Below are 55,763 nucleotides of genomic sequence, written 5' to 3' on the forward strand. Positions count from 1 at the left end.
GTCCCCTTCGTCTAGTGGCCTAGGACACCGCCCTTTCACGGCGGTAACAGGGGTTCGAGTCCCCTAGGGGACGCCAGGTTTGCCCGCTGTGCGGGATTTCAAGGGTCATTCGATTATTGAATGACCCTTTTGTTTTTCTGGCGCCCGGCAATTTTTCTCTCTTCTTTTCCCAGCTTGCTCCTCTGACCGACGGTCACGCTCGCGACTTGCGGAAAATTATTATGGGAATAATATTTTTTCGTGATATTCGGAGGCAACGATGAACGATAAAAAAGCTCAGACCCGGGAGCGCATTCTCCAGGCCGCCAGTTCCGCGTTGATCCAGCGTGGTCCGGCCGAGCCGAGCGTGGGTGAGGTGATGGGGGCGGCCGGACTCACGGTCGGTGGTTTCTACGCGCACTTCGAGAGCAAGGACGCGCTGATGCTGGAGGCTTTCACCCAGTTGCTCGCGCACCGGCGTGGCCTGCTCGATGAAATGGACAGCAACCTGAGCGGTGTGGAGCGCCGGGCGTTGACCGCCGCCTTCTACCTGTCGCGCAAGCATCGCGACTCCACCGAGCTGGCCTGCCCGATCCCCGCCTCGGTAGGGGAGTTGGGACGTCTGCCGGAGAGCTTCCGCAAGGCCCTGAACGAACACATGGAGTTGATGGTGGCGCAACTGGCCGAAACTCCCGAGGACACGGACAAGGCCCTGGCGGACATGGCCTTGATGATCGGTGGCCTGTCCTTGGCGCGCGCCCTGGGACCGGGGGAGTTGTCCGATCGCCTGCTGCGCGCTGCCAAGTCCGCCGTGCTCTGACCCGGAACCGTGGCGAGTCCTGTCGCCACATGGTCATTCACATCGCGAATGATCATCCAATCAAGGTTCGATACGCCCCGCGAGCCCCGGTTCGCCAAGCCCTCGAGATAGCAAAGCCTCGAGCCAGAGCGAGCCGGTCCCGGGAGGGATGCGCCAATCGGGCTGGCCATCCGTTACACTGCGTCGGTCAAAAAACTGACCGGGAGTCGGGCATGAGTTGGGATCTGGCAACGCCGTTCGTCATCGATCTGCAGGTGGCGGCCGAAGATATCGATGGCTTGGGGCACGCCAACAATGCGGTCTACGTTACCTGGCTGGAGCGTTGTGCCTGGCGTCATTCCCAACGCCTGGGGCTGGACCTGGCTGAATATCGCCGCCTGGACCGGGCCATGGCCGTGGTGCGGCATGAAATCGACTACCTGGCCGCCGCCTACGAGGGCGACGAGCTGCAATTGGCCACCTGGATCGTCGATTGGGACCAGCGCTTGAAGATGACCCGGCGTTTCCAGCTGGTGCGCCCGAGCGATGGCGCGACCCTGCTGCGGGCCCAGACCATCTTCGTCTGCATCGAGCTGTCCAGCGGCAAGCCCAAGCGCATGCCCGCCGAGTTCCTCGGCGGCTATGGGCCGGCCCTGCAATCCTGCTGAATCTTTAGTCGTTGCGTGGAATGCTGGCCCCGTTCGCCGGCAGTTGCTAACGGCAAGGTACTGCCAGCGTTTGAAACCCAGTAAACTGGCGCCCGTTTTTCGCCCGTTTTCGTCGAGTGTGTTTCATGCAAATTGCCCTGGCGCCCATGGAGGGGTTGGTCGACAACATCCTGCGCGATGTACTGACCCGTGTTGGCGGGATCGACTGGTGTGTCACCGAGTTCATCCGTGTCAACGACCGTCTGCTGACGCCTGCCTATTTCCACAAGCTTGCCCCCGAATTGCTGCAAGGTGCGCAGACTGCGGCCGGGGTGCCGCTGCGCGTGCAATTGCTCGGCTCCGATCCCGTGTGCCTGGCCGAGAACGCGGCGCTGGCCTGCGAGCTGGGGAGCGAAGTCATCGACCTGAACTTCGGTTGCCCGGCCAAGACCGTCAACAAGTCCCGTGGCGGCGCGGTGCTGCTCAAGGAGCCCGAGCTACTCAACCAGATCGTCGAGCATGTACGGCGTGCGGTTCCGGCGCATATCCCGGTCACGGCCAAGATGCGCCTGGGTTTCGATAGCCCGGATGGGTCCCTGGTATGCGCCACCGCGCTGGCCGAAGGTGGCGCCGAGCATATCGTGGTGCATGCGCGGACCAAGGTTGACGGCTACAAGCCTCCGGCTCATTGGGAGTGGATTCCTCGGGTCCAGGAAGTGGTCAAGGTGCCGGTGTTCGCCAACGGTGATATCTGGAGCGTCGAGGACTGGCGGCGCTGCCGGGAAATCAGCGGGGTCGAGGACATCATGCTGGGGCGTGGACTGGTTGCGCGTCCGGACCTGGCTCGGCAGATCGCCGCGGCTCGGGCTGGCGAAGAAGTGGTGCAGATGACCTGGACCGAGTTGCTACCGCTGATCCATGACTTCTGGGCCCAGGTGGTTACGCAATTGACCCCGCGCTCGGCTCCGGGTCGGTTGAAGCAGTGGTTGGCGATGTTGACTCGCAACTACCCCGAGGCGGTCGAGTTGTTCACCGCGTTGCGGCGCGAAACCGAGCTGGACCAGGTCGGCAGGTTGCTGGGCATGCCGTGCAGCGAGGCGGCCTGAAGAAATTTCCATGGCCGCTCTTGAAATGCTTCCGGCGGTCCTTATCTCTTGGGTACGCGATGCCGAATTCGGGTCGCGTCGATAACCACTCGCTGAATATCAGGAGATTTACCCATGAGCACTGCATTTTCCCTGGCCCCATTGTTCCGTTCCTCTGTCGGTTTCGATCGTTTCAACGACCTGTTCGAATCGGCACTGCGCAACGAACCGGGCAGCAGCTACCCACCCTACAACGTTGAAAAGCATGCCGATGACCAGTACCGCATCGTCATCGCCGCCGCCGGTTTCCAGGAACAAGACCTGGAGCTGCAGGTGGAAAAAGGCGTGTTGACCGTGAGTGGTGGCAAGCGCGATGCCAACGAAGGCGTCACCTACCTGCACCAGGGCATCGCCCAGCGGGCTTTCAAGCTGTCTTTCCGCCTGGCCGACCATATCGAGGTCAAGGCCGCGGCCCTGAACCACGGCCTGCTGAACATCGACCTGCTGCGGGTCGTGCCGGAAGAAGCCAAGCCCAAGCGCATCGCGATCAATGGCATGCAGCAAGCGGCCCTGCAACACTAAGACCGCAAGCAAAAAGGGCGCCCGAGTGGCGCCCTTTTTCGTGGCTGTCATTCCAGCAGTTTCTTGAATTCGCCTAGCGGCAGCGGTCGGCTGTGCAGGTAGCCCTGGTACAGGTGGCACTCCAGGCCCCGCAGGAACTCCAGCTGCTGCAGGGTCTCGACGCCTTCGGCGATCACCTTCAATTCCAGGCTGCGGGCCATGGCCACGATGGCCCGGATGATCTCCGCGTCGTTGGGGTCGTGGGTGGCATCGCGGACGAAGGACTGGTCGATCTTCAACGTGTCCACCGGCAGGCGCTTGAGATAGGTCAGGGATGAATAGCCCGTGCCGAAATCATCCATGGCGAAGCTGACGCCGAGCTTCTTCAGGCGGCGCATCTTGCTGATGGTGTCTTCCAGGTTCTGGATCACGATGCCTTCGGTGATCTCCAGCTTCAGCAGCGAGGAAGGCAGGGCATAGGCCGCCAGGCTGTGCTCGATCCGTTCGACGAAATCGTTCTGGCGGAACTGCCGGGGACTGATATTCACGCACAGGCTGAACTGGTGCGGGTCCACCAGGCCTCCTTCGATCAACTGGCTGAAAGCCAGGCAGGATTCATCGATGATCCAGGTGCCCACCTCGAGGATCAGCCCGCTGTCTTCGAGCACCTTGATGAACTCGGTCGGCGACTGCGCTCCCAGTTCCGGGTGCTGCCAGCGCACCAGCGCCTCGGCGCCGACGATGCGATTGTCGCGGGCGTCCACCTGGGGCTGGAAGTGCACGCTGAATTCGCCCCGGGACAGGGCCAGGCGCAGGTCGGTTTCCATGCGCAAGCGCTCGCTGGCGGCCTTCTGCATGGTGTTGTGGTACATCTGCGTGGTGTTGCGCCCCGAGTCCTTGGCGCGATATAGGGCGATATCGGCACGCTTGAGCAGGTCGGTGGGGGTCGAGCCGTGATCGGGAATCAGCGCCACGCCGATACTGGGCGTGACCTGCAGGCGCTGGCCGTCGAGGAACATCGGCTCCGACAGCAGTTCGCGCAAGGTGCCCGCCAGTTGCCGGACCTGTTCGCTGACGTCGTTGCGCGAGCCTTCCAGGCCGCTGAGCAGGACCACGAACTCGTCGCCGCCCAGGCGCGCCACCGTGTCCTCCATGCGTACGCTGGCTTCCAGCCGTGCGGTGATGATCTTCAGGACCGTGTCGCCCACCGGATGCCCCAGGGAATCGTTGATGTGCTTGAAGTGATCCAGATCGAGGAACAGCAGGGCGCCGCGCAGGTTGTGCCGCTTGAGCAGGGCGATCTGCTGGCTCAAGCGGTCCATCAACAGGGCGCGGTTGGGCAGGTTGGTCAGAGGGTCGTGGTAGGCCAGGTGGCGGATCTGCGCCTGGGCGTTCTTCAGCAAGCTGACGTCCCGGGCGGTCAGCAGCAGGCAAGGTGTCTCATTGAGGGTGATGGGCTCCACCGAAACCTCGAGGGTGAAGATTTCCCCGCGCTTGTTGCGCCCGAGCATCTCCATATGGTGCACCCGACCCTTGAGCTTGAGTTCGGCCAGCAAGGTGGCCAGCTGGGCCTCCTCGGCCCAGATCCCGACTTCGTACAAGGTATGGCCCATCACTTCGTCGGTGCGGTAGCCGGTCAGGCGGCAGAAGCCGTCGTTGACCTCCAGGTAGCGTCCGGTATCGCGCTCGGTGATGGTGATGGCGTCGGGGCTTGAGTGGAAGGCCTTGGCGAACTTCTCCTCGCTGGCCTTGAGCGCCGCTTCCGAGCGTTGTTGCTGGGTGATGTCGCGCAGAGTGGTGACGATGCACGGTTGTTTGTCGACGATGATCTGGCGGCTGGAGATGATGCAGGTCAAAGGCTGGCCATCCTTGTGGTTGACCACCACCGCGACATTGTTCAGCGCTTGTTCGCGGATTACCTGCTCGATTCGCCGCAAGCGCGGCGCGGGGTCTTCCCAGAGGCCGATCTGCTCGGCGCTGCGGTTGATCACGTCGTCCAGGGTCCAGCCGAAGGTCTGGGTGAAGCTGGAGTTGATCTCGATGAACTGGCCGGTTTCCAGCAGGGTGACGCAGATCGGATCCGGGCTGACCTGGAACAGGCTGGCGAATTTCTCCTCGGAGGTGATCAGGCGCTGCTCGCGCTCCACCTGTTCGGTGATGTCCAGCAGGGTTCCGGCCATGCGCAGCGGGTTGCCTTGCTCGTCGCGATACAGGCGGGCACGGCTCTCCAGGTAGCGCGAGCTGCCATCGGCCAGTTGCACGCGATAGGTCAGCTGGTAGTTGCCCGCCGGGCCTTCGCGCAGGCTGCGATAGGCGTCGCGCATGGAGTTGCGCTCCTCGGTGGGCACACCCTCGAAGAAGGCATCGAAGGACTCGTGAAACGGCGCTGGCTCCAGGCCATGCAACTGCGCAGCTCGGGCCGAGCCATAGAGCATGCCGCTGGGGATATGCCAGTCCCAGGTGCCCAGTTGCGCCGAGTCCAGGGCCAGGTCCAGGCGCTCCTGGCTATCCTTGAGGGCCTGTTCGGCGCGTTTGCGCTCGCTGGTATCGAGGAAGGTGCTGAGCAGGAAGGCCTTGCCCTCCAGTTCGACCTTCTGTGCGCTGAGGATGCCATCGTGGATCTGTCCGTTGCTGGCACGCAATTGCACTTCGAGGCTGGCGGCCTGGCCTTTCTTCTGTACGGCCTTGATCAGCTGGGCGCGCTGTTCGGGGTTGACCCACAAGCCGATTTCCAGGGTGGTGCGGCCGATCACATGCTCGGCGGGCCAGCCGAACTGGCTTTCGAAGTACTGGTTGGCTTCGCTGATCAGGCCGTCTTCGAGGCGGGTCAGCAGCACCATGTTGGGGCAGAGGTGGAAGAGGGTGGCAAAACGCTTTTCCGAGCTGCTCAGGGCTTCTTCGCGCTGGCGCTGGTGGGTGATTTCGCGGATCACCCCGATCATCCGGGGCTTGCCGTGCTTGTCAGGCAGCACGCTGCCGTTGATTTCCAGCCAGTGCAGGCTGCCATCGGGCCAGCGGATGCGATGGTGCATGGCTTGTTCCAGGGGCGCGCCGGCCAGCACCGAGTGGAAGGCGCGTACGGTTCGGGCCCGGTCCTCGATGGGCAGCAGGTCGAGATATTCGAGGTTTTCCGGCAGGGGTTGGCGCGGATCGAAGCCGAACAGCGCCTGGGTGCCCCGGGACCAGCTGATTTGCCCGCTTTCGATATCCCAATACCAGGCACCCAGCCTCGCGCCGTTGAGCGCGGCGAGCAGTTGTGGCGCACTTTCCCAGCTCTGTTCCGACTCCCTGGGGTCGACGGCGTGGATGCGCGGCATGGGCGGAATACGGTCAGCGGGTTTGGGCATGGTGATCAGGCCTTGTGCTGAGTAGTTCGTTTGGCGCGAGGGCTCATGGCGGGAGGCGACAGGGCACGGGCAAAACCCGGAATACTTATGCCGGGTTCCCTGGCCAATCGACCTGTGCGTCCAATAAGGCCATGAAAGCCCGCGCAGCATTCGACAGCGTCCGTTCGGTATGCAGGATATAGCCTAGCTGGCGGTGTAGTTGTATGCCCGGTAAAGGGATGCGCGCCACTTGTTCGTCGAGCATTGTGCGCGGCAGCACACTCCAGGCCAGGCCGATGGAGACCATCATCTTTATGGTTTCCAGATAGTTAGTGCTCATGGCGATGTTCGGCGTCAGGCCCTGGGCCTCGAACAATCGCTGCACGATGTGGTGGGTAAAGGTGTTGCCACCGGGAAAAACCGCCGGATGCAGGGCGATATCCGCCAGGCTGACCTGGCCGTTGCTGACCAGCGGGTGTTCCGGGGCGGCGACGAAGTCCAGTGGGTCGTCCCAGACCGCGGTGGCCTTGACCAGGCCGTGTGGCTCGGGAGCCAGGGTGATGACGGCCAGTTCGGCGCGGCCGTGGAGGATTTCCTCATAGGCCACCTCCGAATCGAGGAACTGGATGTCCAGGGCCACCTGTGGGTAGCGCCGGGTATAGGCTCGCAGCAGGGGCGGCAGGCGATGCAGGCCGATGTGATGGCTGGTGGCCAGTGTCAGGCGCCCGCTGACTTCGCCCGTGAGGTTGGTCAGGGCCCGGCGAGTGTCGTCCAGCACGTTGATGATCTGATAGGCCCGGGGCAACAGGGCCCGTCCAGCCTCTGTAAGACCGACTTCACGGCCCAGGCGATCGAACAGTCGCACATTGAGCTGCTGTTCCAGCGCCGCGATGCGCTTGCTGATGGCCGGTTGGGTCAGGTGCAGGCGCTCGCCCGCTCCAGAGAAGCTGCCAGTTTCGGCGATGGCGATGAAGGCATTGAGATTGGCCTGGTCCATCTTGCATTCCTATTGGTTATCCAAATTATGAAAAATATGAATTTGAGTTATTTAATCTAACGCCATAGCATCAGCCTCACAAGCCAAGTGGTTATTGATCGATGCTCGATCAGGGCCCGGGGCATAGAAACAAGCTGATGAGGAAAGGTCCGATGGCTGGCAAGACGCTCTACGACAAGCTCTGGGAAATGCACGAGGTGAAGCGCCGTGACGATGGTTCGTCGCTCATCTACATCGATCGTCACATTCTTCACGAGGTGACCTCGCCGCAGGCCTTCGAAGGCTTGCGCCTGGCTGCACGCCAGCCGTGGCGCATCGATGCCAACATCGCCACCCCGGACCACAACGTGCCGACTACCCAGGCCGAGCGCAAAGGTGGCCTCGACGCCATCGCCGACGAAGTGTCGCGCATCCAGGTCAAGACCCTGGATGAGAACTGCGACGACTTCGGCATCCTCGAATTCAAGATGAACGACATCCGCCAAGGGATCGTCCACGTGGTCGGTCCGGAGCAGGGGGCCACCTTGCCGGGCATGACCGTGGTCTGTGGCGACTCGCACACCTCGACCCACGGCGCCTTCGGCGCGTTGGCCCACGGTATTGGCACTTCCGAGGTGGAGCACGTGCTCGCCACCCAGTGCCTGGTGGCCAAGAAGATGAAGAACATGCAGGTGCGCGTCGAGGGCCGGTTGCCCTTCGGCGTGACCGCCAAGGACATCGTCCTCGCGGTGATCGGCAGGATCGGTACCGCGGGCGGCAACGGCCACGCCCTGGAGTTCGCCGGCAGCGCCATTCGCGATCTGTCCATGGAAGGCCGCATGACCATCTGCAACATGTCCATCGAGGCGGGCGCCCGCGTCGGCATGGTGGCCTGCGATGAAAAGACCATCGACTACGTGAAGGGGCGCCCGTTCTCGCCGCAAGGCAGCGACTGGGACAAGGCCGTGGAGGCTTGGAGCGACCTGGTATCCGATGCCGACGCGCATTTCGACACCGTCATCGAGCTGCGTGCCGAGGACATCAAGCCGCAGGTCAGTTGGGGTACTTCCCCGGAGATGGTGCTCGCGGTGGACCAGAACGTACCGGATCCGGCTGTCGAGGCCGATGCGGTCAAGCGCGACTCCATTGTCCGGGCGTTGAAGTACATGGGCTTGAACGCCAACCAGGCGATCACCGATATCCAGCTGGACCGCGTATTCATCGGCTCCTGCACCAACTCGCGCATCGAAGACTTGCGCGCCGCCGCGGCCGTGGCCAAGGGGCGCAAGGTTGCCTCCACCGTGAAGCAGGCGCTGGTGGTACCGGGTTCGGGCCTGGTGAAGGCCCAGGCCGAGCAGGAAGGCCTGGACAAGATCTTCCTCGAGGCCGGCTTCGAGTGGCGTGAGCCGGGCTGCTCCATGTGCCTGGCGATGAACCCGGACCGCCTGGAGAGTGGCGAGCATTGCGCGTCTACCTCCAACCGCAACTTCGAAGGCCGCCAGGGCGCCGGCGGACGTACCCACCTGGTGAGCCCGGCCATGGCCGCGGCTGCCGCGGTGACCGGTCGTTTCATCGATGTACGTGAATTGATGCAGGCCTGAGGAGACCAGAGATGAAAGCATTCACCCAGCACAAAGGCCTCGTCGCACCGCTCGACCGTGCCAACGTCGACACCGACCAGATCATTCCCAAGCAATTCCTCAAGTCGATCAAGCGTACCGGCTTCGGTCCGAACCTGTTCGATGAGTGGCGCTACCTCGATGTGGGCCAGCCCAACCAGGACAATTCCAAGCGTCCGGTGAACCAGGACTTCGTGCTCAACTTCCCGCGCTACCAGGGCGCCAGCGTGCTGCTGGCCCGTGAGAACTTCGGCTGCGGCTCTTCCCGCGAGCATGCGCCGTGGGCGCTGGACGAGTACGGTTTCCGCACCGTGATCGCGCCGAGCTTCGCCGACATCTTCTTCAACAACAGCTTCAAGAACGGCTTGTTGCCGATCATCCTCAAGGATGAAGAAGTCGACGAACTGTTCCAGCAGAGCGAAGCCACCGAGGGTTACCAGCTGACCGTCGATCTCGCCGCGCAGACCGTGACCCGCCCGGACGGCAAGCAGTACAGCTTCGAGGTGGACGCGTTCCGCAAGCACTGCCTGCTCAATGGCCTGGACGACATCGGCCTGACCCTGCAGGACGCCGACGCCATCCGCAGTTTCGAGGTCGGCTACAAGCAGCGTCAGCCCTGGTTGTTCCGCGACGCCTGAGTGCCCTTGGTCCGGCCCTTGCCGTTTGTTGCAGGGCCGGCCAGTGAGCGCCGTTCTCTACGCCCCAAGGAGCCAAGCATGACCAGCAATGCCCATACCCAGGTGGTACAGCAGCAATTCGGCGGACAAGCCGTGGCCTACCTCAACAGCGCGGTGCATGCCCAGGGTGCCGAATTCGCGTTGCTACAGGCCGAGGTAGCGGGCAAGAACGAGGCCCGGGTGCTGGATCTTGGGTGCGGTGCCGGGCATGTCAGTTTCCATGTCGCGCCGCTGGTCAGGGAGGTGGTGGCCTACGACCTTTCCCAGCAGATGCTGGACGTGGTGGCAGCGGCGGCCCGGGAGCGTAAGCTGGGTAACGTCCGTACGGTAGCCGGTGCAGCAGAGCGCTTGCCGTTCGCCGATGGCGAGTTCGACTTCGTCTTCAGTCGCTATTCGGCCCACCACTGGAGCGACCTGGGCCTGGCCCTGCGCGAGGTGCGCCGAGTCCTGAAGCCTGGCGGCGTGGCGGCGTTCATCGATGTCCTGTCACCGGGCAGTCCATTGCTGGATACCTACCTGCAGAGCGTCGAAGTGCTGCGCGACACCAGCCATGTCCGCGACTATTCGGCCGGGGAATGGCTGCACCAGATCAACGAGGCCGGTTTGCAGGCCCGCAGCAGCGCCCGGCAGCGCCTGCGCCTGGAATACGCCTCCTGGGTCGAGCGCATGCGCACCCCGGAGCCGCTGAGGGTGGCTATTCGCCAGTTGCAGCAGGCGATGGGCAATGAAGTGCGCGAATATTTTCAGATTGAGGCCGATGGTTCGTTCAGTACAGATGTACTGGTACTGTGGGCCGAACGATAGAATTTTTCCGGGTGCGCCCAAGGGCGTGCCGACAGAACGAACGAGGAATGCATGAGCAAGCAGATTCTGATTCTCCCTGGTGACGGTATTGGCCCGGAAATCATGGCCGAAGCGGTCAAGGTCCTGGAATTGGCCAATGACAAGTACGGCCTGGGTTTCGAGCTGAGCCACGATGTGATCGGCGGCGCGGCCATCGACAAGCATGGCGTGCCCCTGGCCGACGAGACCCTGGACCGGGCCCGTGCCGCCGATGCGGTGCTGCTGGGTGCGGTGGGCGGTCCGAAGTGGGACAAGATCGAGCGCGACATCCGTCCGGAGCGCGGGCTGTTGAAGATTCGCGCGCAACTGGGGCTGTTCGGCAACCTGCGGCCGGCGATCCTCTATCCGCAACTGGCCGATGCCTCGAGCCTGAAACCGGAAATCGTCTCCGGCCTGGACATCCTCATCGTCCGCGAACTGACCGGCGGTATCTACTTCGGTGCTCCTCGCGGCACCCGCGAGCTGGAGAACGGCGAGCGCCAGTCCTATGACACCTTGCCCTACAGCGAGAGCGAGATCCGCCGGATCGCCCGGGTCGGCTTCGACATGGCGCGGGTGCGCGGCAAGAAGCTCTGCTCGGTGGACAAGGCCAACGTCCTGGCTTCCAGCCAGCTGTGGCGTGAAGTGGTCGAGCAGGTGGCCAAGGACTATCCGGACGTCGAACTCAGCCACATGTACGTCGACAACGCGGCCATGCAGCTGGTGCGCGCGCCCAAGCAGTTCGACGTGATCGTCACCGACAACATGTTTGGCGATATCCTCTCCGACGAGGCCTCGATGCTCACCGGTTCCATCGGCATGCTGCCTTCGGCGTCCCTGGACGCCAACAACAAGGGCATGTACGAGCCTTGCCACGGTTCGGCACCGGATATCGCCGGGCAGGGCATCGCCAACCCGCTGGCGACCATCCTCTCGGTGTCGATGATGTTGCGCTACAGCTTCAACCTGACCGCAGCGGCGGACGCCATCGAGCAAGCCGTCAGCCGAGTGCTGGACCAGGGCTTGCGTACCGGTGACATCTGGTCGGCCGGTTGCACCCGGGTCGGTACGCAGGAAATGGGCGATGCAGTAGTCGCGGCGCTGCGGAATCTGTAATCTTTCGGGCCCACTGCACTGACAGTGGCCCACTTTTGTATAGGTGTAGTTGCGATGAAACGTGTAGGTCTGATCGGTTGGCGCGGTATGGTCGGTTCCGTGCTCATGCAGCGGATGCTTGAAGAGCAGGACTTCGATCTTATTGAACCGGTGTTTTTCACCACTTCCAATGTCGGTGGCCAGGGTCCGTCGGTAGGCAAGGATATTGCCCCGCTCAAGGACGCCTACAGCATTGAAGAGCTGAAAACCCTCGACGTGATCCTGACCTGCCAGGGTGGCGACTACACCAGCGAAGTCTTCCCCAAGCTGCGCGAAGCCGGCTGGCAGGGCTATTGGATCGACGCTGCTTCCAGCCTGCGCATGCAGGACGACGCAGTGATCATCCTCGATCCGGTGAACCGCAAGGTCATTGACCAGCAACTGGATGCCGGGACCAAGAACTACGTCGGCGGCAACTGCACCGTCAGCCTGATGCTGATGGGCCTGGGTGGCCTGTTCGAAGCCGGCCTGGTGGAGTGGATGAGCGCCATGACCTACCAGGCGGCCTCCGGCGCCGGCGCGCAGAACATGCGTGAGCTGATCAAGCAGATGGGCGCCACCCATGCTGCGGTCGCCGATGACCTGGCCAACCCGGCCAGCGCCATCCTCGATATCGACCGCAAGGTGGCCGAGGCCATGCGCAGCGATGCCTATCCAACCGAGAACTTCGGCGTACCGCTGGCCGGCAGCCTGATTCCGTGGATCGACAAGGAGCTGCCCAACGGCCAGAGCCGCGAAGAGTGGAAGGCCCAGGCCGAGACCAACAAGATCCTCGGTCGCTTCAAGAACCCGATTCCGGTGGACGGTATCTGCGTGCGTATCGGCGCCATGCGCTGCCACAGCCAGGCGCTGACCATCAAGCTCAACAAGGACGTGCCGATCGCCGATATCGAAGGGCTGATCAGCCAGCACAACCCCTGGGTCAAGCTGGTGCCGAACCAGCGTGAAATCAGCATGCAGGAGCTGAGCCCGACCAAGGTCACCGGCACCCTGAACATTCCGGTGGGCCGTCTGCGCAAGCTGAATATGGGCTCGCAGTTCCTCGGTGCCTTCACTGTGGGTGACCAACTGCTGTGGGGCGCGGCCGAGCCGCTGCGCCGCATGCTGCGGATCCTGCTGGAGCGCTGATTCTTCTGCATCGCCGCGAAAAACCCGCGTTCCCTCAAAGGGCGCGGGTTTTTTCATGGGCCGCAAGTTGTGGTCGCTCCGGCGAATTGCCTCGTCCCCGCGTGCCGGGTAAAGTGCCGCTCCCCCCGTTTTGCCTGAGGTAGCACCATGACTCCGTCCTTTGATATTGCCGTGATCGGTGCCACCGGTACCGTCGGCGAAACCCTGGTGCAGATTCTCGAAGAGCGTGATTTTCCGGTCGGCAACCTCTACTTGCTGGCCAGCAGCGAGTCGGCAGGACATTCGGTGCCGTTTCGCGGCAAGAACCTGCGTGTGCGCGAGGTCGACGAGTTTGACTTCGGCAAGGCCCAGCTGGCGTTCTTCGCCGCAGGTCCGGCCGTGACCCTGAGTTTTGCGCCGCGGGCGACGGCGGCCAATTGCGCGGTGATTGATCTTTCCGGGGCCTTGCCCTCGGCGCAGGCCCCCAGCGTGGTGCCCGAAGTCAATGCCAAGGTGCTGGCCGGCCTGGGTAAGTCGGTGCAACTGAGCAGTCCCAGTGCCTCGGCCACGGCGCTGGCGGTCGCGCTGGCGCCATTGCAGGATCTGCTGGACATCCAGCAGGTGGGCCTGAGCGCCAGCCTGGCGGTTTCCAGCCTGGGCCGCGAGGCGGTCAGCGAACTGGCCCGGCAGACCGCCGAACTGTTGAATGCGCGTCCCCTGGAACCGCGTTTCTTCGACCGGCAGATGGCCTTCAACCTGCTGGCCCAGGTCGGCACGCCGGATGCCCAGGGCCATACCCTGCTGGAAAAACGCCTGGTCAGGGAACTGCGCGAGGTGCTGGGGCTACCTTTGCTGAAGATTTCTGTCACATGCATTCAAGCGCCGGTGTTTTTTGGCGATAGCTATAGCGTGACTCTGCAGTCGGCTGCCGATATCGACCTTGCGGCGGTGAATGCCGCGCTGGAAGCGGCGCCTGGCCTGGAGCTGGTGGACGCTGGCGACTACCCGACGGCCGTCGGTGACGCCGTGGGCCAGGATGTGGTCTACGTTGGGCGAGTTCGCAGCGGGGTCGACGATCCGGCGGAGCTCAACCTGTGGCTGACTTCGGACAACGTCCGCAAAGGTGCGGCGTTGAACGCGGTGCAGCTGGCTGAATTGTTGATAAAAGACCTGCTGTAAAAGATACTTGGCAACAATTTGCAGAATGAATCTAGCTGGGCGCTATGCTTGGCAAGTTGCTGGAGGTGAGTGGCCGTCAGGTGCTCCCGGGGCATGCAGGAATTAATCGCGCGTCGTGGCCATCCTGGCCCCGCGCAATGCCTTATGGCAGCCGCTACAAAACCTTCTCGCTAGCCGAGGAAAGTTCAAACAAAGGATGAGGCTATGGTTCAAGTTCGCAAACTGGTGTTAGCAATAGCGGCCGCCTCGGCGCTGTCCTCCGGTATGGCGCAGGCGCTTGGGCTTGGGGAGCTGACCCTGAAGTCGAGTCTGAACCAGCCTCTGGTAGCAGAAATCGAATTGCTCGATGTAAAGGACCTCACTGCCGCCGAAGTGGTGCCAAGCCTGGCCCCGGCAGATGAGTTCGCCAAGGCCGGCGTCGATCGGCAGGCCTTTCTCAACGACCTGAGCTTTACCCCTGTTCTCAATCCCGGCGGCAAGAGTGTGCTGCGGGTAACGTCCAGCCGCCCGCTGTCCGAGCCGATGGTCAAGTTCCTGGTGCAGGTGATGTGGCCCAACGGTCGCCTGTTGCGCGACTACAGCGTCCTGCTGGACCCTTCCAAGTTCTCTCCCGAGGCCGCGCAAGCTGCCCAGGGCGCACCGGTTTCCGGTCCTGCGGTGAATGCTCCGGTCACCTCGGCCAGCAAGATCAGCAAGCCCGAGCAATACACCACCTCGGCCCGTGACACCCTCTGGGAGATCGCGGCCAGGAACCGTAATGGTGCGTCGATCCAGCAGACCATGCTGGCGATCCAGGCGCTGAACCCGGATGCCTTCATCGACGGCAATATCAACCGCTTGAAAACCGGCAAGGTGTTGCGCCTGCCGGATGTGGTCCAGAGCACCGCGTTGCCGCAGCCCAAGGCGATCGCCGAAGTGGCCGCGCAAAATGCTGCCTGGCGCCAGGGGCGGCGTGGCGGAGCCCGTGGCCAGCAACAAGTGGATGCGACCCGCCGTGCGGGTGCCGACAAGGCGCCCAAGCAGGCCAATACCCGGGACAACCTGAGCCTGGTCTCCGCCGAGAGTGGCAAGACCCGCGGCAAGGGCGCCGCAGGCGACAGCAAGGCGCTGAGCAACAAGCTGGCGGTCACCCAGGAAAGCCTGGATTCGACTCGGCGCGACAATGCCGAGTTGAAAGATCGCATGGCGGATCTGCAGAGCCAGCTGGACAAGCTGCAGCGCTTGATCGAGTTGAAGAACAACCAGTTGGCCAAGTTGCAGGCCGAGGGTGCGGCTCCGGCGGCGCCTGCAGCCCAGCCGGCGCCAGCCATGCCGGCGGAACTGGTGAGCAAGCCTGAGGCTCCGGCCCCGGTGGCTCCAGTGGCGCCAGCCAGCGAGGCCGCAGCTGCACCTGAGGCGCAGGCGGCCAAGGCCGACGAAGACAAGTACGGCGATCTGTTGACCAATCCGATCCTCTTGGGCCTTATCGCCGGAAGCGTGGTGGCGGCCCTGTTGCTGTTGCTGCTGTTGCTGGCGCGTCGCCGCAAGGCCCAGCAGGAGGCGGAGAAGCACCTGCGCATGGCCCGGGCATTGTCCGAGGAGAACAATTTTTCCGAAGAGATGGATCTGCCGGAAAGCAGCTTCGAAGGTCTTGAGGTGCCGCCGCCGAGCGTCAAGCTGGCTCCAGCTCCAGCTCCAGCTCCAGCTCCAGCTCCAGCTCCGGTGGCGGAGCCGATCGTGGTGCCAGCCGCGCCGCAGGAACGGGCGACCGATGTCCTGGGCCAGGCGCAGAACCATATCGACGGCGGCCGCCTGAACCAGGCAGCGGCGATTCTCGAAGAAGCGGTCAAGATGGAGCCGCAGCGCAGTGAGCTGCGCCTGAAGCTGATGGAAGTCTATGCCCGCCAGGGCGATCGCAGTGCCTTCGTCGCCGAAGAGCGCCAGCTGGTGGCCAATGGCGATAACCATGCGCAGGTCGAGCAGCTCAAGAGCCGTTATCCGGCCATGGTCGCAGTGGCGGCCGCTGCCGGCCTGGCTACCGCAGCCGCAGCGGCGGAACTGGATGCCGAGTACGTCAAGGAATTGCTCCAGGATGAGCCGCCGGCAGTTGAGCCAAAAGCCCCGATGGAAGGCCTGGATGAGGATTTCGACCTGAGCCTGGATGACCTGGAGGCCGCTTCGCCGGCAGCGGTGGTGGCACCGGAGCCCACGCCCGAGCCTGAAGTCGAGCTGGAGGATTTTCCGCTCGATGACGACCTGAGCTTCGGTTCGGTGCTCGAGCAGCAGATCGCACCCGAGGAGAACCTGGACGATCTGGGAGATTTCGATCTCGACCTGGGCACGGATCTGCCTGCGGCCACCCAGAGCGATGACGATTTCCTGCTGAGCCTGGAGGACGATCTCAAGGATCTTCCGGCTGGCGAAGTACCTACAGTGACCGAGTCGGCCCTGGATGACCTTGATCTGTCGGCGGACTTCGACTTGTCCCTGGCAGATGAGATGACCGCGGACGAACCCAAGGATGCCTTCAGTTCCGAGCTGGACGACGTCAATGCCGAGCTCGAGCGACTTGCCCAGACTCTCGATCAGCCGGAAGCGGGGAGCCCGACCTTCACTGCCGAGGATGCCGCGGCGGCACCTGAGGACACTGAGTTCGACTTCCTCGCCGGTAGCGATGAAGTGGCGACCAAGCTCGATCTGGCCCAGGCCTACATCGACATGGGCGACAACGACGGAGCCCGGGATATTCTGGGTGAAGTGCTGAGCGAAGGTAACGAAGGGCAGAAGAGCGAGGCGCAGGAAATGCTCGCACGGCTGGCTTGATTCGACCTGAAGCTTGAGTGCAACGGCAGCCCATGAGGCTGCCGTTTTTGTTGGTGCTGCGCGGGACTCAGGCCAGCAAGTCCTCGTAGAACGCGCCGAAAGGACGGGTAGGGTGGGCGATCTGGATTTCCAGGATCCACAGGCCGACCTGCGGGCAGGCGGCGAAATCCCCCAGGTCGCCGGCACGGTAGATGGCGTGGGGGAAGTCGCTGACGCGATGCCCCTTGATGTCCAGGTTCAGCAGCCAGCCCTTGGCATGGGCCTGTTCCTCGGCATATCGATACAGTTCGGGGCCGGCCACCCCGTGGGTTTTCCAGTGCTCGTACACCAGGTCGAACAGGCTTTTGGCGGCAGCGGCGCAGGCATGCATTTCGGCGTCGTCACCGACGACGAAGGTCGCTCCACAGTCGCCCTCATGGCGATCCCAGACCACTCCCAGGTCAATGAAGAACAGATCGTTTTCTCCCAGCCGCGGATCGCCCTCGGAGCGTTGCTTGAAGGTCTTGAGGGTATTGCTGCCAAAGCGGATCAGCAGCGGATGCCAGATCCGCTCCATACCCAGTTCCCGCAATACCTCGAGGCCCATTTCCCTGGCTGCGGACTCCAGCATGCCTGGCTCGATCCGGCGGGCCATCTCGGCCACGGCCTCCCAGGTCATGCGCTTGGCGTGGAGCATGCCTTCGAGGCTGTAGGCCAGGCCGACGGCCTCTTTGTTGACTGCGTTCATTCATCAGGTCCCGATCAGGTTTTTGTTATCAGTCGCTATATAGCTTGATATATAACGCTTGGTCGATGATCGCTGCAATCTGCAACTAAACCCCCGTGGCGCATGGCGTCCGCTTGCTCTGGCCTTATAATGGGCGCCTTTGCGCATATCAGCAGGCTGTAAGTTCTTGGCAAATATAGATAACGCGGCCGCCGAAATGGCGGCCGCTGGCTTTTCCCGGATCGCCCTGGGCGTCGAATACAAAGGCTCGCGCTATCACGGCTGGCAGCGCCAGTCGTCCGGCGTCCCCAGTGTCCAGGAGACCCTGGAGAAGGCCCTGTCCAGGGTCGCGGACTCCCCGATAACCCTGACTTGCGCCGGGCGTACCGATGCCGGGGTGCATGCCAGCGGCCAAGTGGTGCACTTCGACACCCAGGTCGTGCGTCCGATGAAGGCCTGGGTCATGGGGGCCAATATCAACTTGCCCCATGACATCAGCGTCAGCTGGGCCCGGGAGATGCCGGCGCATTTCCATGCACGTTTCAAGGCGATCGCCCGGCGCTATCGCTACGTCATCTACAACGACCAGATCCGCCCGGCCCACCTCAACGAAGAAATCACCTGGAATCATCGGCCACTGGACACCGAGCGGATGGCCGAGGCTGCTGCCTACCTGGTGGGCACTCACGACTTCAGTGCTTTCCGGGCCGGGCAATGCCAGGCGAAGTCGCCGGTCAAGGAGATCCATCACCTGCAGGTCATCCGCTGCGGCAAGATGATCGTCCTGGATATTCGCGCCAGCGCGTTCCTGCATCACATGGTGCGCAATATCGCTGGGGTATTGATGACCATTGGGGCCGGCGAACGCCCGGTGGAGTGGGCCAGGGAGGTCCTGGAAAGCCGGGTGCGCCGAGCTGGCGGCGTTACCGCCCATCCTTTCGGGCTGTATCTGGTACAGGTCGAATACCGGGATGAGTTCCAGTTGCCCGAGCGCTACATCGGGCCGCATTTCCTCACCGGATTCCCGGAATTTGGCGGCTGACGCCCGGAAAAGCATTTGCTACCATCCGGGACTTTCCGGATTTACCCCAGGGGTTCACACGATATGTCGGCCGTTCGCAGCAAGATTTGTGGGATTACCCGCATAGAAGACGCGCTGGCGGCGGTGGAGGCGGGGGCCGATGCCATTGGCCTGGTGTTCTACGCCAAGAGCCCGCGGGCGGTGAGTGTGCAGCAGGCGCGGGCAATCATCGCCGCCCTGCCGCCGTTCGTGACCACGGTCGGGTTGTTCGTCAATGCCAGCCGCTGCGAGCTGGGGGAAATCCTCGACGCCGTGCCGCTGGATCTCTTGCAGTTCCATGGCGATGAATCGGCTGCTGCCTGCGAGGGCTACCATCGCCCCTATATCAAGGCGCTACGGGTCAAGGCGGGTGATGACATCGCCGCGGCCTGCCAGGCCTATCCTGGGGCCAGCGGGATTCTCCTGGATACCTATGTCGAAGGCGTGCCCGGGGGAACCGGAGAGGCCTTCGACTGGTCCCTGGTTCCGCAGGGGCTGAGCAAGCCGATCATCCTCGCCGGTGGCCTGTCGGCCGATAACGTCGCCCTGGCCATTGCCCAGGTGCGTCCTTATGCGGTGGATGTCAGCGGCGGGGTGGAGCAGAGCAAGGGCATCAAGGATCCAGCGAGAATCCAGGCGTTTATGCAGGCTGTACGTCGCAGCAGTGAGTCGATGTGACGGCTGGCAGTCTGCCGCCGTCCATAAGACCACTGTACAAAACAGGCAGGCGCCGCCGTGAGGCGGAGTCGTAATCGAGTGGCAACCGCTCTATCGCGGGTTGTCGGGATGGCGCAGGAGGGGTTCGCTGCGGGCAGGTCGAGCCAAGTGCTGACCGCGGTAGCGAGCCGATCATCGCCGCATACATGAATTTGGCTCAAGGGCATGCGCGGGGTCGCGAACCACAGCGTTCGGGCCGCCGGTACTGGAGAAAGAAAGCATGAGCAACTGGTTAGTAGACAAACTGATCCCTTCGATCATGCGTTCCGAGGTGAAGAAGAGCTCGGTGCCCGAAGGTCTTTGGCACAAGTGCCCGTCCTGCGAGGCCGTGCTCTATCGTCCGGAGCTGGAAAAGACCCTGGATGTTTGCCCCAAGTGCAACCACCACATGCGGATCGGCGCACGTGCCCGCATCGATATCTTCCTTGATGCTGAAGGCCGCGCCGAACTGGGTGCCGACCTGGAGCCAGTGGACCGCCTGAAATTCCGCGACGGCAAGAAGTACAAGGACCGCCTGAGCGCAGCCCAGAAGCAGACCGGCGAGAAAGACGCGCTGGTTTCCATGAGCGGTACGCTGCTGGGTATGCCAGTGGTGGTTTCGGCTTTCGAATTCTCCTTCATGGGCGGTTCCATGGGGGCCATCGTCGGCGAGCGTTTCGTGCGTGCGGCCAACTACGCCCTGGAAAACCGCTGCCCGATGGTCTGCTTCTCCGCCTCCGGTGGTGCGCGGATGCAGGAGGCGTTGATCTCCCTGATGCAGATGGCCAAGACCTCCGCGGTGCTGGCGCGCTTGCGTGAAGAAGGCCTGCCGTTCATCTCCGTGCTGACCGACCCGGTCTACGGCGGCGTATCCGCCAGCTTGGCGATGCTGGGTGATGTAATCGTCGGTGAGCCCAAGGCGCTGGTAGGTTTCGCCGGCCCTCGAGTGATCGAGCAGACTGTGCGCGAGAAGCTGCCTGAAGGCTTCCAGCGCAGCGAGTTCCTGCTGGAGCACGGTGCGATCGACATGATCATTTCCCGTCAGGAACTGCGTCCACGCCTGGGCAACCTGCTGGCCCAGCTGATGGGGCTGCCGACGCCGGAGTTCGTGGCTGCACCGGTCGAGCCGATCGTGGTTCCCCCGGCTCCTGCAAGCCTATGACCCAACGTACCCTGGGCGAGTGGCTCGCCTACCTCGAGCAGTTGCATCCTTCGGCCATCGACATGGGGCTGGAGCGCTCGCAGCAGGTTGTGTCCCGGATGGGGCTGGGCAAGCCGGCGCCCCGGGTGATAACCGTTACCGGTACCAACGGCAAGGGTTCCACCTGTGCCTTCATCGCTTCCCTGCTGCGGGCCCAGGGCCTGCAGGTCGGGGTCTACAGTTCGCCGCACCTGTTGCGCTACAACGAGCGGGTGCAGGTCAATGGCATCGAGGCCACGGACCAGCAGCTGTGCGAGGCCTTCGCTGCGGTGGAGGCCGGGCGTGGCGATGTCTCCCTGACCTATTTCGAAATGGGCACCCTGGCGGCGTTCTGGCTGTTCCAGCGCGCAGCCCTGGATGCCGTGGTGCTTGAGGTGGGCCTGGGAGGGCGCCTGGATGCGGTCAACCTGGTGGATGCCGATATCGCCCTGGTGACCAGCATCGGTGTCGATCATGTGGAGTATCTCGGGGACTCCCGCGAGTCTGTGGCCTTTGAAAAGGCCGGGATCTTCCGTCCTGGCGCCCCGGCGTTGTGCGGCGACCTCGAGCCGCCGCAGCCTTTGCTGGACAAGGCGCGAGAGCTGGGTTGTGCGTTTTTCCTCCGTGGCCGGGATTTCGATCTGGGAATCACCGATACCCATTGGCAATGGCGTGGCCTGGATAACCAGGGCAATCCGGTGCAATTGCGTGACCTGCCGCTACTCGACCTGCCCATGGAAAACGCGGCACTGGCGCTGCAGGCCTATCTGCTGACCGGGTTGCCCTGGCAGCCTGAGCGGCTCGCCAGCGCGTTGCAGCAGACCCGGGTGACCGGGCGCCTGGATCGTCGCCGGATCAACTGGCAGGGCAAATCCCTCAACCTGTTTCTGGATGTCGGGCACAATCCCCATGCGGCGCAGTACCTGGCCGAGCGCCTGGCGCGCCGGCCGGTGGCTGGCCGGCGCCTGGCGGTGTTCGGACTGTTGGCCGACAAGGACCTGGCGGGCGTGGTGGCCTGCCTGCAGGCGTCGATCCAGCACTGGGCCGTAGCTCCACTGGACTCGCCCCGGGCGCGTCCGGCCGAGGAGCTGCAGGCGGCGCTGGAGAACCTTGGCGCTCCCGTGGCGTCTTATGCCAGCGTGGCGGCGGCGCTGGAGGCGCAATGCGCGCAGGCCACCGCCGATGACGAAATACTGCTGTTCGGGTCTTTTTATTGTGTTGCCGAGGCCCTTGAGTGGCTTGCCCGGCGCGCCACGGAGGAAGCTGCACATGGCTATGCTGGATAACGTCTACAAGCAGCGGATGGTCGGGGCGTTGGTGCTGGTGGCACTGGCAGTGATCTTCTTGCCGATGCTGTTCTCGCGAGAAGACGAGCAGCGCCACGTGGTGGTCGAGGCGCCTGCTGCGCCGCAGCCATCGGCGTTGCCCCAGGTCCAGGTCGAGCCGGTGGTGGTCCCGGAGCCGCAGCCATTGCCGCAAGGTTCCGTGCCTGCCGATGATCCGGTGGTGCAGCAGGCGGCCCCTGCGGCGCCGATCGCCCCCAGTGTGCCCGCGACTCCGGCTCCGGTAGTGGTCAACAAGCCGGCCCCGACGCCCAAGCCGGCGCCCGTGCCGGCGCCAGCGCAGCCGGTGGTGAGCGCCAAGCCCGATACCAGCCAGAGCCGTGTCGATGCCAATGGCTTGTCCGTCAGCTGGTCGGTGCAACTGGCCAGCCTGTCGAGCCGGGAAAGCGCGGAAAACCTGCAAAAGACCCTGCGTAGCCAAGGCTATAACGCTTATATCCGTTCGGCCGAAGGCAAGAACCGGGTGTTCGTCGGGCCGCTGATCGAGCGTGCCGAAGCGGATCGCCTGCGTGATCTGTTGGGTCGCCAGCAGAACCTCAAGGGCTTCGTGGTGCGCTTCCAGCCAGAGCGCGGTTGATTTGTACGGCACAGTGAATCGCAGCTTACCGACAGCCAAGCGCTCTGTTAAAATGCGCCGCCTTATCCGTCTGTAGGCTGCACTGTGCCATTTACCCTGGTTGACTGGGCGATCGTTGCAATAATCGCCATTTCCGCTTTGATCAGCTTGAGCCGTGGTTTCGTCAAAGAAGCCTTGTCGTTGCTTACCTGGATCATCGCAGGAGTCGTCGCCTGGATGTTCGGTGGCTCACTGTCCGAGTACCTCGGCGCTTATATCGAAACTCCTTCGGCTCGCGTGATCGCGGGCTGCGCAATCATGTTTGTCGCCACCTTGCTGGTGGGCGCAATGGTCAACTATCTCATCGGCGAATTGATTCGCGTCACCGGCCTGTCCGGCACCGATCGATTCCTCGGCATGGCCTTCGGCGCGGCGCGTGGCGCGTTGCTGGTGGTCGTGGCGGTCGGGCTCCTGAGCCTGGGGCCGGTTCAGCAGGATTCCTGGTGGCAGCAGTCGCGACTGGTGCCACAATTTCTATTGGTTGCAGATTGGTCCAAGAACCTCATATTGGGGTGGAGCAGTCAGTGGCTGGCCAGCGGTATCAGCGTACCCGCTGAAATACCGTTCAAGGAGCACCTCTTACCGGCCCAGGCGCCTCAGTAAGATGAGCTCAGTTCAGTTCCATTAAGTAGGGGTTGCGTCGCATGTGTGGCATCGTCGGTATCGTCGGTAAGTCGAACGTTAATCAGGCGCTGTATGACGCGCTAACCGTCCTCCAACACCGCGGCCAGGACGCGGCCGGTATCGTGACCAGTCATGATGGCCGGTTGTTCCTGCGCAAGGACAATGGCCTGGTCCGTGACGTGTTCCAGCAGCGCCACATGCAGCGCCTGGTCGGCCACATGGGCATCGGCCACGTGCGTTACCCGACCGCCGGTAGCTCCACTTCGGCCGAGGCCCAGCCGTTCTACGTCAACTCGCCTTACGGCATCACTTTGGCGCACAACGGCAACCTGACCAACGTCGAGCAACTGGCCAAGGAGATCTACGAGTCCGACCTGCGTCACGTCAATACCAGTTCCGATTCCGAAGTGCTGCTCAACGTCTTCGCCCACGAACTGGCCCAGCGCGGCAAGCTGCAGCCCACCGAGGAAGATGTATTCGCCGCCGTGACCGACGTGCACAACCGTTGTGTGGGTGGTTATGCGGTGGTGGCGATGATCACCGGCTACGGCATCGTCGGTTTCCGCGATCCCCATGGCATCCGTCCGATCGTGTTCGGCCAGCGCCATACCGACGAGGGCGTGGAGTACATGATCGCCTCCGAAAGCGTGTCCCTGGATGTGCTGGGCTTCACCCTGATCCGCGACCTCGCGCCGGGCGAGGCGGTCTACATCACTGAGGAAGGCAAGCTCTACACCCGCCAGTGCGCCACCAATCCGCAGCTCACCCCGTGCATCTTCGAGCATGTATACCTGGCCCGTCCTGATTCGATCATCGATGGCGTCTCGGTATACAAGGCGCGCCTGCGCATGGGTGAGAAGCTGGCCGAGAAGATCCTGCGCGAGCGTCCCGAGCACGATATCGACGTGGTGATCCCGATTCCGGACACCAGCCGCACCGCGGCACTGGAGCTGGCCAACCACCTGGGCGTGAAGTTCCGCGAAGGTTTCGTGAAGAACCGCTATATCGGCCGGACCTTCATCATGCCGGGCCAGGCCGCCCGCAAGAAGTCGGTACGCCAGAAGCTCAATGCCATCGAGCTGGAATTCCGCGGCAAGAACGTGATGCTGGTGGACGATTCCATCGTGCGTGGCACCACCTGCAAGCAGATCATCCAGATGGCCCGTGAGGCCGGTGCGAAGAATGTCTACTTCTGCTCCGCCGCCCCGGCCGTGCGTTATCCGAACGTGTACGGCATCGACATGCCGAGCGCCCACGAGCTGATCGCCCACAATCGTTCCACCCAGGATGTGGCCGACCTGATCGGTGCCGATTGGCTGATCTACCAGGACCTGCCGGACCTGATCGAGGCGGTCGGTGGTGGCAAGATCAAGATCGAAAGCTTCGACTGCGCAGTGTTCGACGGCAAGTACGTTACTGGTGATGTCGACGAGGCCTATCTGAACAAGATCGAGAATGCCCGTAACGATGCCTCCAAGGCCAAGACCCAGGCGGTCAGCGCGATCATCGATCTGTACAACAACTGATCCAGAGCATTCACGAAGAGATTAGGAGTAGGCGGCATGAGTCAGGATTGGGATGCCGGTCGGCTGGATAGCGACCTTGAAGGCGTAGCGTTCGATACCCTGGCGGTGCGCGCTGGTCAGCACCGTTCGCCGGAGAGCGAGCATGGTGATCCGATGTTCTTCACCTCCAGCTATGTGTTCCGCACGGCCGCCGATGCGGCTGCGCGTTTCGCTGGCGAGGTGCCGGGCAACGTCTATTCGCGCTACACCAACCCTACGGTGCGTTCTTTCGAAGAGCGCATCGCGGCCCTCGAGGGGGCGGAGCAGGCGGTGGCTACCGCGACTGGCATGGCGGCGATCCTCTCGGTGGTCATGAGCCTGTGCAGCGCCGGTGACCACGTATTGGTTTCGCGCAGCGTGTTCGGCTCCACCATCAGTCTGTTCGAGAAGTACTTCAAGCGTTTCGGCGTCGAAGTCGGCTACGTGCCCCTGGCGGACCTGTCCGGCTGGGACGCGGCGATCAAGAGCAATACCCGATTGCTGTTCGTCGAGTCGCCCTCCAATCCTCTGGCCGAACTGGTGGATATCGCCGCACTGGCTGAGGTGGCTCATGCCAAGGGGGCGATGCTGGTGGTGGACAACTGCTTCTGCACCCCGGCGTTGCAGCAGCCGCTCAAGCTTGGTGCGGACGTGGTGGTGCATTCGGCCACCAAGTTCATCGATGGCCAGGGTCGCTGCATGGGCGGTGTGGTGGCCGGGCGCAGCGAACAGATGAAAGAAGTGGTGGGGTTCCTGCGTACCGCGGGGCCGACCCTGAGTCCGTTCAATGCTTGGGTCTTCCTCAAGGGGCTGGAGACCCTCAGCCTGCGCATGCGTGCCCATTGCGCCAATGCCCAGGCCCTGGCCGAGTGGCTGGAGCGCCAGGAAGGGATCGAGAAGGTGCATTACGCCGGGCTCGCCAGTCATCCGCAGCATGAATTGGCCAAGCGCCAGCAACGTGGCTTCGGCGCGGTGGTGAGTTTCGAGGTCAAGGGGGGCAAGGAGGGCGCCTGGCGCTTCATCGATGCCACTCGCCTGGTCTCGATCACCGCCAACCTGGGTGACAGCAAGACCACCATTACCCATCCAAGCACCACCTCCCACGGGCGCCTGGCGCCGCAGGAGCGTGAGGCTGCGGGTATTCGCGACAGCCTGATCCGTATTGCGGTCGGCCTGGAAGACGTTGCCGACCTGCAAGCCGACCTGGCTCGCGGCCTGGCAGCCTTGTGATCGAGTTGTCGACGCCCCCGGGGGCGGGCAATGGTCGTGTTGCGCTGGTTACCGGCGCGGCACGGGGTATCGGCCTGGGCATCGCCGCCTGGCTGATCAGCGAAGGCTGGCAGGTGGTCCTCACCGACCTGGATCGCGAGCGCGGCTCCAAGGTGGCCAAGGTGCTGGGCGACAACGCCTGGTTCATCACCATGGATGTGGCCGATGAGGAGCAGGTGGCTGAAGCGGTCGCCGAGGTGCTGGGGCAGTTCGGGCGTCTCGATGCTCTGGTTTGCAATGCTGCCGTGGCCGATCCGCACAATATGACCCTGGAAAGCCTCGACCTGGGCCATTGGAATCGGGTGTTGGCGGTGAATCTTGGCGGGCCGATGCTGCTGGCCAAGCATTGCGCGCCCTATCTGCGGGCCCACGGCGGTGCGATCGTCAACCTTGCCTCCACCCGCGCCCGCCAATCGGAGCCGGACAGCGAAGCCTATGCTGCGAGCAAGGGGGGCTTGTTGGCCCTGACCCATGCTCTGGCGATAAGTCTCGGGCCGGAGATTCGCGTCAATGCGGTAAGCCCGGGCTGGATCGATGCTCGTGACCCGGCCATGCGGCGCGCGGAGCCCTTGTCCGATGCCGACCATGCCCAGCATCCGGCAGGACGGGTGGGCACCGTTGAAGATGTGGCGGCGATGGTGGCCTGGCTGCTTTCACGCAGTTCGGGATTCGTCACCGGCCAGGAGTTCGTGGTGGACGGTGGCATGTCCAAGAAGATGATTTACCAGGATTGAATTCTTTCGCGGGCAAGGAGCGGAGCGCTTGCCAATCGCTGGGGATTTTTCCTGGGGCTTGAAGCGTGTTGTTTACAGCTCTTTTGAAAAAAACTTCAATCCTGCTATTGACTTAGCTTCGATACGTGCGTAAATTTCGCGGCCTCAGCGAAGCAAAGGGTGATTAGCTCAGCCGGGAGAGCATCTGCCTTACAAGCAGAGGGTCGGCGGTTCGATCCCGTCATCACCCACCACTTCCTGAGTGTCTTTCGAAAGAAAGGCGGAAGCTTCCAAGGAAGCCTCCAACCGACGCGCAGCGGTAGTTCAGTCGGTTAGAATACCGGCCTGTCACGCCGGGGGTCGCGGGTTCGAGTCCCGTCCGCTGCGCCATATTCGGTAACCTGGAACACTGAACGCCAGGTCACCACGAAAAGCCCGCTCAACGCGGGCTTTTTACTGTCTGGGGTTTACCCAGTGTTTGAATGAAAAAAAGCGGCCCTTGGGGCCGCTTTTTTCGTTTATGCGCCTACTGCTCGGCGTTGCGACTATGGCGGTAGTCGCTGACGGCCTCGTACACCGACTTGCGCAGGCGGTTGATGCCGCCGATGGGACGATGGGCTTCCACGCCGAACCAAGGGTTGAACGATTGGTTGTCGCAGGCGAGGTTCTGCGCCGGAGTGTCGAAATCCTGGGCGGGAATCGTCACTCGCGCCACGGTTTCGAAGGGCGCGTCCGCTTCCTTCCATTCGATACTGGTGTCTTCGATCGGCATGAAACGGTTCGGATCCTGACGCTGGATCTGCAGGACGAAGCATGCAGGGACACGGTCCGTGGACAGTTGCTGGACCAGGGCGCTGCGCAGGAAGTTGGGCAGGTCCTGGTTCTGTGCCGGCAAATTGTAGGTCGGGCAGCTACCTGGGGCCGGCATCACCCGGAACTTGGCGTTGGCCTTGCCGAACTTGTAGGGCGAGACCGAGAAGTAGGTGGTCTGGGTCGGGCTGGCCGGTGCTGGCGCCAGGGTCGCCAGGGCGATGAACAAATGGCGGACTTGCCAGGTGCGCGGGTCCCAGGCGGGGAAGAAGGCGCCGACTTTCTTGCCGTCGGCCTGGGCCGCGATGTTCTGCTGGTACTCGGCCACGTCGCTGACGAAGAAGTTCGGATGGTTGAACATCACGAAATCCTGTTCCTGGCGCGCTGCCTCCGAAGCCATCAACTGCCGTCCGGGGACCTCGTGCAGCTTGAGCGCCATGCCTCGCGCATCGCGAATGCTGTCGAACTGCGGGTAGGCATTGCCATTGGACAGGCGCACCGTGGCCTGCCAGGTTTGCCCCGGGTTGGCGAAGACCCCCTGGCGTAGTTCCGGGGCCAGGTCCTTGAGCACCTGGACTTCGGCCCTCACGCAGCCATGGGCCTTGGCATGGGCGTCGCGCAGGTAGCGAGTACCCTCGCGATGCTGGTCGACGATACGCACGGCGGTCTGGATGATGTCCTGGGTGCGCGCCGCCTCGTCTGCGGGAATCTGTTCCTGTGCGGCGACCGGGCCGCGGTGCTGCCAGGCGAACCAGATACTGGCCAGGGCCCAGCCCGAGAGGCCGAGCACCAACGACAGCAACAGCAGCTTGCCCAGTAGCGCGCCCAGGCGCAGCCAGAGCCGGCCTGGCAGGGAAGGGCGTTTGCTTGCAAGATCGAGTTTCATGGCAGTTGCGACTCCAGCGGTCCGCCCAGCACTTTCAGGTATTCCAGCAGCGCCCAGCGCTCCTCAGGCTGCAATAGCGGGCCTATGACCCCATTGCCCCGCTGGCCAGCGCGGAATTCGTGGCCACTGTTGTGGTTGCCGCTGATTCGGGTATCGAATTCGAAGCCGTTCTTGAACGCTTCCGGGCGATATCCCAGGTGCTTGGGGTCGTACTCGAAGGTCCCGCGGTAGAAGGTCGTTGCGCGTTCCGACTGGGGTGACAGGAGTTGATAGAGGTTGGGCACCGAACCGTTGTGCAGGTAGGGCGGTGTCGCCCACACCCCGGCCAGCGGACGGGCCTTGTAGGCACGCAGTTCGCGTACACCGATCGGCAGGCCGTAGCCATCCAGCCTTGGGCGTTCCTCGGGCGTGACCTGGGCATCGCGATAGGCGCGCTCCTCGACGAAAGCAGTGATGTACGCCAGGCCCTTGGCGGCCGACATCTGCCGCAGGTCCAGGGGCTCGGTGGAGGCCGGATGCAGCTCGACGTTTGATTTGGCCAGCTCGGCGGTGTCCCATTGCAGGGCGCTCAGGTCATAACGCAGGTCGGCGATGTTGCTGGCCGAGTTGGGGTCGGTGCCGATCACCGAGACCGGCAGCATCTTCAACTGTTGCACCGGCCGCCCGTCGTTCTCGCTGACTGCGGGCACATGGCAGCCGGCGCAGTGGCTGGCGAACAGGGTACGGCCCTTGGCGGCCAGGGGTTTGTCGATATTGCCCAGCAAGCCTTCCGGCCACACAGGTGGCTTGAGGCGTTGCAGGGTTTCCTCGATCTGGTTGAGATCGCGCACGCGCACGCTGGAGGGGTAGCGCGCCTCACCGGTCAATGGCTGGCCGTTGGCATCGAACAGATTCAGGGTCGCGCCCACGCCCAGGGCTTCGCCGATGTTACGGGCCATGGGTTGCTGCGCCGAACCGTTCCATTGCACCCAGTCGAAGGTCCAGATATCCCAGAGTTGTGGATAGTCCACCGGAGCGTTGGCGATCCGGTAGTTGGTCGGGGAGATTGCATCACCGAAGCTGGCGTTGGCGATACGACCGAACGCGTCCGTGCGGCCAGGGCCTTCCTCAGTGGGGTAGAGGCCGCGATGGGTGTCGTTCCAGGCCGTACGCAGGAAGGTGTCCAGCGATACCTTGAAGTCCTTGCGCAACTGTTCGTGGCGCTGCTCGTAGTCCGGCCCCAGCACCTTGCGGGCGAATCGTTCGAATTTCCACGGGTTGTAGTAGGTCAGCGCCAGGCTGGCCACCAGGGCCTGGCCGAAGCTGCCGCCGCGCAGGGTCGGCACGCTCGATGGCAGCACATGCTGGGCCGGGCCGCCGTCGATCCGCAGGGCCTGGTGATTGAAGCGCAGCTCGCCGGTGTGGCAGGCCGAGCAGGTAATGTCCAGGTATTGTTCCTGGCTACCCGGGTTCTGGTGGCGGGCGAACCCTACTGGCAGGTTGCCGGGGTTTTGCACCGTGGCTTTTTGCCCCGGCTCCACCAGGAAGCCGAAGCGTGCCAGGTATTCGGGAGTGGCGAAGGACTGCTCGGAAAAGGGCAGTTCCAGGGCGACGAACCAGTCATAGCGCAGGCCCTTGACCTGGGTACCCTGGGGCGTGAAGTAATACGCCTGGCGATCCTTTGCATCCCATTGGTCCAGGTAGTGCACTTTTTCGGCAGGTACATAGTCGGGAAGCTTCGGATTGGCGGTGTAGTAGGCGACCAAAGCCAGGGCGATGCCGATCAGCACGGCAATCAACAGCAATACACGGTAGATGAGGCGCAAGATGTACTTCCTTGTCGAATTTCGCTTCCTTATGCCTGAGCGCATCTGACGCGGCAAGTAGCCATTACTTGCGCTATGGTTATTCGCGCTCTTTCACACGCCCCGCGATGTATCCGGACGGGGCATATCCCAGACCACGAAATGCGTTTGAAGACGTGAACTTATCAGCGGTTTACTGCTCTTATGCCGGTAGCCATTGGTCGTGGCCGCCTGATAAGCTCGCGGCTTTATTCGATTGCCCTTTAGGCGCATGAACAAGGAAATAGCATGAAACAGCATCGGTTGGCGGCGGCGGTGGCCCTGGTTAGCCTGGTACTCGCCGGTTGTGACTCGCAGACCAGCGTAGAGCTGAAAACCCCAGCTCAGAAAGCTTCCTACGGCATCGGCCTGAACATGGGCAAGAGCTTGGCCCAGGAAGGCATGGATGACCTGGATTCCAAAGCCGTGGCCCAGGGCATCGAAGATGCCGTCGGCAAGAAAGAACAGAAGCTCAAAGACGAAGAACTGATCGAGGCTTTTGCCGCACTGCAAAAGCGTGCTGAAGAGCGCATGGCCAAGATGAGTGAAGAGTCGGCCGCCGCCGGCAAGAAATTCCTCGAAGAGAACGGCAAGAAGACTGGTGTGACCACCACTGCTTCCGGCCTGCAGTACGAAGTCCTGAAGAAGGCCGATGGTCCGCAGCCCAAGCCGACTGACGTGGTGACCGTGCATTACACCGGCACCCTGACCAACGGCACCGTGTTCGACAGCTCGGTTGAGCGTGGCAGCCCGATCGATCTGCCGGTCAGCGGCGTGATTCCGGGTTGGGTCGAAGGCCTGCAACTGATGCACGTCGGCGAGAAGTACAAGCTGTACATCCCTAGCGACCTGGCCTATGGCGCGCAGAGCCCGAGCCCGGCGATCCCGGCCAATTCGGTGCTGGTGTTCGAGCTGGAACTGCTGGGTATCAAGGATCCGGCCAAGCAAGACAAGCCGGACGCAGCCAAGTAACCTGCTGCAATGTCTTCAACAACGCCCCGTTCCTACGGGGCGTTGTCGTTTCTAAAGGCTGGTAATGGTAAAAAATCCGAACTGGCGGCATTGTCGACAGTCAGAACAGAGGAGCGCCAGCAGCTAGTCGCTGGAGCCTGCCAAGTCAATGAAATTATGGGTTTTTTTATGTGAGTAAAAAACGCCCGATCTGAGCTCAGCCCTTGTAAAACGGGGCTTTCAGCGCTGAAAAGGAGCTCTGTTCACAAGGTTATCCACAATTTGTGTGGATAACATTTCAGTGGGAGTGAAGATGAAAGCACCCTGGAATTTTGCCCGCTTCCTGCCCCTGGCCGCTCGGCTCCTGAGTCGTGGCCGCTTGCCGACGCTGTTGTTCGCCGTGGCGAGCAAGGGCGTTTTCCAGGGCGAGCGCCTGGGCAAGGTCAAGGAAGACCTGCGTCTGTTGCAGGCGTTGTGCCTGGCCTACTGGCGGGGCGAGTACCGAGCGATCAGTCCCAAGGCGCTGCTGTCGGTGGTCGCCGGCTTGATGTACTTCCTCAGCCCGCTGGATGCGATTCCCGATTTCCTCCCGGTGTTCGGCATGCTCGATGACATCGCCGTGCTGGCTTGGCTGATGAAGACCCTGGGTGATGAGCTGGATGCCTTTCGCGCCTGGCGCAATGGCCAGGCCCCGGAAAAGCTGGCGGTCGTGGAGCGGCTGCCGGACACCCCCGAACAATTGCGTCTGGAGAGGGCGGGGAGAACCTCCGGTAAGGGCCCCGTTACCTGACGACAATCATGCTCTGCGCGACCGCCATCGCTGTTAGGATTACACTCCTAAGGAAAATTCCGACTCGTTAAGTGTCGTAGTCCTACGGGGTGGTGATGGATATCCAGATTATTGAACGCGATGGCGAACCCGAATATGCGGTTCTGCCGTGGGCTCAGTATCAAGCGTTGTTGAAAGCCGCAGGTCTCACCGAACACGCACCGCAAGCCGCTGCAATTTCTCAGGCGGCGACACCGGCCCAGAGTCTTCCGGGCCTGGATCAATTACGCAATCTACGCGAAGGGAAGGGCATCGCCATCGAGGCGCTGGCCCGCAAAGTAGGCATCAGCCCGTCTTACCTGGCCTTGATTGAAAGTGGCGAGCGTCAACCTGACGCTGCTATTCGCCGCAGCCTGGCCTGGGAACTGACGGTGCCGGGGTGGAGGGAGCAATCGTGAGTGTAAGGATCAGTCGTCAGCACTGGGATGGGCTGTTGGGTGAGCTGGATCAAGCCCGACGACAACGCCATCTCTTAACCTACCGTGCATTGCTGGAGCGCTTGCAGTTACCCAGCCCGGCAATGCAGACCCTGACGGCCGCGCTGGAGCACCTGGCCGCCCTGGATGCACGAGCCGAGCAGCCGCTGCGCAGTTCCCTGGTCATCAGCCAGGGTGCCAGCCGCCTGCCGCGTACCGGATTCTTCGAGTGCGTGGAGCGCCTCGGGCGTTTTTCCGGGCCTTCCGATGGTGTTGCCGCAGCGTCCTGGCATGCCTCGGAAGTGGTGCGAGTGTTCGAGTACGAATATCCCGAATCAGCGGAGGCTTGAATGTTCTGGCGATTCAAGGCGCGGGCCGGCTATTGGCTGGCGCGCCGGTTGTTTCACTGGCCCTGGTTCATCCGCCAGCCCCGTAGCTGGCGCTGGATGGAGGGGCAATATGCGCGCATGGCCAACCTGGGCAATGTGGGTGCGCAGAGCTTCTATGGCCATATCCTGCTTTTCCGTGGCCAGGGGCTCGGGGCACGGGAGGAGGGGATCCGCCTGTTGCGCCTGGCTGCGTTGGCCGGCGATGCCAAGGCTGCCTACCAGCTTGGGGTGATCAGCCTGGCCGGCTCGGCCAGCAAGGTACCCGATGCTGTCGAAGCGGCTCGCTGGTGGAAGCTTTCGGCCCAGGCCGGACATCCCCTGGCCAGCCTCAAGCTGGAGCAGCTAGGTCCGCAGCACTGAGGTTTTCGTTGCGCTGGCGGGCCAGGGCTTCCAGGCTGTCGATCACGTGCACGCTGTAGCCTTGGACGTTCTTGGCATGGTGCTTGGCCTGGGAGGCCAGCTCCGCCAGTTGGCTGGAGTCCAGTTGCCCACAGGCCTGTGGATACAGGTGCACCACGCCGATGGACAGTGACAGCAAGGGGAATTCCTGGCGAATTCCCTGGCGGTTGGGCGCCACGAAACAACCGGCTTCCAGGTGTTCGCTGCGATAGAAGCGCCGGCACTGGCTATGAAAGTCGTCCAGCAACTGGTTCAGCCGCTTGCGCCAGTCTTCCGGTCCCAGCACCAGCAGGAAATCATCCCCGCCGATATGCCCGACGAAGTCGCGGCTCGGGTCTACCCGGTCATTCAGGCATTGTGCCAGGCACAGCAGCACCTCATCGCCGCGGCCGTAGCCGTAGATATCGTTGAAGGGCTTGAAACTGTCGATATCCACATAGCAGATCACCGATTCGCGCCCCTGCTGGAGCAAGCGGGTCAGGCACTGCTGGATGGGGACGTTGCCCGGCAGCAGCGTCAGGGGGTTGGCGTAGCGAGCCTGCTGGATCTTCAGTTCAGTGATCAGCTTGAGCACATCGATCACCCGCCCCAGCCCCAGGTAATGGCCATTGAGGGTGATGATGAAATCTTCCTCGATGCGTTGCCTGGCGCGGCTGGTGATCAGTCGGCTGACCTGTTGCAGCGACTGGGTCAGCTCGACGGCCAGGAAGTCGTCGTTCATCAGCCGGCTGATGGGCTTGCGGGCGAACAGGTCGGTAGCGAATGGCTTGAGCAGGGCATCGGAAAGCGAATGTCGGTGGACGATTCCGCAGGGTTGGCCCTGCTCGTCAAGAACCGCCAGGGAATTGAGATTGGCCTGGCGGCGAAAGGCCTCCAGCACATTGGCCGTGGGCGTGTTGCGTGCCACCGCCGGCTGGTCGTTGAGCAAGGCGCTGAGGTCGCTGCCTTCGTCATTCAAGGCCACGCTGGTGTTGTCGTGCTTGGGCATCATCGCCCAGGCATCCTGGGACGGTTGTTCCTGGGGTCGGCACAGCAGATAACCCTGGACCAGGTCGACGCCCATCTCGGTGAGCACCGCCAGTTCCTCGGCCAGCTCGATGCCTTCGGCGATCACCTTGGCCCGGGAGGCCTTGGCGATCTGCAGGATCGATCCGACGAACTCACGCTTGAGCGCATCCTGGTGGATGCCGTCGATGAAATGGCGATCGATCTTCACGTAGTCCGGTCGCAGCTCCGACCACAAGCGCAGGCTGGAATATCCGGCCCCCAGGTCATCCAGGGCGATGGAGAAACCCATGTCGCGATAGTGGTGCAGGGCATTCTGCAGCAGTTGGAAGTCGTCGATGGGAGTCTGTTCGGTAAGTTCGATCACCACCTGGCTGGGTGGGATGCCGAAGTCTTGCAGCAATTGCAGGGTGCGCCCGGGTTGGTGGGCGGCTTCCAGCAGGGATTCGGGGGAAACGTTGAGGAACAGCTTGCCAGGCAGCAACTGCTCGCTGAAACGCCGGCAGGCGCTATGGCGGCAGGCGATCTCCAGTTCGCTCAGGCGGCCGGCCTGGCGGGCGACGGCGAACAGGGCGACTGGGGAATGCAGCGGGCTGTTGGAGGGGCCGCGGCTCAAGGCTTCATAGCCGAGGATGCGGCGTTCCGAGAGGGAAATGATTGGTTGGAACAGGCTGTGCAAACCGCTTTGAGCCAGGATTGAACTCAATGCACTGAGCTGTTCGGTCGTGGTCATGGCGATCTCTGTCGATAAAAAAAGGACCGGGTGCGCATGGCCCCCAGTCCTTTATTTCACGACAGAATGATGACTATTTGATGACGCTCCGAGGAGCGCTCGAATTAAATTGCCATCATCCTCAGTGCTTGGCCACCGAAGTGTTGAGCTTCAGGTAATCCAGCAGGATGCGCCCGGTTTCGCTCAGGTAGGCGTCGTCTTCAGGCTTGGTCTTGTCCGGCTCGGCAGCGGCCAGCGCGTCCTCATCCTCTTTCTTCAGCTCCTTGAGCGGCTCTTCGCCCTTGGCCTTGCGACGGATGTTTTCCAGGGCCAGTTGCTTGGCTTCGATATCGGCATGCTGCGCACGGCGATCGGCTTCGTTGAGGCTCACGGTTTTTTCCGCCATCAGCTTCTGCGCCAGCGCCAGCTTGTCGCGGATGAACACGAATTCCGGATCTTTCGCCGAGCGGCTTTCGTGTTCGGCCTTGAGCTGGGCCAGGAACGGCTTGAACGGATCCATCGCCGGCTTGATGGCCGGGCGGATGGTGTCCCAAGGCATGGCTTCGGGCAGCGCGCTTTCACCGATCTCCTTGGTATCGATGATCGATGGGTAGCCGATATCCGGCAGCACGCCCTGGTGCTGGGTGCTCTGCCCGGAAACCCGGTAGAACTTGGCCAGGGTCAGCTTCAGCTCGCCATGGTTGAGCGGCTGGATGGTCTGGACCGTACCTTTGCCGAAGGTCTGGCCGCCGATGATCAACGCGCGATGGTAGTCCTGCATGGCGCCGGCGAAGATCTCCGAGGCCGAGGCCGAAAGGCGGTTGACCAGCAGGGCCATCGGGCCCTTGTAGAAGGCACCGGGGTTCTCGTCTTCCAGCACATCCACCCGGCCATCGGCGTTACGCACCAGCACGGTAGGGCCCTTGTCGATGAACAGGCTGGTCAGCTCGGTGGCTTCCTGCAGGGAACCGCCGCCGTTGTTGCGCAAGTCGATGACCACGCCGTCGACCTTCTCTTTCTGCAGTTCGGTCAGCAGCTTCTTCACGTCACGGGTGGTGCTCTTGTAGTCCGGGTCACCCGCGCGGAACGCCTTGAAGTCCAGGTAGAAGGCCGGGATCTCGATCACCCCGAGCTTGTAGTCCTTGCCGTCCTGCTTGAGGTTGAGGACCGACTTCTTCACCGCCTGGTCTTCGAGCTTCACCGCTTCCCGGGTGATAGGCACGATCTTGCTGGTCTGGTCGTTCGGCGCATTGCTGGCCGGGATCACTTCCAGGCGCACCAGGGTGCCCTTGGGACCGCGGATCAGCTTGACCACTTCGTCCAGGCGCCAGCCCACCACGTCGACCATTTCCTTGTCGCCCTGGGCGACACCGATGATCTTGTCCGCCGGGGCGACCTGCTTGGTCTTGTCCGCCGGGCCTGCCGGTACCAGGCGCACGACCTTGACCTGGTCGTTGTCGCTTTGCAGTACCGCGCCGATGCCTTCCAGCGACAGGCTCATGTTGATGTCGAAGTTCTCCGCGTTATCCGGCGACAGATAGTTGGTATGCGGGTCGTAGGACATGGCGAAGGTGTTGATGTAGGCCTGGAAGATATCCTCGGCCCGGGTCTGGTCCAGGCGCGCCAACTGGTTCTTGTAGCGCTTGGTCAGGGTTTCCTGGATCTGCTTGGGCTCCTTGCCGGCGATCTTCATCCGCAGCACTTCGTCCTTCACGCGCTTGCGCCACAGGTCGTCGAGTTCGGCGGTGGTCTTGAGCCATGGAGCTTCCTTGCGATCGATCAGCAAGGTTTCCTTGGTGGTGAAGTCGATCTTGTCGACACCCTTGGCCAGTTCCGCCAGGGCGAAGTCGAGGCGGGATTTGACCCGGTCCAGATAGCGCTTGTAGATGGTGAAGCCTGCGTTCAGGTCACCGCTCTTGAGGAAGTCGTCGAACTGGGTTTTCCACCTGTCGAACTCTGCGATGTCACTGGCCAGGAAGTAGCTGCGCGATGGGTCCAGCAGCTTCAGGTAGCTGTCGTAGATGATGACCGAGCGTGCGTCGTCCAAAGGTGGCTTGCTGTAGTGATGACGCTTGAGCAGTTCAACAACATTGAGGCTGGCAATTACCTCATCGCGATCAGGCTGAAGCTTGTCCCAGCTATTGGCTGCGAGCGTAGTGGTCGACATCGGCAGTAGGCCGAAACCAATGAAAAGAGCGAGGGCGGTGCTGGGGAACAGATGCTTCATGCTGATTCGACGCGGGGGCAATTGATAACGCATATTAGGCCGTCTTAGAAGTCGCCGGTTCCATCAGGGCCGGTCGCATAATGCAAAAAGCCCGGTGCTATAACCTCCGGGCTCAGTCCAGACTCACTATGGAGGCACTGTGAAAGCATTGCAAGGCGTTGAAGGTCATGTGGAGTGGGTTGAAGAGCCAAGCCCGACTTGCGATGCGGGCCAGGTTCGTATTCGCGTGGCCGCCGCCGGCCTGAATCGGGCCGACCTGCTGCAGCGCGCGGGGCTCTATCCACCGCCGGCCGGGGCCAGCCAGGTGCTGGGGTTGGAATGCTCCGGGGTGATCAGTGAAGTCGGCCCGGGTTCGTCCTGGAAAATCGGTGATCGGGTCTGTGCGCTGTTGGCCGGTGGCGGCATGGCCGAGGAAGTGGTGGTCGATGCACGCCATGTGCTGCCGGTGCCCGAGGGATTGTCGCTGGTCGAGGCCGCGGCGTTGCCGGAAGTCTATGCCACGGCCTGGCTGAACCTGTTCCAGCTGGCGGCGCTCAAGCCCGGGGAAAAGGTGCTGCTGCACGCTGGGGCCAGTGGGGTCGGTTCGGCGGCGATCCAGCTGTGCAAGGCCTTCGGCAGTCCGTGCTGGGTCAGTGTCGGCTCCGCCGAGCGCCTGGCCTACTGCGAAAAACTGGGGGCCCAGGGGGGCGTGATACGCACCGATGGCCTGGATGCACTGCGGGATTTCGCCCCCTTCGATGTGGTCCTGGACCCGGTGGGGGCTGGCTACGCGGCCGATAATCTCAAGCTGCTGGCCCTCGATGGGCGTTGGGTGCTGATCGGCCTGATGGGCGGGCGCGAGGCGCAACTGGACCTGGCCAAGGTGCTGGCCAAGCGGATCCAGCTGCTGGGTTCGACCCTGCGCAGCCGCAGCGATCAGTTCAAGGCCGACTTGTTGAGCGATCTGGGCCAGAACGTCTGGCCGCTGTTCGGCGATGGGCGCCTGAGCCCCCAGTTGGCCAGGACGTTCCCGATCGAGGATGCCGAAGCCGCATTCGCCGAACTGGCCACCAACCAGGTATCGGGCAAGCTGGTCCTGGTGATCGACTCCGCATTGGCATGACCATCTGCGGGAGCTGGCCCACGGCCGGTTCCCGCAGGCATGCGGTCATTTCCAGTGGTGGATCGGCCAGCCGGCTTGCTGCGCATGCTCGCGCAGTACCGGATCCGGGTTGACCACCTGGGGATGATCCACTCGCAGCAGCAACGGCAGGTCGTTGCGCGAGTCGGAATAGAAGGTCGCGCCCTTAAGGCTTTCCTGTTCGGTTTCCAGCCATTGCAGCAACCGGGTGATCTTGCCCTCGCGGTAGGTCAGGGTGCCCAGGGTATTGCCGGTATAGACGCCGTTGAGCACTTCCAGCTCGATCCCCAGTACTTCATCGATGCCCAGGCGCTGGGCGATCGGCTGCACCAGGTGGGTGCCCGAGGCCGAGATCACCAGGATCCGGTCGCCGGCCTGGCGATGGGCGGCCAGGGTCTTGCAGGCATCGCTGAAGATGATCGGCTCGATCACGTCCTCGACCCAGGGCTCCACCAGGTGGGCCACATCCTCCGGGCTGCGCCCGGCCATGGGCTCGAGGCTGAACGCCATGAATTCCTCCATGGCCAGCTTGCCATGGCTGTAGGCGTCCATCAGCTCGTTGTTGCGGCGCATGAACGACTCGCTGTCGACCCAACCCAGGCGCCCCATCTGCTCGCTCCAGAGGGTGGCGCAGTCGCCGTGGATCAAGGTTTCGTCCAGATCAAAAATTGCCAGGGCCATTAGTGCAGTTCTCTCCGAGAACAGCTTCAAGCTATAAGCTTCAAGCTGCAAGAATTGGATTTAGGTGCTTAGCGGTCTATCTATAACTTGAAGCTCGCAGCTTGAAGCTTGTCGCTGCCGTCAAGCTACCTCACACAGGGCGCTCGGATCGATGGATAACGCCAGGCGCTGGCCATTGGCGTGCAGGTCGGCAGCCGAACGGTTGAGTACATCCACCACCAGTTCCACGCCGTGGGCCTCGACCCGATAGCGGATGACGTTGCCCAGCAGGCTGTGGCCACGGATCAGCGCGTCCGGCTGGCCGTCCTTGCGCAGCTCGATGGCCTCGGGGCGAATGGCGATGCGCCCGCTCACCGGACGCTGCAACAGCTTGCTGGCGCTCTCGGCGTCCAGGAGGTTGTAGTTGCCGATGAAGCCGGCGGCGAATGCATCCACCGGCGCGGTGTACAGGGTCTCGGCATCGCCACTCTGGACGATCTGGCCCTGGTTCATCAGGAAGATCCGGTCCGACAGGGTCAGCGCTTCTTCCTGGTCATGGGTGACGAAGATGGTGGTCAGGCCCAGTTCCTGCTGGATATTGCGGATTTGCTCGCGCAGGTGCTTGCGGATCCGCGCGTCCAGTGCCGACAGCGGCTCATCCAGCAACAGCAGGCGCGGCCGGGTCACCAGGGAACGGGCCAGGGCCACGCGCTGGCACTGGCCGCCGGAGAGCTGGTGTGGGTAGCGGCTGGCGAAGTCCTTGAGCTCCACCAGTTGCAGGGCTTCACTGACGCGCTTGTGGCTGTCGTCGGCGTTGACCTTCTGCATGCGCAGGCCGAAGGCGACGTTCTGTTCCACGGTCATGTTGGGGAACAGCGCATAGCTTTGGAACACCATGCCGATCCCGCGTTTCTGCGGGCTCAGGGGCACGATATCCTGGCCGTCGAGGAGAATCTTGCCGGCATCCACCGGAGTCAGCCCGGCGATGCAGCGCAGCAGGGTGGACTTGCCGCAGCCGGAGGGGCCCAGCAGGGTGACGAACTCGCCCTTGTGGATCTGGCAGTTGATATCGCTGAACACCGTGGTGCCCGCGTAGTGCTTTTGCAGGTGTTGCACGTCGACGAAGCTCATTGGCTCTTGTCCCTGTTCAGGATGTTGGCGGCCCAGGTCAGGACCAGCACGAAGAAGAAGTAGGAGATCACCAGGGCGCTGGTGAAGTGGCCGCTGCTGTTGCGCATGTTGTTCAGGTATACCTGCAGGGTTTCGTAGCGGGTGCCCACCAGGATGTTGGCGAACACGAACTCGCCGAACAGGAACGAGAAGGACAGCAGCAGCGCCACCATCAGGCCCTTGCGCAGGTTCGGCAGGACTACCAGCAAGGCCGCCTGCCAAGTGCTGGCGCCCAGGAGCTGGGCGGCGTCCATCAGGTCCCGCAGGTTGATCGCCTGCAGGTTGTTGGTGATGGCCCGGTACATGAACGGCAGGGCCACGGTGAAGTAACAGCCGATCAGGATCCACGGCGTGCCGACCATGGCCAGGGGGCCTGAGCCGTATAACTGCAGCAGGCCCACCGAGGACACCACCGGCGGCACCGCGAAGGGCAGCAGGATCAGGATGTTCATCAGCGCATCGAGCTTGGGAAAGTGGTAGTGCACCACGAACAGCAGCGGCAGGATCAGCACCACCGACAAGACCAGGGCGCCGACGCAGACCAGCAGCGACTGGCCGAAGGCCGCGAGAAAGCGCGGGTCGCTCCACAACTGCAGGTACCACTTGAAGGTGAAGCCGCTGGGCAGGATGGTCGCCGACCAGCTGCTGGCGATGGAGTAGACGAAGGTCCCCAGCAGCGGCAATAGCAGGATGGCGAACAGCAGCCAGACCACGAACCGGTGGTAGAGGGCGACGGAGCCAGGTTCAGCGCGAGACATGGTAGCTCCTCTTGAGCAGCAACTGATGGACGATGGTCACCAGGGTCATCAGCGCCACCAGCACCACCGCCAGGGAGCTGGCCATGTTCGGATCCAGGGAAATGTCCCCGGAAACCATGGCCGCGATGCGGATCGGCAGGACGTTGAAGTTGCCGGTGGTCAGGGCATAGACCGTGGCATAGGCGCCCAGGGCGTTGGCCAGCAGGATCACGAAGGTGCCCAGCAGCGCCGGGGTCAGCACGGGAAGGCCGATATGCCGCCAGAACTGCCAGCCGCTGGCGCCCAGCAGGGCGGCGGATTCGCGCCAGTCTTCGCGCAGTGCGTCGAAAGCCGGGTACAGCAACAGCACCCCAAGCGGGATCTGGAAGTAGGTGTAGAGGATGATCAAGCCGGTCTTGGAGTAGAGGTTGAAGTCCTGGATGACCCCCGACTGCTTGAGCATGATGGTGATGGCACCGTTGAAGCCCAGCAGGATGATGAACGCGAAGGCCAGGGGCACGCCGGCGAAGTTGCTGGTCATGTTGGCGAAGGCATTGACGAAGTTGCGCAACCTGGAGTCGACCCGGCGCAGCGAGTAGCTACCCAGCACGGCGATGATGATGCCGAACACGCTGGACCAGAAGCTGATCTCCAGGCTGTACTGGATCGCCTGCAGGTAGAACTTCGAACTGAAGATCTTGCTGAAGTTGGCCAGGCCCCAGCCGAACTCCTCGGACTGCAGGCTGTTGATCAGCACCCACGCCAGCGGGGCCAGCTGGAACACGAGGAAGAACAGGGCGAAAGGCACCAGGCACAAGGCCGCCAGCCATTTGCCACGGGTCACTGAATTCACTTCAACAGCTCCCGGCAGAAGGGTTTGTCGTGGGGTACGCCGAGCAGTTGGCAGATGGTGCCGCACAGTTCGGTCTGCTTCGGTGTGGCCCCGGGATCGAGGCTGAAGGCCTCGCCGATGACGAATAGCGGCACCTCCCGTTCCTCCGGCAGCAGGCCATTGTGCGAACGATCGGCGTTCATGCCGTGGTCGGCGGTCACCAGCACCTGGTAGCCGGCGTCGAGCCAGCCTTGCAGGTAGTCGGCCAGGATGATGTCGGCCGAGCGTGCGCTGTTGCGGTACTGGGCGCTGTCCAGGCCGTGCTTGTGGCCGGCGTCGTCGATGTTCATCGGGTGCACCAGCAACAGGTTGGGAGCGTGGCGCAGGCGCAGGTCCTCGGCATCGGCGAACAGGTGGGAGTCGGGGTAGTGGTCGCTCCAGTAGAAGTGGCCGTACTGGATCGGCAACTCAGGGGCGACGGTGTGCCGGTCTCGCGCTGCATTGAACGGCGTGCGGTTGTACAGCTCGCTGATCCAGTGGTAAGCGGCAGCGGCGGTGCCCAGGCCGGCGGCCCGGGCGTAATGGAACAGGCTGCGCTGGGTGGACAGGCGCGAGACCTGGTTGTGCACGATGCCGCTGTCGATCGGCGGCACGCCGGTGAGGATGCATTCGTACAGCGGGCGGGACAGTGCCGGAAGCTCGCATTCCATTTGGTACAGCGCTGCGCGTCCTGCGCCGACGTAGGCTTGAAGATGTCCCATGGCGTGGCGGGCGACCTGGTGATTGAGGCCGTCGAGCACGACAAGGATGACGTTGTGTGACATGGGGCAAGGGCTCCGCAAGACCGAACAATCCCGTAGGAGCGCAGCTTGCCCGCGATGGTGTCGCTGCGATTTCAAGATAGACCGCAGCGCCTGGATCGCGGGCAAGCCTCGCCCCTACGGATGCAGCATTACTGCATGTTGATGATCACTTCTTCCTGCCACTTCTGCGGCAGGGCCTTGGAGGTCTTCTCCCAGGCTTCGGCATCCTTGATCGGCGTCACGTGCTTGTACTGCTCGTTGGGCAGCAGGTTGGCCTTGACGTCCGCCGGCAGGTTGACGTGTTCGGCGCGGATCGGGCGGGCATTGCCACGGGCCAGGTTGATCTGCCCGGCGTCGCTGAAGATGTACTCGCGGGTCAGCTTGGCCGCATTCGGGTGCTTGGCGTACTTGTTGATAATGGTGGTGTAGCCGGAGATCACCGAGCCGTCGGACGGGATCAGCACCTCGTAGTCGTCCTTGTTGACCATCTTGTTGCGGTAGCTCAGGCCGTTGAAGTCCCAGACCACGCCGACTTCCACTTCACCCTTCTCCATGGTGGCGATGGTCGGGTTGGCCAGGGACAGGCGCCCCTGCTTGGCGATCTCGGCGAACATCAGCAGCGCCGGCTGGATGTTCTTCTCGTCGCCACCCTTGGCGATGGCGGCGGCCAGGACGCCGTTGGCAGCCTGGGCGGCGGTGCTCACGTCACCGATGGACACCTTGTACTTGCCCTTTTCCAGGTCGGCCCAGCTCTTGGGTGCTTCGGAACCGTGCAGCAGCTTCTTGTTGACGATGAAGGCGATGGTGCCGGTATAGGCCAGGGCCCAGTTGCCGTCCTGGTCCTTGGCCCAGTCCGGGACCTGCGCCCAAGTGCTTGGCTTGTAGGGCTGGACCACGCCCTGCTTGACGGCGATCGGGCCGAACGCGGCGCCAACGTCGCCGATATCGGCGCTGGCATTGGCTTTCTCGGCGGCGAACTTGGCGATTTCCTGGGCCGAGCTCATGTCGGTGTCGATGTGCTTGAGGCCGTAGGTCTTGGCCAGGTCTTCCCAGGTGCCTTTCCAGTTGGCCCAGTCATCGGGCATGCCGACGCTGTTGATGGCGCCTTCCGCCTTCGCAGCGGCTTCCAGGGTTTTCAAGTCGTTGTCAGCGGCCATGGCGGCGGTACACATGGCGATGGTCGAACCTAACAGTGATGCCAGGAAAAGCTGTTTCATCCGAAGCTCCTTTGGGCGTGTTCCACGCTGCGTTGTGATCGACAGTCTTGCGGTGGGTTGGTCTAGGTCAGCAATACCTGAGCCAATCTAAGCCTGTTGGATGACACTTTTATGTCGATGCCTGCTGCGAACGCCTGGGGCCAGGCGCAGGCTCGACACTGCGAACTAAGCGTAGACCACGGAAAAACCCCCGTTTTCAAAGGCCCTGGCGGGAAAATTGCCGCCCTGGCCAGGGCCGTTCGCAAGCTTTGTCACATATCAGTCATCTGCGTTGCCTAGGCTTTGCAGTCAGGAGCAGGAGGCCGTACGGGTCGCTGCCAGGCACTGGGACGGTGCTGGTCTAGTCCAGATAGGTAACGTTGATGCGTATAGAGGCAACCAAGGCGGTGACAGCCATCGGCCAGGTACTGCAAGAACAGATCGCCCATGGCTTGCTGGCGCCGGGGAGCAAGCTGCCGGCCGAGCGCAAGCTCAGCGAGCTGTTCGCCACTACCCGGATCACCGTGCGTGAGGCTCTGCTGCAACTAGAGGCCCAGGGACAGATCTACCGCGAGGAGCGTCGGGGGTGGTTCGTTTCGCCACCGCGCCTGGCCTATAACCTGATGCAGCGCAGCCATTTCCACGCCATGGTCAGCGCCCAGGGCCGGGTGCCGTCCACCGAGGTGATTTGTGCACGTTTGCAACCGGCGTCGGCAGCGGTCTGCGCCTGGCTGCAACTTCCGGCCTTGTCCAGCGTGATCCAGATCTGCCGGGTGCGACGGATCGACGAGCGTCTGGTGCTGTATGTGGAGCATTACCTGAATCCGCAGTACTTCCCGAAGATCCTCGACCTGGACCTGAACCAGTCGATCACCGAGCTGTATGCCCGGCACTACGACCTGCATTACGGGCGGGTGCGTTTCGAGATCGTGCCCACGTCCCTGCAGCCGGAAGCGGCCGCGGCGCTCAAGGTCTCGGTGGGCAGCCCGGGACTGCGCATCGCCCGGGTCAACTACGACCAGCATCAGCGGCTGATCGATTGCGACCTGGAGTTCTGGCGCCACGATGCGATCCACGTCGGTGTGGATGTGGCCTGAGCCCGCTGCCTTCGCGCCAGCGGGCAGGGGCTTGCAGGCTTAGCAGGCCGTTGAAAAACGTAGGCGAGGCAGTCAACGCAAGGCAAAAACAGGCGAAAAAGCGCAGTTTACGCTTGGTAAATGAGCATTTTGAGCCCTGTTTTTAACGCAGCGATGGCAACGCAGGTAGCTTTTCAACGGCCTGTTAGGGATTGGCCCCGGCGAACAGATAGTCCGTGGTCAAGGACGCCAGGGTCCGCACGCCCACCACCAGCGCCGACTCGTCGACGAAGAATCCCGGGTTGTGGTTCGGCGCGGCCTTGGCCATGTCCTGGTCCCGGGGCGTCACGCCGAGGAACACGAACAGTCCCGGCGCCTGCTTGGCATAGAAGGAAAAGTCCTCCGCGCCGCCCACCAGCGGCCCTTGCACCACATCGTCCTTGGCTGCCCAGCGCAGGCTTGGCAGCATCTTCTCGGTCAGGGCCGGGTCGTTGATGGTCGGGTCGTACTTCTCGATGATGCTCACTTCGGCCTTGGCGCCGCCGCTCTCGGCGATCCGCTCCACGGTCTGGCGTACATCGCTGTGCAGTTTCTGGCGAATGCCATAGTCGTAGGAGCGGATGGTGCCGGTCATGTCCACCGATTCGGGAATGATGTTGTAGCGTGTGCCGCCGTTGATGGTGCCGATGCTGACCACCGACGGGTACGACGAAATATCGGTTCGGCGACTGACCATGGTCTGCAGCCCGACAATGGCCTGGGCCCCGACGGTGATCGGGTCGATGCCGTCCCAGGGGCGGCCGGCGTGGGTCTGCTTGCCGAGGATGCGGATGCGCAGGTCGTCGGAGCTGGCCAGGGTCGGGCCCGGGCGATAGGCGATGCGCCCGGCGGGAATCCCGGCCCAGACATGCAGGCCGAACACCGCGTCCGGCTTGGGCGATTGCATCACGCCTTCCTGCACCATCATCTTCGCGCCCCAGACGTTCTTGCCGTCTGGAATGAAATCGCTCGGGCCTTCTTCGGCGGGCTGGAAATAGAACACTACAGTGCCTGGCAGGCGCTCGCGCATGTCGCTGAGGACTTTCGCCGTGCTCAGCAAGATTGCCGTGTGGGCGTCGTGGCCGCAGGCGTGCATGACGTCCACTTCCTTGTCCAGGTAGCGCCCCTTGGCCTTGGAGGCGAACGGCAGGTCCGCGACCTCCTTGACCGGCAGTGCGTCCATGTCGGCGCGCAAGGCCACGGTGGGGCCGGGCAGGCCACCCTTGAGCACCGCCACCACGCCGGTGCGGGCGACGCCCGTGCGCACTTCCAGGCCCAGGGCGCGCAACTGCGTGGCTACCAACTCGGCAGTGCGGTGTTCGGTGTTGCCCAGTTCAGGGTGGGCATGGATATCGCGACGGGTTGCCAGCAGTGTCGGCTCCAGGGCCTTGGCCTGTTCGGCGATGTGCTTGCGGGCCTGCGCCATGGCGCTGTCGTCGGCGGCATGGACGTAGTGGCCGGACAAGGCCAGGACACTGACCAGGCAAGCGCTGGCGATAGTGGATAGCTGCATGGGGACTCTCTCCTTGATTGTTGTTGGAGTACGGGGCTGCCAGGTCCTGTGGCGTGCTGTGCCGCCCTGTCTGGACCGCCTTGCCATGGAGCGCGCAGCCGTGCCCCGGCGTGCCGCTCGCGTTACGCCTCGGTCTGGGAGCCGCCCCCGGCGGTGACCACCTGGATGCTCATGCGCGGGGTCGCCAGGTCCAGCCCGGCCTCGTCGAGGTGGCGCTTGAGCGACAGGTTGAAGGCCCGGGACACTTCCCATTGCTTGATCGGAGCGGTCTTGAAGCGGGCACGGAGGACGGCGCTGCCGGATTCGAAGCTCTCCACCCCCTGGATCTCCAGGGGCGACCAGATATTGCGCCGCTGCAGCGGGTCGGTGCGCATCTTCTGGCCGACATCGCGCATCAGCTTGATCGCATCGTCGATCTCCATGTTGTAGGGGATCGCCACGCGGAAGATGGCGTAGCCGAACTCCCGGGAGTAGTTCTTGATGCTCTTGATCTCGCTGAACGGAATGGTGTGGACGATGCCGTCGATGTCCCGCAGGCGCACGGTGCGGATGGTCAGGCCCTCGACGGTGCCCAGGTGGCCGCCGACATCCACGTAGTCGTCGATGGCCAGGGAGTCCTCGATGATGATGAACAGGCCGGTGATCAGGTCCGCCACCAGCGACTGGGCGCCGAAACCGATGGCCAGGCCGATCACACCGGCACCGGCCAGCAGCGGCGTGACATTCATGCCCATGTTGGCCAGGGCGACGATGGTGGCGATGATGAAAATCGCCACGAACAGCACGTTGCGGATCAACGGCATCATGGTCTGGGCGCGGGCATTGGCCAGGCCCTTGCGCGAGCGGGTCAGCGCGTGGTGCACGGCGGTGTCGCTGAGGATCCAGATCAGCCAGGCGAAGATCAGGGTGCCGCCGAGGCCGAACAGCTTGACGCTGACTTCGTGGCCGTCGCCTTCGGTGAAACGGATCAGCGACATGCCCCAGACCCGCAAGCCCAGTTCGATGAAGGCCAGCCACACGGCGAGGTGGGCCAGGGTGTAGAAGAACCCCTTGAGCCGCTCGGAATACAGCGCATGGCGTTTGTGCCCGCGGTGGGGGCGCTGGGCATGGCGGCGCACCAGGCCATTGATCACCATGCACAGCACCAGCAGCACGGTGCATAGCAGCGACTGGCGCAGGGCGGTGCTGGTGTCGCCGGCGGAGACGAAGGTGGCGAACAGCGAGATGCCCACCAGCACCAGGGCAGGGAGGTACCAGAATGTACCGATGATCTCGATGGTGTCGCTCAAGGCCCGGCGCGTCAGGCGGCGCGCCAGGGGCTGGTTGCGGATCAGGTGGGCGATCGGCCGCCGGAAGCGCAGGATGAACACCCCGGTGGACAGGGCGGCCATGACATTGGCGAAGGTCGCGGCGGTATGGGCCAGGTGCTGGCCGAGGCTGGCCACCATGCGCGGATCGCTCAGGGCCTCGCCGAAGGCGGCGAAGCTGCCGATCCACCACAGCGGTCGAAACGCCTGGCGCCGCAGGATGTACAGGGCGCGATGGCGGTGGGGGCCGTCGAGCACCGAGAATGCCACCACGCAGATCGCCGAGAAGCAGGTGCCGACCACCAGGGCATAGGCCAGGACCATGGCCAGGTCCTTGCCCAGGGACGAGGGCAGGGAATAGGTCATGTACACGGTAATCAGCAGGGCGATCATCCAGGGGCCGAGCTTGCGCAAGGCGAAGCGCAAGAGGTCCCAGGTCTTGGGGTGCTGGGGCAGGTCCTCGGTAAGGCCGAAGCGCAGGCGCACGCGATGGCTGAGCCAGATCAGCGCCGCTGCCAGCAGGCTCCAGACCATGAGGATCAGGGCAAAGGCGAAGATGATCGGCAGCCACTGGCTGGCCGGCAGTACCAGGGCCGCCAGTTCCTGCCTGGCCAGCTCGAACTCGTCGGTCCAGCGGGTCGCGGGGCTGTCAGCGCCGGAAAACTGCTTTTCCAGGGTCGACAAGGTGCCGCCGATCAGCCCGAGCACGCCTTCCTCGGGGGTGGGCTGGGCTTTTTTCGTGGTGTCGCGCAGGCGCTTGAGGTCCGCCAGCAGCTTGGTCCGCTGCTGGTCGTTCTCCAGGGACTTGATCACTTGGTCCAGGGACTGCCCCAGGGGCTCCTCGGCTTGCGGCTGGGGCTTGGCCTGGTTGCCCAGCAGGCCAGGCAGGCCGACGGCCTGGGCGCTGTTGAGGGGCAGGAGGGTCAGCAGGCAGACGAGCACATAGCAGGGCAGGGCGAACAGACGAGCGAACACTGGGCGGTCAACCTCGGACGTTTACGGTATCGACCGAGTGTACGAGGCCGCCAAATCCAATGCGAGGGCGAGCGGCGCTTTTATTCCGCGAGCTTGGCCAGGATCTTGTAGACCACGGTGCCGAGGATCAGCAGCATGCCGATCCACATGCTGAGTACGCCCAGGTTCTTGTCGCGGAAATTGAAGCCGATGGCCAGGAGGATCATGCCAATGAGGATCGGCACGAGCATGGCATGGAATGAAGACATCGAAATCATGGCAATGGCCTCCTCAGAAGGAATGCTTATAAGTCTAGGTCGTTTTGTCGCGATTCGTAGTGATGTGCATCAGCGACCAGCGATCTGTCGCCGGGACCGGGGCCGTGCTGGCGCAGGCGCAGGCGCAGGTGCCTGTGCCAGCAGCGGTTGGTGGTTTAAGGCAGCTCTTGGCTGGCGTAGAAGGCGCTCAGCACCTTGACCAGGTGGGCCAGGTCGTGGCTGCCGCACAGCTCGCGGATCGAGTGCATGGCGAAGGTCGGCAGGCCGATATCGACGGTGCGCACGCCCAGGTGGCTGGCGGTGATCGGGCCGATGGTCGAGCCGCAGCCCATGTCGCTGCGTACCACGAAACTCTGCACCGGCACCTCTTCGGCCATGCACAGGTGACGGAAGAAACCGGCGGTTTCGCTGTTGGTGGCGTAGCGCTGGTTGCTGTTGACCTTGATCACCGGGCCGGCGTTGAGCTTGGGGCCGTGGTTGGCGTCGTGCTTGTCGGCGTAGTTGGGGTGGACTCCGTGGGCGTTGTCGGCGGAAACCAGCAGCGACTTCTGGATGGTGCGCACGAACTCGTCGCCCTCGGGCAGCAAGCGGCGCAGGGTCTGCTCGAGCATCGGGCCGTCGGCGCCGCAGGCCGAGCAGGAGCCGACTTCCTCATGGTCGTTGCACACCAGCACGCAGGTTTCGTCGCTGTCGGCATTGAGCAGGGCCTGCAGGCCGGCGTAGCAGGACAGCAGGTTGTCCAGGCGCGCGCCGGCGATGAAGTCCTCGTGCAGGCCGATCACCGCCGCGCCCTGGGTATCGTAGAAGCTCAGTTCGTAGTCCAGCACCACGTCGGCGTTCAGGCCGTGCTCACGGGCCAACTGGTCGGTCAGTACGGCACGGAAATCCACGCGCTCGTCGCCGGCGAACTGGGCGAGGATCGGTGGCAGTTCGTTCTGCGCGTTGATGGCCCAACCCTGGTTGGCTTCACGGTTGAGGTGGATGGCCAGGTTGGGAATGACCGCGATCGGCGCCTTGAAGTCGATCAGTTGGCTTTCCACCTTGCCATCGCGGCGGAAGGTCACCCGGCCGGCCAGGGACAGGTCGCGGTCGAACCAGGGGGCAAGCAATGCGCCGCCGTAGACTTCCACGCCCAGTTGCCAGAAGCCCTGGCGTTGCAGCTCTGGTTGGGGCTTGACCCGTAGGCACGGGCTGTCGGTGTGGGCGCCCACCATGCGGATGCCGCCGTGCAGGGGGGAGTGCCGACCCAGCTTGATCGCGACGATGGAGGAGTCGTTGCGCGTGACGTAGTAGCGGCCATTGGCTTCGGTGGCCCACGGCTCGCGCTCGTCCAGGCGCTGGTAGCCTGCTGCTTCCAGGCGTTGAACCAGGCTGGCAGTGGCATGGAAAGGGGTAGGGGAGGCCTTGAGGAAGTCGATCAGGCCTTGGTTCAGCTCTTCGCGCATAAGTAGCTCCAGACAGCAGTGGCGCGAGTTTAACGTATTGGGCAGGGGCTATGGGCAAGAGCATTGTGCTGCTTGCCCATCCTGTGGGTGGGTGCCTCAGGCGATAGGCTGGCGCAGGTAGCCGAGAATGGCTTGGTGGTCTTCCCGGCGCTCGGGCATAGGCAGGTGCTCCGGCCAGGCGCCGTCCTCGAGGGCCAGCATGGCTTGCTGTTGCTGTTCGTCCCAGCGGCCGATTTCACGAGATGCGCATTCCCACCAGGCATGCCGGCACGCCGAATGATACGGCGCATCGGACAGCGAGCTGCCGTAGAGCACGTCGCGGCCGATCTTTTTCTGTCCCCCTTTGAGCTTGCGCAACCGCCACTTGATCCGCAGTCGCTGCCACAGATGCGGCAGGGGTTTGCTCCGGGGCATTTCCTGGCACAGCTTGATCAGCTCGGGGCGATAGTCCTCGCCGTGCAAGGCAAAGAAGTGCGCCTGCATGGCATGGAAGAAGCGTTTCGCCGCGAAGTAGTGATAAACGTGTTTCCTGGCTTCCTGCACCGGCTTGCCGCGCATGGTGAACGACAGCGCGACTTGTTCGATGGTATGGATCTCGAAAGGCTCGCGGGTCCACTCGTCGATCAGTTCGATGGCCCTTTCCAGCATCGGCAAGTCGCTGTCGGTGAGGCCGCACAGTCCACTGTTATACAGCCGGAAGTCGCTGTCAGGTTCGATGCCGTGGGGTTTCAGGCACTGGCCGAGCTTGTGGTAGACCGGGCGCTTGCTGACGTCTCGCCAGTGATATTCGAAGCAGTCCATCAGGTAACGCTGAGGGCTGATCTGCTTGAACAGCAGATGTGGGTTCTTCAAGAACAGGGTGTCGGTATCGACGAACAGAGTCTTCTCAGCAAGTTGCAAGCCACTGGCGATAGCGCAGGCCTTGCGTCGATGGTGATAGCCGTTCTGGCCTTGCCATTGCTGCAGGGTCTGCTCATCCAGGGCGACAGTATCCACGGGCCAGCCGGCATAGTCTTCTGGCCGGTCGGTCATGATCCTGATGCACAGCGATTCGCTGCTCCTCAAGTGGCTGAGGGCGGTGAGGATGCTGAACTTGACTTCGCGCCGGTAGACCGCATTGCTGCCGTAGACCAGGTAGAGCAGTTGCTGCGGTGTTTTCTCTGTGTTGCGGGGAGACGGTACTGCAGGGAACGTCATCGTTTCGAGTGTCCTTACTTCTGGATAGGCGCTGGAGAATCGGGTGTTGTCAGAACGGGGCAGGGCATTCGAAGCGCAGGCGCTCGCCGGTCTGGGGGTGGGTGAAGGCCAGCATGCTTGCATGCAGGCATAGGCGCGGCCAGGCGGCCAGGGCCTGGGGATGGGCGTAGAGACCGTCGCCCAGCAATGGGTGGCCGATCGACAGCATATGCACTCGCAACTGGTGGGAGCGGCCGGTGATAGGGGTCAACTCGACACGGCACCAGTCGCCGCAGCGCTCCAACACGCGCCAGAAGGTCAAGGCGTGCTTGCCCTGCTCGTGGTCCACCACGTGCCGTGGCTTGGTCGGCGGGTCATAGCGCAGGGGCAAGTCGATACTGCCGCTGTCCAGTTCCGGCTGGCCCCAGCACAGGGCGGTATAGGCTTTTTCGGTTTCACGGTCATGAAACTGCCGGGACAGTTCGCGATGGGTGTCCGGGTCCCGGGCCAGGAGAATGATCCCTGAGGTTTCCCAGTCCAGGCGGTGGACGATGCGGGCTTCGGGATAGCCGTTTTCCTGCAGGCGGGTGATCAGGCAGTCCTTGTTGTCGTCGGCGCGACCGGGCACCGAAAGCAGCAGGGTAGGTTTGTTCACCACCAGAATGGCGGCATCCTGGTACAGGATGTGGATATTGGACAACGGCATCAAAACAGTCTCGTAACAAACGCCAACGGCGGCTCGCCGACCCCATGCATGCATGAGGCCCGCGAGCCGCCGTGGTTTCCGCCCGGTCGATCAGCGATCAGGCAGAGTGATGTTGAGTTCAAGGATCGAGCAGCTACCCTGGTTTTCCAGGGCGACCTGCACATCATCGGACCCGATATTGACGTACTTGCGGATCACTTCCACCAGTTCCTTCTGCAAGGCGGGCAAGTAATCCGGGGTGCTGCGCTGGCCGCGTTCATGCGCCACGATGATCTGTAGACGCTCTTTCGCTACCGACGCGGTACTGACCTTTTTGCTGGCACGAAAGAAGTCGAAAAGATTCATTATCTACCTCCAAACAGGCGCTCGAAGAATCCCTTCTTCTCGACATTCAGGAACCGGTGTTCTTTTTCCTTGCCCAGCAAGCGATCGACAGTATCGCTGTAGGCTTGGCCGGCATCGCTCTGGTCGTCGAGGATGACAGGGATACCCTGGTTGGAGGCTTTCAGTACCGCCTGGGATTCCGGGATCACGCCCAGCAGGCGGACGGCGAGGATTTCCTTGACGTCTTCGACGCCGAGCATTTCGCCTTTCTCGACACGCTCGGGGTGGTAGCGGGTGATCAGCAGGTGTTCCTGGATCGGCTCCTCGCCTTTTTCCGCACGACGCGATTTGCTGGCCAGCAGGCCCAGCATGCGGTCGGAGTCACGGACCGAGGATACTTCCGGGTTGGTCACGACGATCGCTTCGTCAGCGAAGTACATGGCCAGGTGGGCGCCTTTTTCGATGCCGGCCGGGGAGTCGCAGACCACGAAGTCGAAGGACTCCTTGAGCTCCATCAGGACTTTCTCCACGCCTTCCTGGGTCAGGGCATCCTTGTCGCGGGTCTGGCTGGCGGCCAGCACGTAGAGGTTTTCCAGGCGCTTGTCTTTGATCAGGGCTTGTTGCAGGTTGGCTTCGCCATTCACCACGTTGACGAAGTCATATACCACGCGACGCTCGCAGCCCATGATCAGGTCGAGGTTACGCAGGCCGACGTCGAAGTCGACGATGACAGTCTTGTGGCCACGCAGAGCGAGGCCGGTACCGATAGCGGCGCTGGTGGTGGTTTTACCCACACCACCCTTGCCGGATGTAACAACGAGAATCTTGGCCAAGGTGTTTCACCCCTAAGGAAAAAGGACTTTGGGTCCCTGAAAAACATCTCTTGAAAACTACTGCAGTCGGACAGCCTTGGCTGGAGCTCGGTCAGTGGCAGGGTTTATCTTCGATAAACGCTGCTTATTGCCAATTTCCCACTTCGTTTGAGCCGTATTCGCTACGTTTTAGAGATGCTTGGAAAATGCGGCAGTATCCGTTAAAGACGGATGATGTTCAACACGTCACCCGACAGGCTGACCTGGACTCCAGAGCCCCACAGGGGGTCGCGCCGCAGGTCCTCGGAGACCTTGTACTGGCCCGCGATGGAGATCAGTTCGGCGCTCAGTTGCTGGCAGAAAATCCGTGCCTTGGTGTCGCCCTTGACACCGGCCAGGGCTCGGCCACGCATCGGGCCGTATACATGGATATTGCCATCGGCGAGAAGTTCCGCACCGGGGCTGACCGAGGACACCACCACCAGGTCGCCACCCTGGGCGTAGATCTGCTGGCCACCACGTACTGGCGAGGTGATGATGCGGGTCGGCTTGACCGTGGGTTCAGGGGGCTTTTCCGGCGCCTTGCGGACTTCGCTTTCCGGTGGCTCCAGTGGCCGTTCCCGGGCTCCGGAAGGGGGCAGTACCGGCAGGTCCACGGCGATCGCCGCAGCGATGTCCTCGATGCGGCTGGCGCGGATGGCCAGGGTCCGCAGGCCGTGATGACGGCAGACGCGCATCAGCCCGGGCAGGTCCACCGAGCCTTCGGCGGCGGGCAGCTTGTCCAGGGCCAGTACCAGTGGGGCATTGCTGAAGAAGTTCGGGGCCTGGGCGACCTTGGCGGCCAGCTGGCGATCGAGACCTTCCAGGTCGTTGCGGGCCAGCTCCAGCACAGTGATGGCGAGCATGCTGCCCTTTAACTGGAAGACAGGATCTTGGTCTAGCAATTCGGTTTGGCTCATGGTCTGCAGGGGGCGGCTTGTCACTAAAAGTGCCGAGACTTATAACGAGAACGCCCGCGGGCCGCAAGCCAGGTCGAACCGTTGTAGAATGCGCGACCTTGTTGTCTGTCCGGAATCTGTAATGGATCGCCCGCGTTTTCGAGCTGCATTCCTTCATCCTCGCTTTTGGCCGCTGTGGCTGGGTCTCGGGGTGTTATGGCTGGTCGTCCAGCTGCCCTATCCTTTATTACTGCTGATCGGTCGCGCCCTGGGAGCCCTGATGTACCGGGTCGCCGGTGAGCGCCGGCGGATCGCCCAGCGCAACCTGGAGCTGTGCTTCCCGGAAAAGTCCGCCCAGGAGCGCAAGCGCCTGCTCAAGGAGAACTTCGCGTCCACCGGCATCGCCTTCTTCGAGATGGCCATGAGCTGGTGGTGGTCCAAACCGCGCCTGGCACGCCTGGCCCATGTCGAGGGGCTGGAGCACTTGAGGCAAGCCCAGCGCGAAGGGCAGGGAGTGATCCTCATGGCCCTGCACTTCACCACCCTGGAAATCGGCGCGGCCCTGCTGGGCCAGCAGCACACCATCGATGGCATGTACCGCGAGCACAAGAACCCGCTGTTCGACTTCATCCAGCGTCGTGGCCGTGAGCGACACAACCTCGACTCACTGGCGGTGGAGCGCGAGGACGTACGCGGCATGCTCAAGCTGCTGCGCTCCGGTCGCGCCATCTGGTACGCGCCGGATCAAGACTACGGCGCCAAGCAGAGCCTGTTCGTGCCGCTATTCGGCATCCAGGCCGCCACGGTCACCGCCACCACCAAGTTCGCCCGCCTGGGCAAGGCGCTGGTGGTACCGTTCACCCAGGAGCGCCTGGCCGATGGCAGCGGTTATCGGCTGGTGATCCATCCGCCGATGACGGACTTCCCAGGCGCCAGCGAAGAAGCGGATTGCCTGCGGATCAACCAGTGGGTCGAGAGCGCGCTGCGTGCCTGCCCCGAGCAGTACCTGTGGGCCCACCGGCGTTTCAAGAGCCGTCCGCCAGGCGAGCCCCGGCTTTACCCGAAACGCGGTTGATTCCCCGACAGTGACTAGCGCCCCCAAGGCGTCATGGATGGAGTGGATTGATGAGTGCGGTGCAACCGGTCACAGGTTTGATTCTTTCCGGCGGTGGGGCCCGAGCGGCCTACCAGGTGGGGGTGTTGTCGGCGATCGCCGAATTGCTGGGGCCCGGGGCGCGTAATCCGTTCCCGGTGATCGTCGGCACTTCCGCCGGCGCGATCAATGCGGTCAGCCTGGCCAGTGGTGCCAGTAATTTCTCGGCGGCGATCGAGCGCCTGACAACGTTCTGGGGCAACTTTCGCAGTCACCAGGTGATGCGCAGCGATTGGCCGGGAGTGATTCGCCAGGCCAGCCGCTTCGTTGGCCACAGCCTGCTGGGCCTGGGTTCCCAGGTGCCGGTGGCGTTGATCAACAGCTCGCCGCTACGCGATCTGCTCGACCAGCACATGCAGCTCGCGGGGATCGACGAGGCCATCGCCCTGGGGCAACTGCACGCGGTGGCGGTCACGGCTTTCGGTTATGAATCCGGCCAGGCGGTGACCTTCTACCAGGGCGGCGGAGTGATCGACCCCTGGCTGCGGCACCGGCGGATCGGTCTTCCCACGCGCTTGACGGTGGATCACCTGCTGGCCAGTTCGGCCATTCCACTGCTGTTCGCCCCGGTGAAGCTGCAGCAGGAGTACTT

51 protein-coding genes and 3 tRNA genes (1 of these 54 running past the window's edge) are annotated in these 55,763 nt (G+C 62.9%); 32 read left to right on the forward strand and 22 right to left on the reverse strand.

Going from position 1 to position 55,763, the window contains the following annotated elements; genetic code table 11:
• From AC3WK8_RS21290 to AC3WK8_RS21310, 5 genes are all read left to right on the forward strand, one after another.
• Positions 1 to 76 (forward strand) — tRNA-Glu (locus AC3WK8_RS21290).
• A gap of 183 nt (positions 77 to 259) precedes the next feature.
• Positions 260 to 799: a TetR/AcrR family transcriptional regulator gene (locus tag AC3WK8_RS21295; RefSeq protein ID WP_022643430.1), complete on the forward strand. Its 540-nt coding sequence runs from the start codon at positions 260 to 262 to the stop codon at positions 797 to 799.
• Between the two features lie 212 nt (positions 800 to 1,011).
• Positions 1,012 to 1,446 (forward strand): acyl-CoA thioesterase, encoded by a 435-nt coding sequence (locus tag AC3WK8_RS21300; protein ID WP_103325789.1) that lies wholly within the window; start codon positions 1,012 to 1,014, stop codon positions 1,444 to 1,446.
• A gap of 125 nt (positions 1,447 to 1,571) precedes the next feature.
• Positions 1,572 to 2,531, forward strand: coding sequence for a tRNA dihydrouridine synthase (locus tag AC3WK8_RS21305; protein ID WP_103325790.1), 960 nt, complete (start codon positions 1,572 to 1,574; stop codon positions 2,529 to 2,531).
• A 114-nt stretch (positions 2,532 to 2,645) separates the two neighbouring features.
• Positions 2,646 to 3,092, forward strand: coding sequence for an Hsp20 family protein (locus tag AC3WK8_RS21310; RefSeq protein ID WP_103325791.1), 447 nt, complete (start codon positions 2,646 to 2,648; stop codon positions 3,090 to 3,092).
• 47 nt (positions 3,093 to 3,139) lie between these two features.
• On the opposite strand, the gene AC3WK8_RS21315 is transcribed toward AC3WK8_RS21310, so the two are convergent.
• Both AC3WK8_RS21315 and AC3WK8_RS21320 read right to left on the reverse strand, forming a co-directional pair.
• The gene (locus tag AC3WK8_RS21315; RefSeq protein ID WP_103325792.1) at positions 3,140 to 6,418 is read right to left on the reverse strand and encodes an EAL domain-containing protein; all 3,279 of its coding nucleotides are present in this window, start codon (positions 6,416 to 6,418) and stop codon (positions 3,140 to 3,142) included.
• A gap of 85 nt (positions 6,419 to 6,503) precedes the next feature.
• A complete protein-coding gene (locus AC3WK8_RS21320; RefSeq protein ID WP_085599503.1) occupies positions 6,504 to 7,394 on the reverse strand; it encodes a LysR family transcriptional regulator in 891 nt (296 codons plus the stop codon).
• Between the two features lie 152 nt (positions 7,395 to 7,546).
• Here AC3WK8_RS21320 and leuC point away from each other — a divergent pair, with 152 nt between their 5' ends.
• The 7 genes from leuC to AC3WK8_RS21355 all read left to right on the forward strand — a co-directional run bounded on the left by leuC (position 7,547) and on the right by AC3WK8_RS21355 (position 16,734).
• Entirely contained in the window at positions 7,547 to 8,974 is a 1,428-nt protein-coding gene (gene leuC / locus AC3WK8_RS21325) for a 3-isopropylmalate dehydratase large subunit (protein WP_085599501.1), read from the forward strand.
• 11 nt (positions 8,975 to 8,985) lie between these two features.
• Positions 8,986 to 9,630, forward strand: coding sequence for a 3-isopropylmalate dehydratase small subunit (leuD, locus tag AC3WK8_RS21330; protein ID WP_103325793.1), 645 nt, complete (start codon positions 8,986 to 8,988; stop codon positions 9,628 to 9,630).
• 78 nt (positions 9,631 to 9,708) lie between these two features.
• Complete coding sequence (locus tag AC3WK8_RS21335; RefSeq protein ID WP_103325794.1) at positions 9,709 to 10,473, forward strand: class I SAM-dependent methyltransferase; 765 nt, start codon at positions 9,709 to 9,711, stop codon at positions 10,471 to 10,473.
• 51 nt (positions 10,474 to 10,524) lie between these two features.
• A complete protein-coding gene (leuB, locus tag AC3WK8_RS21340; protein WP_053138888.1) occupies positions 10,525 to 11,607 on the forward strand; it encodes a 3-isopropylmalate dehydrogenase in 1,083 nt (360 codons plus the stop codon).
• A 54-nt stretch (positions 11,608 to 11,661) separates the two neighbouring features.
• Positions 11,662 to 12,774 (forward strand): aspartate-semialdehyde dehydrogenase, encoded by a 1,113-nt coding sequence (gene asd / locus AC3WK8_RS21345; RefSeq protein ID WP_053138885.1) that lies wholly within the window; start codon positions 11,662 to 11,664, stop codon positions 12,772 to 12,774.
• A 147-nt stretch (positions 12,775 to 12,921) separates the two neighbouring features.
• Entirely contained in the window at positions 12,922 to 13,932 is a 1,011-nt protein-coding gene (locus AC3WK8_RS21350) for an aspartate-semialdehyde dehydrogenase (RefSeq protein ID WP_103325795.1), read from the forward strand.
• A 204-nt stretch (positions 13,933 to 14,136) separates the two neighbouring features.
• Positions 14,137 to 16,734, forward strand: coding sequence for a FimV/HubP family polar landmark protein (locus AC3WK8_RS21355; RefSeq protein WP_103325796.1), 2,598 nt, complete (start codon positions 14,137 to 14,139; stop codon positions 16,732 to 16,734).
• A gap of 67 nt (positions 16,735 to 16,801) precedes the next feature.
• On the opposite strand, the gene AC3WK8_RS21360 is transcribed toward AC3WK8_RS21355, so the two are convergent.
• A complete protein-coding gene (locus AC3WK8_RS21360; RefSeq protein ID WP_103325797.1) occupies positions 16,802 to 17,461 on the reverse strand; it encodes a M24 family metallopeptidase in 660 nt (219 codons plus the stop codon).
• 196 nt (positions 17,462 to 17,657) lie between these two features.
• Here AC3WK8_RS21360 and truA point away from each other — a divergent pair, with 196 nt between their 5' ends.
• The 11 genes from truA to AC3WK8_RS21415 all read left to right on the forward strand — a co-directional run bounded on the left by truA (position 17,658) and on the right by AC3WK8_RS21415 (position 26,875).
• Entirely contained in the window at positions 17,658 to 18,482 is an 825-nt protein-coding gene (truA, locus tag AC3WK8_RS21365; protein ID WP_022643444.1) for a tRNA pseudouridine(38-40) synthase TruA, read from the forward strand.
• 63 nt (positions 18,483 to 18,545) lie between these two features.
• Positions 18,546 to 19,178 (forward strand): phosphoribosylanthranilate isomerase, encoded by a 633-nt coding sequence (locus tag AC3WK8_RS21370; RefSeq protein WP_022643445.1) that lies wholly within the window; start codon positions 18,546 to 18,548, stop codon positions 19,176 to 19,178.
• Between the two features lie 259 nt (positions 19,179 to 19,437).
• On the forward strand, positions 19,438 to 20,358 hold the full coding sequence (gene accD / locus AC3WK8_RS21375; RefSeq protein WP_085599487.1) for an acetyl-CoA carboxylase, carboxyltransferase subunit beta: 921 nt from the start codon (positions 19,438 to 19,440) through the stop codon (positions 20,356 to 20,358).
• A complete protein-coding gene (gene folC, locus AC3WK8_RS21380; protein WP_207245099.1) occupies positions 20,355 to 21,662 on the forward strand; it encodes a bifunctional tetrahydrofolate synthase/dihydrofolate synthase in 1,308 nt (435 codons plus the stop codon). The genes accD and folC overlap by 4 nt, the downstream gene beginning before the upstream one ends.
• Positions 21,646 to 22,296 (forward strand): SPOR domain-containing protein, encoded by a 651-nt coding sequence (locus tag AC3WK8_RS21385; RefSeq protein ID WP_031321372.1) that lies wholly within the window; start codon positions 21,646 to 21,648, stop codon positions 22,294 to 22,296. The genes folC and AC3WK8_RS21385 overlap by 17 nt, the downstream gene beginning before the upstream one ends.
• A gap of 84 nt (positions 22,297 to 22,380) precedes the next feature.
• Positions 22,381 to 22,938, forward strand: a complete 558-nt coding sequence (locus AC3WK8_RS21390) for a CvpA family protein (protein WP_022643449.1) — start codon at positions 22,381 to 22,383, stop codon at positions 22,936 to 22,938.
• Between the two features lie 41 nt (positions 22,939 to 22,979).
• Positions 22,980 to 24,485 (forward strand): amidophosphoribosyltransferase, encoded by a 1,506-nt coding sequence (purF, locus tag AC3WK8_RS21395; protein WP_031321374.1) that lies wholly within the window; start codon positions 22,980 to 22,982, stop codon positions 24,483 to 24,485.
• A gap of 36 nt (positions 24,486 to 24,521) precedes the next feature.
• Positions 24,522 to 25,733, forward strand: a complete 1,212-nt coding sequence (locus tag AC3WK8_RS21400; RefSeq protein ID WP_103325800.1) for an O-succinylhomoserine sulfhydrylase — start codon at positions 24,522 to 24,524, stop codon at positions 25,731 to 25,733.
• A 5-nt stretch (positions 25,734 to 25,738) separates the two neighbouring features.
• Complete coding sequence (locus AC3WK8_RS21405; RefSeq protein ID WP_103325834.1) at positions 25,739 to 26,506, forward strand: SDR family oxidoreductase; 768 nt, start codon at positions 25,739 to 25,741, stop codon at positions 26,504 to 26,506.
• Positions 26,507 to 26,663: 157 nt separating this feature from the next.
• Positions 26,664 to 26,739, forward strand: a tRNA-Val gene (locus AC3WK8_RS21410).
• A 59-nt stretch (positions 26,740 to 26,798) separates the two neighbouring features.
• Positions 26,799 to 26,875, forward strand: a tRNA-Asp gene (locus AC3WK8_RS21415).
• A 136-nt stretch (positions 26,876 to 27,011) separates the two neighbouring features.
• Here AC3WK8_RS21415 and AC3WK8_RS21420 read toward each other — a convergent pair.
• Positions 27,012 to 28,181 carry a catalase family protein gene (locus AC3WK8_RS21420; protein WP_103325801.1) on the reverse strand — a complete coding sequence of 390 codons (1,170 nt, stop codon included), beginning with the start codon at positions 28,179 to 28,181 and terminating at the stop codon, positions 27,012 to 27,014.
• Positions 28,178 to 29,986 carry a di-heme-cytochrome C peroxidase gene (locus tag AC3WK8_RS21425; RefSeq protein ID WP_178088040.1) on the reverse strand — a complete coding sequence of 603 codons (1,809 nt, stop codon included), beginning with the start codon at positions 29,984 to 29,986 and terminating at the stop codon, positions 28,178 to 28,180. The genes AC3WK8_RS21420 and AC3WK8_RS21425 overlap by 4 nt, the downstream gene beginning before the upstream one ends.
• A gap of 267 nt (positions 29,987 to 30,253) precedes the next feature.
• Here AC3WK8_RS21425 and bamJ point away from each other — a divergent pair, with 267 nt between their 5' ends.
• The 5 genes from bamJ to AC3WK8_RS21450 all read left to right on the forward strand — a co-directional run bounded on the left by bamJ (position 30,254) and on the right by AC3WK8_RS21450 (position 32,949).
• On the forward strand, positions 30,254 to 30,976 hold the full coding sequence (gene bamJ, locus AC3WK8_RS21430; protein ID WP_085596831.1) for a BamJ family beta-barrel-assembly machinery protein: 723 nt from the start codon (positions 30,254 to 30,256) through the stop codon (positions 30,974 to 30,976).
• Positions 30,977 to 31,268: 292 nt separating this feature from the next.
• A complete protein-coding gene (locus AC3WK8_RS21435; protein ID WP_085596830.1) occupies positions 31,269 to 31,745 on the forward strand; it encodes a YkvA family protein in 477 nt (158 codons plus the stop codon).
• Between the two features lie 95 nt (positions 31,746 to 31,840).
• The gene (locus AC3WK8_RS21440; protein ID WP_085596888.1) at positions 31,841 to 32,182 is read left to right on the forward strand and encodes a helix-turn-helix domain-containing protein; all 342 of its coding nucleotides are present in this window, start codon (positions 31,841 to 31,843) and stop codon (positions 32,180 to 32,182) included.
• Entirely contained in the window at positions 32,179 to 32,550 is a 372-nt protein-coding gene (locus tag AC3WK8_RS21445; protein ID WP_003179080.1) for a hypothetical protein, read from the forward strand. The genes AC3WK8_RS21440 and AC3WK8_RS21445 overlap by 4 nt, the downstream gene beginning before the upstream one ends.
• Positions 32,551 to 32,949: an SEL1-like repeat protein gene (locus AC3WK8_RS21450; protein ID WP_103325802.1), complete on the forward strand. Its 399-nt coding sequence runs from the start codon at positions 32,551 to 32,553 to the stop codon at positions 32,947 to 32,949. It begins immediately after the preceding gene.
• Here the strand turns inward: AC3WK8_RS21450 and AC3WK8_RS21455 are convergent.
• The gene (locus tag AC3WK8_RS21455) at positions 32,918 to 34,726 is read right to left on the reverse strand and encodes a bifunctional diguanylate cyclase/phosphodiesterase (RefSeq protein WP_022640191.1); all 1,809 of its coding nucleotides are present in this window, start codon (positions 34,724 to 34,726) and stop codon (positions 32,918 to 32,920) included. The two genes, AC3WK8_RS21450 and AC3WK8_RS21455, sit on opposite strands and share 32 nt — an antisense overlap.
• A 121-nt stretch (positions 34,727 to 34,847) precedes the next feature.
• Positions 34,848 to 36,932 (reverse strand): carboxy terminal-processing peptidase, encoded by a 2,085-nt coding sequence (locus AC3WK8_RS21460; RefSeq protein WP_164485038.1) that lies wholly within the window; start codon positions 36,930 to 36,932, stop codon positions 34,848 to 34,850.
• A 139-nt stretch (positions 36,933 to 37,071) separates the two neighbouring features.
• Between AC3WK8_RS21460 and AC3WK8_RS21465 the strand changes: the two genes are divergently transcribed.
• Complete coding sequence (locus tag AC3WK8_RS21465; protein WP_031320289.1) at positions 37,072 to 38,034, forward strand: zinc-binding dehydrogenase; 963 nt, start codon at positions 37,072 to 37,074, stop codon at positions 38,032 to 38,034.
• Positions 38,035 to 38,079: 45 nt separating this feature from the next.
• Here the strand turns inward: AC3WK8_RS21465 and AC3WK8_RS21470 are convergent, their stop codons facing one another.
• From AC3WK8_RS21470 to AC3WK8_RS21495, 6 genes are all read right to left on the reverse strand, one after another.
• The gene (locus AC3WK8_RS21470) at positions 38,080 to 38,733 is read right to left on the reverse strand and encodes an HAD family hydrolase (RefSeq protein WP_022640188.1); all 654 of its coding nucleotides are present in this window, start codon (positions 38,731 to 38,733) and stop codon (positions 38,080 to 38,082) included.
• A gap of 120 nt (positions 38,734 to 38,853) precedes the next feature.
• A complete protein-coding gene (locus tag AC3WK8_RS21475) occupies positions 38,854 to 39,843 on the reverse strand; it encodes an ABC transporter ATP-binding protein (RefSeq protein ID WP_053133287.1) in 990 nt (329 codons plus the stop codon).
• Complete coding sequence (locus AC3WK8_RS21480) at positions 39,840 to 40,640, reverse strand: ABC transporter permease (RefSeq protein ID WP_103325803.1); 801 nt, start codon at positions 40,638 to 40,640, stop codon at positions 39,840 to 39,842. The genes AC3WK8_RS21475 and AC3WK8_RS21480 overlap by 4 nt, the downstream gene beginning before the upstream one ends.
• Positions 40,627 to 41,472 (reverse strand): ABC transporter permease, encoded by an 846-nt coding sequence (locus tag AC3WK8_RS21485; protein WP_103325804.1) that lies wholly within the window; start codon positions 41,470 to 41,472, stop codon positions 40,627 to 40,629. The genes AC3WK8_RS21480 and AC3WK8_RS21485 overlap by 14 nt, the downstream gene beginning before the upstream one ends.
• Entirely contained in the window at positions 41,469 to 42,275 is an 807-nt protein-coding gene (locus AC3WK8_RS21490) for an alkaline phosphatase family protein (protein ID WP_103325805.1), read from the reverse strand. The genes AC3WK8_RS21485 and AC3WK8_RS21490 overlap by 4 nt, the downstream gene beginning before the upstream one ends.
• A 128-nt stretch (positions 42,276 to 42,403) precedes the next feature.
• Positions 42,404 to 43,471: an ABC transporter substrate-binding protein gene (locus AC3WK8_RS21495; RefSeq protein WP_103325806.1), complete on the reverse strand. Its 1,068-nt coding sequence runs from the start codon at positions 43,469 to 43,471 to the stop codon at positions 42,404 to 42,406.
• Between the two features lie 362 nt (positions 43,472 to 43,833).
• Between AC3WK8_RS21495 and AC3WK8_RS21500 the strand changes: the two genes are divergently transcribed.
• Positions 43,834 to 44,547, forward strand: coding sequence for a UTRA domain-containing protein (locus AC3WK8_RS21500; RefSeq protein ID WP_103325807.1), 714 nt, complete (start codon positions 43,834 to 43,836; stop codon positions 44,545 to 44,547).
• Between the two features lie 184 nt (positions 44,548 to 44,731).
• Here AC3WK8_RS21500 and AC3WK8_RS21505 read toward each other — a convergent pair whose 3' ends face one another.
• The 9 genes from AC3WK8_RS21505 to minC all read right to left on the reverse strand — a co-directional run bounded on the left by AC3WK8_RS21505 (position 44,732) and on the right by minC (position 54,039).
• A complete protein-coding gene (locus AC3WK8_RS21505) occupies positions 44,732 to 46,078 on the reverse strand; it encodes an amidohydrolase (protein ID WP_103325808.1) in 1,347 nt (448 codons plus the stop codon).
• 122 nt (positions 46,079 to 46,200) lie between these two features.
• Positions 46,201 to 48,360 (reverse strand): mechanosensitive ion channel family protein, encoded by a 2,160-nt coding sequence (locus tag AC3WK8_RS21510; RefSeq protein WP_103325809.1) that lies wholly within the window; start codon positions 48,358 to 48,360, stop codon positions 46,201 to 46,203.
• Between the two features lie 80 nt (positions 48,361 to 48,440).
• On the reverse strand, positions 48,441 to 48,617 hold the full coding sequence (locus AC3WK8_RS21515) for a hypothetical protein (RefSeq protein ID WP_022640180.1): 177 nt from the start codon (positions 48,615 to 48,617) through the stop codon (positions 48,441 to 48,443).
• Positions 48,618 to 48,772: 155 nt separating this feature from the next.
• Positions 48,773 to 50,062, reverse strand: coding sequence for a M18 family aminopeptidase (locus AC3WK8_RS21520; RefSeq protein WP_103325810.1), 1,290 nt, complete (start codon positions 50,060 to 50,062; stop codon positions 48,773 to 48,775).
• A gap of 96 nt (positions 50,063 to 50,158) precedes the next feature.
• A complete protein-coding gene (locus AC3WK8_RS21525; protein ID WP_103325811.1) occupies positions 50,159 to 51,259 on the reverse strand; it encodes a hypothetical protein in 1,101 nt (366 codons plus the stop codon).
• Between the two features lie 49 nt (positions 51,260 to 51,308).
• Entirely contained in the window at positions 51,309 to 51,944 is a 636-nt protein-coding gene (locus AC3WK8_RS21530; protein ID WP_053133275.1) for an RluA family pseudouridine synthase, read from the reverse strand.
• 90 nt (positions 51,945 to 52,034) lie between these two features.
• Positions 52,035 to 52,289 carry a cell division topological specificity factor MinE gene (minE, locus tag AC3WK8_RS21535; protein WP_010224188.1) on the reverse strand — a complete coding sequence of 85 codons (255 nt, stop codon included), beginning with the start codon at positions 52,287 to 52,289 and terminating at the stop codon, positions 52,035 to 52,037.
• Positions 52,289 to 53,101, reverse strand: a complete 813-nt coding sequence (gene minD, locus AC3WK8_RS21540) for a septum site-determining protein MinD (RefSeq protein WP_031320287.1) — start codon at positions 53,099 to 53,101, stop codon at positions 52,289 to 52,291. Before minD ends, minE begins: the two co-directional genes overlap by 1 nt.
• 200 nt (positions 53,102 to 53,301) lie before the next feature.
• On the reverse strand, positions 53,302 to 54,039 hold the full coding sequence (minC, locus tag AC3WK8_RS21545; protein WP_053133272.1) for a septum site-determining protein MinC: 738 nt from the start codon (positions 54,037 to 54,039) through the stop codon (positions 53,302 to 53,304).
• Between the two features lie 121 nt (positions 54,040 to 54,160).
• Between minC and AC3WK8_RS21550 the strand changes: the two genes are divergently transcribed.
• Together AC3WK8_RS21550 and AC3WK8_RS21555 are read left to right on the forward strand one after the other, a co-directional pair.
• Positions 54,161 to 55,093: a lipid A biosynthesis lauroyl acyltransferase gene (locus AC3WK8_RS21550; RefSeq protein WP_022640175.1), complete on the forward strand. Its 933-nt coding sequence runs from the start codon at positions 54,161 to 54,163 to the stop codon at positions 55,091 to 55,093.
• Positions 55,094 to 55,143: 50 nt separating this feature from the next.
• Positions 55,144 to 55,763 carry the 5' portion of a patatin-like phospholipase family protein gene (locus AC3WK8_RS21555; protein ID WP_085596820.1) on the forward strand. 553 nt of this gene lie beyond the right edge of the window, so the window shows 620 of its 1,173 coding nt (coding positions 1-620); its start codon is at positions 55,144 to 55,146; its stop codon lies beyond the right edge, outside the window.

The organism is Pseudomonas sp. FW507-12TSA, from assembly GCF_058781435.1.

What these genes read in the sequence shown, in the direction of transcription:
- AC3WK8_RS21455 (WP_022640191.1), bottom strand. Translation starts at nt 34,726, where the DNA reads ATGACCACGACCGAACAGCTCAGTGCATTGAGTTCAATCCTGGCTCAA.
- minE (WP_010224188.1), bottom strand. Translation starts at nt 52,289, where the DNA reads ATGAATCTTTTCGACTTCTTTCGTGCCAGCAAAAAGGTCAGTACCGCG.
- asd (WP_053138885.1), top strand. Translation starts at nt 11,662, where the DNA reads ATGAAACGTGTAGGTCTGATCGGTTGGCGCGGTATGGTCGGTTCCGTG.
- AC3WK8_RS21295 (WP_022643430.1), top strand. Translation starts at nt 260, where the DNA reads ATGAACGATAAAAAAGCTCAGACCCGGGAGCGCATTCTCCAGGCCGCC.
- truA (WP_022643444.1), top strand. Translation starts at nt 17,658, where the DNA reads ATGGCGGCCGCTGGCTTTTCCCGGATCGCCCTGGGCGTCGAATACAAA.
- AC3WK8_RS21520 (WP_103325810.1), bottom strand. Translation starts at nt 50,062, where the DNA reads ATGCGCGAAGAGCTGAACCAAGGCCTGATCGACTTCCTCAAGGCCTCC.
- AC3WK8_RS21525 (WP_103325811.1), bottom strand. Translation starts at nt 51,259, where the DNA reads ATGACGTTCCCTGCAGTACCGTCTCCCCGCAACACAGAGAAAACACCG.
- AC3WK8_RS21550 (WP_022640175.1), top strand. Translation starts at nt 54,161, where the DNA reads ATGGATCGCCCGCGTTTTCGAGCTGCATTCCTTCATCCTCGCTTTTGG.
- AC3WK8_RS21470 (WP_022640188.1), bottom strand. Translation starts at nt 38,733, where the DNA reads ATGGCCCTGGCAATTTTTGATCTGGACGAAACCTTGATCCACGGCGAC.
- purF (WP_031321374.1), top strand. Translation starts at nt 22,980, where the DNA reads ATGTGTGGCATCGTCGGTATCGTCGGTAAGTCGAACGTTAATCAGGCG.
- AC3WK8_RS21460 (WP_164485038.1), bottom strand. Translation starts at nt 36,932, where the DNA reads ATGAAGCATCTGTTCCCCAGCACCGCCCTCGCTCTTTTCATTGGTTTC.
- AC3WK8_RS21355 (WP_103325796.1), top strand. Translation starts at nt 14,137, where the DNA reads ATGGTTCAAGTTCGCAAACTGGTGTTAGCAATAGCGGCCGCCTCGGCG.
- AC3WK8_RS21515 (WP_022640180.1), bottom strand. Translation starts at nt 48,617, where the DNA reads ATGATTTCGATGTCTTCATTCCATGCCATGCTCGTGCCGATCCTCATT.
- minC (WP_053133272.1), bottom strand. Translation starts at nt 54,039, where the DNA reads ATGAGCCAAACCGAATTGCTAGACCAAGATCCTGTCTTCCAGTTAAAG.
- AC3WK8_RS21360 (WP_103325797.1), bottom strand. Translation starts at nt 17,461, where the DNA reads ATGAACGCAGTCAACAAAGAGGCCGTCGGCCTGGCCTACAGCCTCGAA.
- AC3WK8_RS21530 (WP_053133275.1), bottom strand. Translation starts at nt 51,944, where the DNA reads ATGCCGTTGTCCAATATCCACATCCTGTACCAGGATGCCGCCATTCTG.
- AC3WK8_RS21335 (WP_103325794.1), top strand. Translation starts at nt 9,709, where the DNA reads ATGACCAGCAATGCCCATACCCAGGTGGTACAGCAGCAATTCGGCGGA.
- AC3WK8_RS21305 (WP_103325790.1), top strand. Translation starts at nt 1,572, where the DNA reads ATGCAAATTGCCCTGGCGCCCATGGAGGGGTTGGTCGACAACATCCTG.
- AC3WK8_RS21370 (WP_022643445.1), top strand. Translation starts at nt 18,546, where the DNA reads ATGTCGGCCGTTCGCAGCAAGATTTGTGGGATTACCCGCATAGAAGAC.
- AC3WK8_RS21350 (WP_103325795.1), top strand. Translation starts at nt 12,922, where the DNA reads ATGACTCCGTCCTTTGATATTGCCGTGATCGGTGCCACCGGTACCGTC.
- AC3WK8_RS21440 (WP_085596888.1), top strand. Translation starts at nt 31,841, where the DNA reads ATGGATATCCAGATTATTGAACGCGATGGCGAACCCGAATATGCGGTT.
- AC3WK8_RS21450 (WP_103325802.1), top strand. Translation starts at nt 32,551, where the DNA reads ATGTTCTGGCGATTCAAGGCGCGGGCCGGCTATTGGCTGGCGCGCCGG.
- AC3WK8_RS21495 (WP_103325806.1), bottom strand. Translation starts at nt 43,471, where the DNA reads ATGAAACAGCTTTTCCTGGCATCACTGTTAGGTTCGACCATCGCCATG.
- accD (WP_085599487.1), top strand. Translation starts at nt 19,438, where the DNA reads ATGAGCAACTGGTTAGTAGACAAACTGATCCCTTCGATCATGCGTTCC.
- AC3WK8_RS21385 (WP_031321372.1), top strand. Translation starts at nt 21,646, where the DNA reads ATGGCTATGCTGGATAACGTCTACAAGCAGCGGATGGTCGGGGCGTTG.
- AC3WK8_RS21310 (WP_103325791.1), top strand. Translation starts at nt 2,646, where the DNA reads ATGAGCACTGCATTTTCCCTGGCCCCATTGTTCCGTTCCTCTGTCGGT.
- AC3WK8_RS21500 (WP_103325807.1), top strand. Translation starts at nt 43,834, where the DNA reads ATGCGTATAGAGGCAACCAAGGCGGTGACAGCCATCGGCCAGGTACTG.
- leuC (WP_085599501.1), top strand. Translation starts at nt 7,547, where the DNA reads ATGGCTGGCAAGACGCTCTACGACAAGCTCTGGGAAATGCACGAGGTG.
- AC3WK8_RS21505 (WP_103325808.1), bottom strand. Translation starts at nt 46,078, where the DNA reads ATGCAGCTATCCACTATCGCCAGCGCTTGCCTGGTCAGTGTCCTGGCC.
- leuD (WP_103325793.1), top strand. Translation starts at nt 8,986, where the DNA reads ATGAAAGCATTCACCCAGCACAAAGGCCTCGTCGCACCGCTCGACCGT.
- AC3WK8_RS21475 (WP_053133287.1), bottom strand. Translation starts at nt 39,843, where the DNA reads ATGAGCTTCGTCGACGTGCAACACCTGCAAAAGCACTACGCGGGCACC.
- leuB (WP_053138888.1), top strand. Translation starts at nt 10,525, where the DNA reads ATGAGCAAGCAGATTCTGATTCTCCCTGGTGACGGTATTGGCCCGGAA.
- bamJ (WP_085596831.1), top strand. Translation starts at nt 30,254, where the DNA reads ATGAAACAGCATCGGTTGGCGGCGGCGGTGGCCCTGGTTAGCCTGGTA.
- AC3WK8_RS21420 (WP_103325801.1), bottom strand. Translation starts at nt 28,181, where the DNA reads ATGAAACTCGATCTTGCAAGCAAACGCCCTTCCCTGCCAGGCCGGCTC.
- AC3WK8_RS21400 (WP_103325800.1), top strand. Translation starts at nt 24,522, where the DNA reads ATGAGTCAGGATTGGGATGCCGGTCGGCTGGATAGCGACCTTGAAGGC.
- AC3WK8_RS21300 (WP_103325789.1), top strand. Translation starts at nt 1,012, where the DNA reads ATGAGTTGGGATCTGGCAACGCCGTTCGTCATCGATCTGCAGGTGGCG.
- folC (WP_207245099.1), top strand. Translation starts at nt 20,355, where the DNA reads ATGACCCAACGTACCCTGGGCGAGTGGCTCGCCTACCTCGAGCAGTTG.
- AC3WK8_RS21490 (WP_103325805.1), bottom strand. Translation starts at nt 42,275, where the DNA reads ATGTCACACAACGTCATCCTTGTCGTGCTCGACGGCCTCAATCACCAG.
- AC3WK8_RS21315 (WP_103325792.1), bottom strand. Translation starts at nt 6,418, where the DNA reads ATGCCCAAACCCGCTGACCGTATTCCGCCCATGCCGCGCATCCACGCC.
- AC3WK8_RS21435 (WP_085596830.1), top strand. Translation starts at nt 31,269, where the DNA reads ATGAAAGCACCCTGGAATTTTGCCCGCTTCCTGCCCCTGGCCGCTCGG.
- AC3WK8_RS21480 (WP_103325803.1), bottom strand. Translation starts at nt 40,640, where the DNA reads ATGTCTCGCGCTGAACCTGGCTCCGTCGCCCTCTACCACCGGTTCGTG.
- AC3WK8_RS21320 (WP_085599503.1), bottom strand. Translation starts at nt 7,394, where the DNA reads ATGGACCAGGCCAATCTCAATGCCTTCATCGCCATCGCCGAAACTGGC.